Genomic DNA, 55,850 nt, shown 5'->3' with positions numbered 1-55,850 from the left:
ACCAGCCGACGAAATCGACGGCATCGGCGAATTTCGTCCGCCGTGCCGCCCAGTTGCCGGTTTCGCGCTGATATTGCGACCAGGTTCCGTCCAGTGCCTGCGAGAAGCCGGTAGCCGAGGAGACGTGCTTCCAGGGGATGAAGCCAAGCAGCTTGGTGCGCGGCGGCCGGGCGTTGCTCTTGAAGCCGGATTCCTTGCGTACGGTGGCCATCAGCACCGGCACCGGCACGCCGTATTTCCGCGACGAGCGCTCGGCGGCCGACTGCCAATTGTCGAACCAGCCGTCATTCTGGTCGAAGACGGCGCAGACATTGTTGATGTGGCTGGGCGCGGTGGCGCAAGCCGAAAGCGCCAACAGCGCGCAAACCGCAACAATTTTACTAAAACTCGACCTACGCATGGGAGGAGCAATAGGCCGAAATCATAAAGGGAATCTTGCTGCGGCCGTTAACGCTTCGTCGGCACGAGCAGATGAGAAGACATCATATCAATATTCCGACGCACACGGTCGCCTTTTATAAACTGGTGTCGAGAAAATGCCGCCTTGGCTAAAATCACGCCGGCAAACGGCGTATTTCTGACAGACCGGCCGCACTGCCGAAGCTTTGATGCCGGCATGACCGAACCAAGACGCAAGCGCGGCGCCGAGCGCACCAGCAACAGGGGGCCAGCGCCCATCGCGCAGCTGCCGCCCAGACGGGTGACGAATCCCTATCCGCCGATGGCGCTGTTGTCGTCCGACCAGATCGAGGCGATCCATCAGGCGTCGATGCACATATTGGAGAATTTCGGCATCGAGGTGATGAGCCGGAGGGCGCTGTCGCTGTTCGAGAAGGCCGGAGCCACGGTCGACCATGCGACGGCGAATGTGCGCGTCGATCGCGGCATGGTCGAAGAGGCGCTGAAGACGACGCGGACCACTTACACGCTGACACCGCGCAATCCGGCCAAGTCGATCCACCTCGGCGGCAATACCATCAATTTCACCTTGGTCGCCGGGCCGCCGAACGTGCACGACATGGAGCGCGGCCGTCGTGCCGGCAACCTGCGCGACTATGCCGATCTCACCCGGCTGGCGCAGCATTTCAACTGTATCCACATGCTCGGCAATCAGGTCTGCGCGCCGGTCGAGCTGCCGGCCAACTCACGCCATCTCGACACCTACTTCACCAATCTGACGCTGACCGACAAGAGTTTTCATGTCTCGGCGATCGGCCGAGGCAGGGCGCTGGATGGCATCGAGATGATGGCGATTTCGCGCGGGCTGACGCTGGATCAGATGCGCGACGATCCCGGTATCGCCACCATCATCTCGGTCAACTCGCCGCGCCGTTTCGACGAGATGATGGCCGAGGGGCTGGTGACGATGGCCGAATACGGCCAGTCGGTGGCGGTGACGCCGTTCACGCTGATGGGGGCGATGAGCCCGGTGACGCTGGCCGGCGCCCTGGCGCAGCAGAATGCCGAGGCGCTGTTCGGCGTGGTACTAACACAGCTCGTACGTCCGGGCGCGCCCGTCATGTACGGCGCCTTCACCTCCAATGTCGACATGAAGTCGGGCGCGCCGGCCTTCGGCACGCCTGAAAACACGAAGGCCAACATCGCCTCGGGGCAATTGGCGCGGCGTTACGGCCTGCCATACCGGACGACGCCCGGCTCGGCTTCCAACGCCGCCGATGCGCAAGGCGCCTATGAGACGCTGATGGCGCTCTGGGGCGCGGTGCTCGGCCACGGCAATCTCGTCTACCACGCCGCCGGTTGGCAGGAGGGCGGGCTGACGGCATCGTTCGAGAAATTCATCATCGACGTCGAGATGATCCAGCACATGATGGAGTTTTTGCGTCCGATCGTGGTCGACGAGGCCGAGCTTGCCGTCGAGGCACTGGGTGCGGTGCCGACAGGCGGCCATTTCTTCGGCGAGCCGCACACGCTGGAGCGCTATGCGACCGCCTTCTACCAGCCGATGCTGTCCAACTGGCAGAATTTCGAGGCCTGGCAGGAGGCCGGCGGCCTCGACGCGACGGCGCGCGCGACGCGGCTGTGGAAGAAGGCGCTTGAAGACTATGTCGAGCCGGCGATGGACATCGCCGTGCGCGAAGAGCTCGAGGCCTATGTGGCCAGACGCAAGGAAGCGATCGGGCAGGGCGAGCCGTGATTTCAGCGTCCGCTCTTCCCGTCTCGATTCATCTCACCCATCCAACTCATTGATATCAGAGAAAAATCCATGAAATCGCATGCAAAGGTCGTGGTCATTGGCGGCGGCGTCGTCGGATGTTCCGTGCTGTTCCATCTCGCCCGTCATGGCTGGACGGACATCGTGCTGCTGGAGCGCGACGAGCTGACGTCCGGCTCGACCTGGCACGCCGCCGGCGGCATGCATACGATCAATGGCGATCCCAACGTCGCCAAGCTGCAGAAATACACCATCAACCTCTACAAGGAGATCGAGGAACTGTCGGGGCAGGCGACCGGCGTCCACCTGACCGGCGGTGTGCTTCTGGCTGCCACCGAAGCGCGGCTCGACTGGCTGCGCGGGGTCGTCGCCAAGGGCCGTTATCTCGGCATCGAGCTGGAGGAAATCTCGCCGAAAGAGGCGGCCGAACTGATGCCGCTGCTCGACCCCAGCCAGTTCGTCGGCGCCGTCCGCAACAAGGAGGACGGCCATCTCGATCCCTCGGGCGTCACGCACGCCTATGCCAAGGCGGCGCGGAAGCTGGGCGCCGAGATCGAACGGTTCACCAAGGTGGAAGACATTGTGCGCCGTGCAGACGGGATGTGGCGCGTCATTACCAACAAGGGCGAGGTGGTGGCCGAGCATGTCGTCAATGCCGGCGGCCTGTGGGCGCGCGAGGTCGGCCGCATGGTCGGGCTCGAACTGCCGGTTCTGGCGATGGAACACATGTACCTGATCACCGAGGACATGCCGGAGGTCGCCGCCTGGAACGAGAAAACCGGCACCGAGATCATCCATGCGGTCGATTTCGACGGCGAGCTCTATCTGCGCCAGGAGCGCGGCGGCATGCTGATGGGCACCTACGAGAAGGCCAACAAGCCTTGGTCCGAATTTTCCACGCCGTGGAATTTCGGCCATGAATTGCTGGCGCCCGACATCGACCGTATCGCGCCGTCGCTCGAGGTCGGTTTCCGGCATTTCCCGGCTTTCCAGAACACCGGCATCAAGCAGATCATCAACGGGCCCTTCACCTTCGCGCCCGACGGCAACCCGCTGGTCGGGCCGGTGCGCGGCCTGCCGGGCTTCTGGGTCGCCTGCGGCGTGATGGCCGGCTTCAGCCAGGGCGGTGGCGTCGGCTTGGCGCTGTCCAACTGGATGATCGAGGGCGATCCCGGCGCCGACATATGGGCGATGGACGTGGCCCGCTACGGCGACTGGGCGACCATGGCCTACACCAACGCCAAGGTGCGCGAAAACTATTCCAGGCGCTTTTCGATCCGCTTCCCCAACGAGGAACTGCCTGCGGGGCGGCCGCTGAAGACGACGCCGGTCTACGACCTGTTGTCGGCCAAGGGCGCGCAGTGGGGCGTCGCCTATGGGCTGGAGGTGCCGCTCTGGTACGCGCCGGAAGGCGTCAAGGACGAGTTCTCATGGCGGCGCTCGAGCGACTTCACCCATGTCGCCGCCGAAGTGGCGGCGGTGCGCTCGGGCGTCGGCCTGTCGGAGATATCGAGCTTCGCCAAATACAAGGTGACGGGCGAAGGGGCCGCGGCATGGCTCGACCGGATGCTCGCCTGCAAGCTGCCGAAGCCCGGTCGCATGACCCTGGCGCCGATGCTCAAGGAAGACGGCAGGCTGATCGGCGATTTCACGCTGGCCAATCTGGGCGCCCAAGATCGGGAAGAAGCGGGCTGGTTCCTGGCCGGTTCCGGCATTGCCGAGCAATATCACATGCGCTGGTTCGAACAGCATCTGCCCGATGACGGGTCCGTCCACATCGAGGCGCTGGGGCAGAAGCTCACCGGCCTGTCGATCGCCGGTCCCAGGGCGAGGGACGTGCTGGCGAAAGCCACCCGCTCCGACATATCGAATGCGGCGTTTCCGTTCATGGCCATAGCCAAGATGGATGTCGGCATGGCGCCGTGCCTGGTCGGCCGCGTCAGTTACACCGGCGATCTCGGCTACGAGATCTGGGTGGCGCCGGAATATCAGCGCGCCGCCTATCAGGCGCTGATGGCGGCGGGAGAAGAGTTCGGCATCGGCCTGTTCGGCTCGCGCGCGCTCAACGCGCTGCGTCTGGAGAAGAACTACGGCTCATGGGGGCGCGAATACCGGCCGATCTACGGGCCGCTGGAGGCCGGGCTCGACCGTTTCGTCGCTTACGGCAAGGACGCGGATTTCATCGGCAAGGCGGCGGCGCTGGCCGAGCGCAAGCAGGGCGGCAAGCTCAGGCTGCGCGCCTTCATCGTCGACTCCGACGATGCCGACGTCATCGGCGATGAGCCGATCTGGTTCGGCGGCGCGGTGCGAGGCTGGGTGACGTCGGGCGGCTATGCCCATCATTCGAAGAAGTCGGTTGCCGTCGGCTATGTGCCGAAGGAGATCGCCGACGAGAGCCACGGATTCGAGATCGAGTTGCTGGGCAAGCGCCATGCGGCGCGCATCCAGGCGGCTGCGCTGTTCGATGCGAATTTCGAACGGATGCGGGGGTGAGGGCTCACCCCCGCATGGGGGATCAGGCGTTGCGGCGGTTGTCCAGCGCGAAGGCGCCGGCGCCGGCGAAGACCAGATAGAGGAAGATGAAACAGAACGAGATCGCCGAATCGCCGCTGTTGTTGATGGGGAAGAAGTCGCGCGGATAGTGGGCCATGAAATAGGCGATCGCCATTTCGCCGGCCAGAAGGAACGCGACCGGGCGGGTGAAAAGGCCTAGCGCCAGCAGAACGCCGCCGGCGAATTCGAGGATACCGGCCGCTAGCGGCAGTCCGCTCAAGGCGGCGGCGGCGTGGTCGCTGGCTGGGAAATTGAACAGTTTCTGCGTGCCGTGCTCGATGAACTGCAGCGCGGTCATGATGCGCAGCACGGCAAGCGCCTGCGGCTGGTATTTGGAGAGGCCATCGAAAAGCTTCATCTAAAACTCCATTTCAGCTTCCCGGCCGGCCATAGATTATCACCGGGCAACGGACCATTCACTTCCCCCGGCCTGCCATCAACAATTGGTGATTGGAAATGTTCCCCGGTCCGGCTTTTGCTGTTGTGCCCGCCAGGGTTGCAATTATATCGCTATGGTTGTATTGATTGTGAGTACTCCAGACATGTGGGTTCCTTGCCATGAAAAAAGTCGTCATCAGCCTGTTCGCAATCCTTATGGGCACCAGCCTCGCCATGGCCGAGGACGCCGGCTGCGAGGCTTTTAAATGGCCGGTGACGCGCGAACAGGCGCTGTTTGCAGAGGCACCCTCGACACCGTCCGGAGCGACGCTGGCGGTGGGGGCCGCCGCGGACCTGGCGCTGCTGCCGGCCGAAAAGGCCGGCTTCGCGGTGCCGCCCGAACGCGCCCCTGCGGAGGGCACGTTCGGCGCCGTTGCCAGCGTGGCGGTGCCGCCGGACGGCGCCATCCAGATCAGCCTGTCGGGCGAGGCCTGGATCGATGTCATCCAGGACGGCAAGGCCGTGAAATCGTCCGGCTATAGCGGCGTCAAGACTTGCCCCGGTGTCCGCAAGAGCGTGCGCTTCAAGCTGGCCGCCGGCACAGCCACTGTCCAGTTTAGCGGTGCCAAGAAGGCTGACCTGAAGGTCGCGGTATTGGCGCCGGAATGAGCCGACGCCAGCAAGCGTGATTTCAGCGGGTGGCGCGGACGCTTACCGCACCGGCGCCATCAAAGCGAAATGCGCGCCTTGCGGATCCTGGCATTGCACGACCCAGCTGCCTCCGGGAACCTCCATGGGTCCCATCAGGATCTTGCCGCCATTGTCGGTCACGCGTTTTGCCGCCGCGTCGATGCCGGTGACATTGAAATAGAACTGCCAGACCGGGACCGGAATCTGCTCGGGCTTGTTCATGATGCCGCCACCGGATTCAGGGCCGGCGGTAAAGGTCTGGTAGATGCCCATCGGCCCCATGTCGAATTCGCCGGCATTGGCCCAGCCGAACTGGCCGGAATAGAAATCGAACGCGGCCTTCCAATCGCTCGTGTAGAGTTCGTGCCAGCCGATATGGCCGGGCGTGCTGGCCGGCACGACGGGCTGGTCCGGACCGTTCGGCTGCAGGAACATGAAGGTCGCGCCTTGCGGATCGGCGACGACGGCGAAGCGGCCGACGCCTGGAATATCGTCGGGCCGGCGGTGAACGGCACCGCCTGCCTTTTCCAGTGACGCTGTTGCCGCGTCGACATCCCTGGCGTGGATATAGCCCAGCCATGCGGGCGGCATGCCCATCTTGGCCGCATCCTCGGGCATCGTCATCAGGCCGCCGACGCCACGCTCGCCGACATTCATGACGATATAGCGCGGCATGCCGGGCGCCTTGTCGAAGGGCTGCGCCGTCCAGCCGACCACGGTTGTGTAGAAAGCCTCGGCGGCGTCGAGGTCCGACGTCATTAGTTCGTACCAGAAGAAGGGCATCGGGGATTTTGGCATGGTCGGTCTCCTCACCGTTGTGCGCCGATCGTCGTTCGATTCATCCTAGGACGATCTCGACGACAGAAATCCGACATCTGGGCTAGAAATCGGGAACGGCAAGGCGCAGCCTCCTGGCAATCTTGCGTGCCTTGCGATTTTCGCCTTTGCTTGGCTTCGAAAAGGGGGGCTCGCTCCATGCGGCAGATGTCACTTACAGCTGAGCTTGTTGCACTGTGCCATCGCGAGGAGGCCGATCCCGGGCCTAGCGGCAGCTGGACGCAACTGAGCGACGAGGATTTTCGGGACCTTTCGGCGCGGCTGTTCAATGAAGCCGATGCGGGGCCGCTATGGGTGTTCGCCTATGGCTCGCTGATCTGGAAGCCGGCTTTCGAGTCCGTCGAACGCCAGCGCGCCACCGCCCATGGCTGGCACCGCTCCTTCTGCATCGACATGGTCCGCTGGCGCGGCAGCGCCGCGCAGCCTGGACTGATGATGGCGCTCGAACGCGGCGGCCGATGCGATGGTGTGATCTATCGGTTACCGGAAGGGGAGAAGACTGCTCAGATCGAAAGACTGTTGCGGCGCGAGATCGACGATCATGAGAGCGTCGCTTCGGTCCGGTGGGTTCCGGTGCGTACCGCGCAAGGGCCGTTGCGGGCGCTGGGTTTCTGGGTCGGGGTGACGGGCAGAGGAACTTCGCTCGGGCAGCCGCTGGAAGCCGTGGCACGGGTGCTGGCGCGCGCCTGCGGCCATGTCGGCTCAGGCGCGGAATATCTTTACAACACGGTCAGCCATCTCGAGGAATTCGGCATCCGCGACCGCAATCTCTGGACGTTGCAGAAATTGGTCGCCGATGAGATCAGGTCGATCCATGGCATTGGCATGGACGGCGGCCATATCCTCGCGTCAGGCCACCAATAACTTGACCGCAATTATCATGTTTTTATCCAGTCTTTTCAGCAACTTGCCTCAAAAATTGACCAATTGATAAAAAAATAAAACGTGCTAGCCTTCCCCAAAACGAAAACATGGGGAACTGAAAATGCCAGAGGGTCAGTTCAAAGAGGGTATTGTCGGCGGCCGCCTTGCGGCTGACCAATACGCGGACAATTTTTCCGACCTGCATCCGCCGCTCGATCATCACGAGGCGCTGGTCGAATCCGACCGCTGTTATTTCTGCTACGACGCGCCGTGCATGAATGCATGCCCGACCTCGATCGACATCCCGCTGTTCATCCGCCAGATCTCGACCGGCAACCCGATCGGTTCGGCCAAGACCATCTTCGACCAGAACATCCTGGGCGGCATGTGCGCCCGCGTCTGCCCGACCGAGACGCTGTGCGAGGAGGTCTGCGTGCGCGAGGTGGCGGAAGGCAAGCCGGTGCAGATCGGCCGTTTGCAGCGCTACGCCACCGATGTCGCGATGGCCGAGAATAAGCAGTTTTATCCGCGCGCGACAGCGACGGGCAAGACGGTCGCCGTGGTCGGCGCCGGCCCGGCCGGCCTTGCCGCCGCGCACCGGCTCGCTCGCCATGGCCATGACGTGACCATCCTGGAGGCGCGTCCGAAGGCCGGCGGCCTCAATGAATACGGCATCGCCGCCTACAAGAGCGTCGACAACTTTGCCCAGGCCGAGGTCGACTATGTCACCGCGATCGGCGGCATCGACATCCAGAACGGCAAGGCGCTCGGCCGCGACTACCAGCTCTCCGACCTGATCCGCAATTACGACGCGGTGTTCCTCGGCATGGGGCTGGGCGGCGTCAACGCGTTGCGCGCCGATGGCGAGGATGCGGCCGGCGTCACCAATGCGGTCGAATTCATTGCCGAACTGCGCCAGGCCAGCGACCTCTCCGGGCTGCCGGTCGGCCGCCGCGTCGTCGTCATTGGCGGCGGCATGACGGCGATCGATGCCGCCGTGCAGTCGAAATTGCTTGGCGCCGAGGAGGTGACGATCTGCTACCGGCGCGGCCAGGACCATATGAACGCCTCCGAATTCGAGCAGGACCTGGCGGCCGCCAACGGCGTCACCATCCGTCATTGGCTGCAGCCGAAGCGGGTGATTGCCGAAGGTGGTAAGGTGTCGGGCATTGAACTCGAATACACCGCGCTCAATGGCGACAGGCTTGCCGGCACCGGCGAGACGCTGACGCTGGTTGCCGACCAGGTGTTCAAGGCCATCGGCCAGAGTTTTGTCCCGGCTGCCCTCAATGGCAGCGGGGCATCGATCGACCTCGAAGCCGGCCGCATCAAGGTCGACGGGGAAGGGCGCACGTCGCTCGCCAAGGTCTGGGCCGGCGGCGACTGCATTTTCGGTGGCGACGACCTGACCGTGTCCGCCGTGGCGCAAGGGCGCGACGCGGCTGAGAGCATCCACAGGAGTCTGACCCAGGGATAAGGATCATGGCCACGGTGGAACCGGGCATTGCCCGTCACTACGAGATTTCAGGCCTGGAGGAGCGGATCATTGCGGCGCTCGCCGATACGGGCGTCGATGTTGCCCATTTGCGCGCCGGCGATCTCGAAGCGGTCGACGAATTCCACATTGGCGGCGTGGCCGCCACCAGGGACCTTATCGGCCAGCTTGGGTTGAAGCCAGGAGCCAGGCTGCTGGACATCGGATCGGGGATAGGGGGACCGGCCCGCTTTGTCGCCAACAATGCCGGCGTCGACGTCACCGGCATCGACCTGACGCAAAGCTATGTCGATATCGCGACCAGCCTGTCGAGGCGGACGGGAATGGCCGGCAAGACCCACTTCGTGCAAGGCAGCGCGCTGGACATGCCGTTCGCCAAGGCCGGCTTCGATGCGGCAATGATCCTGCATGTCGGCATGAACCTTCCCGACAAGGCGAAGCTGATGAGCGAGGCCGCCCGTGTGCTGAAGCCCGGCGGCGTCTTTGCCCTCTACGACGTGATGCGGCTCAAGGATGGAGCTCTGACCTACCCGCTTCCGTGGGCATCCAACGAGACCATATCCTTCGTCGCCACGCCCGACGATTACCGCTCGGCCGCGGCGGCGGCGGGCTTCTCGGTGGCCGCGGAGCGGCCGCGCGGCGCCTTCGCCGTCGAGTTTTTCGCCGCGATGCGTGCCCGGCTGGCCGCCGCGCAAGCCGAAGGCAGGAAGCCATCGCCCGGCCTCGGCCTCGTCATGGGCGAGGACGCCCGCACCAAGATGGCCAACCTCATCGCCGCCCTCGAGGGCGGCATTCTCGCACCCGTCGAACTGCTTCTTCGTCTCGGTTGAAAGGGACCCCTGTCATGGCTGATATCAGAAACAATTTCGTCGGTATCAAATCGCCCAACCCGTTCTGGCTGGCGTCGGCGCCGCCGACCGACAAGGCCTACAATGTCATCCGCGCCTTCAAGGCGGGTTGGGGCGGTGTGGTCTGGAAGACGCTGGGCGAAGAGGGGCCGCCGGTGGTCAACGTCAACGGCCCGCGCTACGGCGCGATCTGGGGCGCCGACCGGCGTCTGCTCGGCCTCAACAACATCGAACTGATCACCGACCGCGACTTGCAGACCAATCTGCGCGAGATGAAGCAGGTCAAGATGGATTGGCCCGACCGTGCGCTGATCGCCTCGATCATGGTGCCTTGCGAGGAAGAGAGCTGGAAGGCCATCCTGCCGCTGGTCGAGGAGACGGGGGCGGACGGCATCGAGCTCAATTTCGGCTGCCCGCACGGCATGTCGGAGCGCGGCATGGGCGCGGCCGTCGGCCAGGTGCCGGAATATATCGAAATGGTGGTGCGCTGGTGCAAGCAATACACGCGCATGCCGGTCATCACCAAGCTGACGCCCAACATCACCGACATCCGCAAGCCCGCGCGCGCTGCCCATGCCGGCGGCACCGACGCGGTATCGCTGATCAACACCATCAATTCGATCACCGGCGTCGACCTCGACAGTTTCGCGCCGATGCCCACCATCGACGGCAAGGGCTCGCATGGCGGCTATTGCGGCCCGGCGGTGAAGCCGATCGCCATGAACATGGTGGCCGAGATCGCCCGCGACCCCGAAACGCGCGGCCTGCCGATCTCCGGCATCGGCGGTATCACCACATGGCGGGACGCCGCCGAATTCATGGCGCTCGGCGCCGGCAATGTGCAGGTCTGCACGGCGGCGATGACCTATGGCTTCAAGATCGTGCAAGAGATGATCGCCGGTCTCGAAAACTGGATGGACGAGAAGGGCCACCGCTCGCTCGACGACATTGTCGGGCGCGCCACGCCCAACGTCACCGACTGGCAGTATCTCAACCTCAACTACGTCGCCAAGGCGCATATCGACCAGGACGCCTGCATCAAATGCGGCCGCTGCCACATCGCCTGCGAGGACACCTCGCACCAGGCGATCACCAACATGGTCGACGGCGTCAGGCACTTCGAGGTGATCGAGGCCGAGTGCGTCGGCTGCAATCTGTGCGTCAATGTCTGCCCGGTCGACAATTGCATCACCATGGAGCCGCTGGCAGCGGGCGTAATGGACCAACGCACCGGCAAGCCCGTGTCGCCGGTCTACGCCAACTGGACGACGCACCCGAACAACCCGATGGCCAAGGTGGCCGCGGAGTAGGGTTTGCTCCAGCATAAGAAGGGCTGCTTGGCAGAACTTAGGTTCCTCGCCCCACGAAAGTGGGGAGAGGTGGCCCGGCGAAGCCGGGACGGAGAGGGGACTTTGGGACGACTGGGAACTGCCCAAGGCTCCTGATCCTCTTTACGCGCGCCTCCTCCTCACCGGTTGCATCTTCACAAAGGTCGTCCCCCTCTCCGGCTTCGCCGGGCCACCTCTCCCCCGCTCCGCGGGGTGCGAGGAACCCAAGTCTTGCTAAGCGGCGTGCCGGAACCACCAGAATTAGCAGGCAATCGCCATTTTCCTATTGCCGATAAAAATTATCCACGATAAAAGATGTCCATGAATTGGAGAGCATCACGATGAAGCTGGGCGAGGGCGTCGAGGCGGCCATCCACTGTGCGGCGACGCTGGCCAGTGTGGACGGCAACAGCACCATGCCGGGCGCGGCACTGGCGGAAGCGTTCGGCCTGTCGCCGAGCTATCTCCTGAAGCATCTCAATATGTTGAGCGCGGCGCGCATTCTGGAATCGGTGCCGGGGCCGGCGGGCGGCTATCGGCTGGCGCGGGCTGCGGAACGCATCACACTGCTCGACATCGTGCTGGCCGTCGAGGGCCGCGAACCCGCGTTTCGCTGCGGCGAGATCCGCCGCAATGGTCCGGTCAAGATCGATGCCTCGGCCTATGTCAAACCTTGCGGCATCAATGCCGCGATGCTGAAGGCGGAGCGCGCCTACCGGGCGGCGCTGGCCGAGGTGAAGCTGTCCGACATCGTGGCGGATTACGCGGCGGAAGGCGACCCCAGATCGTTTGCCGCGAGCTGTGCCTTTGTCGAGCGCCATCAGCGGCCGCAGAAATCCAGTTCAACCAACCAAGCCTAACCCTCCCGACGATGCGAAAGGAAAGACGATGAAACAGAGAATGCAATTCTTCGCCAAGGCGCCCGAAATCATGAAGGCGGTGTCGGCTCTCAACAAGGCAGTCGACGAATGCGGGCTGGAGGTGAGCTTGCTTCACCTGATCAAGCTCAGGGCTTCGCAGATCAATGGCTGTTCCTTCTGCGTCGAGATGCACAGCCGCGAAGCCAGGCGCGACGGCGAAACCGAGCAAAGGCTCTATCTGGTTTCCGCCTGGAAGGAATCGCCGCTGTTTTCCGAGCGTGAACGCGCCGCGCTGGCCTGGACCGAGGCGGTGACGCTGGTCGCCGACAACGGGGTGCCGGACGAGCTCTATGCGCGCGCGCTGGAGCATTTTTCGGAAGAGGAACTGGTCAAGCTGTCCGTCGCGGTCGGCATGATCAACACCTGGAACCGGCTCTGCATCCCGTTCCACGCCATCCATCCGATGCCGGCCGCCAAGGCGGCCTGATCGGTCCGGATGTTTGTTGGGGCGCCGCCGAAGAAGGCGGCGCTTCTACTGTTTCAAGGGGAGCGTTTGATGCCTGCCGATTTGCCTTCGACCTTGCTGTTTTTCGGCCGCCTGCTGGCCGGCGGCGCTTTCGTCTTCGCCGGCCTGCGCAACATCCAGAACGCGGCCCTCCTGACCGGGTTGATGGCCGCGCGCGGCGTGCCGCAGGCTCGGCTGGCGCTGTGGGCCGGCATCGTCCTGCAGATCATCGCCGGGCTCCTGGTGATATCAGGCCTCTGGACCGCGATCGCCTGCGCGGTGCTGGTGCTGTTCCTGGTCGTCGCGACACCGATGTTCCACAATTTCTGGGATCATCAGGGTCCGGACCGGGCGTCCCGCATCAACGGTTTCATCGGCAATGTCGCGCTCGGCGGTGGGTTCCTGACGCTGATCGCACAATCCGTTTGATGGCCGAAGTCAGGCCGCGAACCGCAGGCCGCCATCGCAGGTCAGTACCTGGCCGGTCATGAAGCTGTTGGAGACGAGGAAGGCGATCGCCGAGGCGACGTCCTCGGCGCGGCCAATCCTGCCCACGGGCGTTTTTCCCGCATATTCGGCAAAAACCGCTTGCCTCTGTTCTTCCGGCAAAAAATCCCACCAGGGCGTGTCGACGACGCCGGGCGCCACGACGTTGACGCGTAGCGGCTTCAGCTCGACAGCCAGGATCGGCGTCACGGTCAGCAGCATGCCGTTGACGGCACCGATGCCGGCGACACCGGGCATGGTGACCTGAGCTGAGACCGCCGAGATGAAGGTGACCGATCCGGATTTGCTCAACGTCGGCAACGCGGCCTGCAGGCAGGACAGTTGCGGCCGCACCTTTTCGTCGACGCCGCCGGCGATGTCGGCGAGATCGAGCGTCTCGAACGGTCCGAGGCCCTTGCCGCCGCTCGCCGCCAGAACGAGGTGGTCGAACGGACCGAGCCGATCGAAGAACTGGCGCACCTCATCGGGCTTCGACGCGTCGAAGGCGGCCTTGTCGGCTGCGCCACCAAGGCTTTTCCAGGCGCTGACGAGCTTGTCCTGGTTGCGCCCGGTGATGGTGACCTTCATGCCCGGGCCGAGCAGTTTGCGCGCTGTCGCCAGGCCGATGCCGGACGAGCCGCCGATGATGACTGTGTGTTCGGTTGTGACGGTCATGACGGTTCTTCCTTCGATTTTGGCGAAGCCAGCCCGACGAGGTCGAGGCTCAGGCTTCGCAATTGCTGTCTTGCCCTGGCATCGTAAGCCTGGGCGTCGGCGCGGGATTCGCGCAGTCCGTCGAAATAGAGGCCGCTGCGGCCTTCGAGCTTTTGCGCGGTGGCGAGGTTCAAGATGGCGTCGGCGCCGGTTTCGACCGAACTCCATGGCTTCACCCCCGCCTGACGGACCATGGTGGTGTTCATGTAGCTCGCCGGATGCAGCGCATTGACGGTGACGCCGCTGCCTTTCAACTGCTCGGACAGATCGATGGTGAACAGGATCTGCGCCAGCTTGCTCTGGCAGTAGGCGCGCACGCCGCTATAGCCGTGGGTCAGCATGACGTCGTCGAAGTTGATCGCCTGCTGGCCGGCGGACGCCACATTGACGATGCGCGCCGGGGCACTTGCCCTGAGCAGCGGCAGCAGTTCCGAGGTCAGCAGGAAGCCGGCGAGATAGTTGACGGCAAAGCGCAGTTCGTGGCCGTCGGCGCTCGTCTGTCGCTTGTCGCCAGCCGTGCCGACGCCAGCATTGTTGATGAGGACGTCGAGGCGGCTCCTGGCGCGCACGGCCTCGGCGAGGCGCCTTACCTCCGCCAGCGACGCGAGATCGGCCGCGAGAAACTCGGCCTTGCCGCCGGCGGCTTCGATCTCGGCGATAACGGCCTTACCGCGTGTGGCATCGCGGCCATGCACCAGTACCCGTGCGCCGGAGGCGCCCAGCCTTTGCGCCACGACCCGGCCGACGCCGTCGGTCGATCCGGTGATGAGAATGGTCTTGTCTTTCAATTCCATGTTCAGAGCCTCCTGTTGCTGCTCCGAACGCAAGATGGGACGCTTCGCCCACGGCAAACAGTTCAAACTTTATCCTGGTATCAATACTGCTATAATAGCCGGCATGAACGCTTCCATCTCCGCTGCCCCCACCCAATCAGCCGACGAGAGCCGCCGGCGCGAACTCGGCGCCTTCCTGCGTTCGCGCCGGGAAAGGCTGACGCCGTTGGCCACCGGCATCGCAACAGGTCCGCGACGGCGCACGCCGGGTCTGCGGCGCGAGGAAGTTGCGATGATCGCCGGTGTCGGCACCACCTGGTACACCTGGCTCGAACAGGGCAGGGACGTGCGGCCCTCGGTCGAAGTGCTCTCGGCGCTCTGCGAGGCTTTGCGCCTCGACGCCGTCGAGAAGCGGCATCTGTTCATTCTCGCCGGCCGCCAGCAGCCGGAACGTCGTGTGGCGGCGCCCGAGAAGGTGGACGCTACGCTGTTGCATATGCTGCAAAGCCTCGTCCTGCAGCCGGCCCAAGTGGTCGGCCGGCGCTGGGATGTGCTTGCCTGGAACCCGGCCGCGGCGGCTGTGTTCGGCGACTATGGCCTGCTGGAGGGCGACAGCAGAAACATCGTCCACATGGTGTTCACCAATCCGCACCATCGCCGCCTGCTGGTCGACTGGGAAGAACTCGCCCGCGTGGTGCTTGCCTCGTTTCGTGCCGAAAGCGCCAAATATGTCGGCGATCCCGATTTCGACAGGCTGATCGCCCTGATGATGAGCTCGAGTCCGGAGTTCCGTGACTGGTGGCCGCGGCGCGACGTGGCGCGCAGGCTGACCGGCGTGAAGCACGTTCGGCATCCCAAGGCGGGCTTGATGGCTTTCGAGCATATGAGCCTGTCGATCGACGACGGCTCGGACATGCGGCTGATCGTCTATACACCGCTTGCCGAGCAGAACTCGGTTGCCAAGCTGCAACAATTACTCGACGCGATGCCGGCCGAACGGCGCAGCGCCTGACGACGGTGCGTTCTGAGGCAAAGCCCTCCCAGCTTCGTCATCCCAGGGCGGAGCAGCTGCGAAGCGGCGTCGCGGAGACCCTGGGATCCATTCCGTGACCTTGGCCGTCGAGCGCAGCGGAGCAGAATTCTGAACCGTTGCAGGGCTTCCGCGTCACGGCATGGATTCCTTGGGCTGCGGAGCAGCTCCAGGGGTCTGCGCCGCGTCGCTACGCTCCTTGCTTCGCCCTAGAATGACGAAGTGGTGAGCGCCTCGGCCCATCTCCGAGGTCAGCAACAACGCTACCCCTTCGGCTTCAGCCCATCCAAGAATAACTGCTCGAGAAATCTCGCGGCGTCCTCGAAGCGGCCGTCGCCGCCGCGGTTCGGGCCGAGCACTGCGCGGACCTGGACGTCGAAATCGGCATAGTGCTGGGTGGTCGCCCAGATCGAGAAGATCAGGTGCCAGGGATCGGTCCGGGCGATCTTGCCGGCACGCATCCAGCCCTTGATGACGGCGGCCTTCTCGTCGACGAGCGTCTTCAACTCGCCCGCCAGCAGCGGCATGATGCGCGGTGCCCCCTGCAGGATCTCGTTGGCGAACAGCCGGCTCTCGCGCGGAAAGTCGCGCGCCATTTCCAGCTTGCGCCTGATGTAGCTCCTGAGCTCGGTCATCGGATCGCCGATATCGTCGAGTTCCCTCAGCGGCGCCAGCCAGGTTTCGAGCAGACGTTCCATCAACGTCTCGTGAATGTCTTCCTTGCGGCGGAAATAGTAGAGCAGGTTCGGCTTCGACATGCCGGCGGCTTCGGCGATCTGGTCGATGGTCGAGCCGCGGAAACCGTTGGTGGAAAACACTTCGAGCGCGGCCTCCAGGATCAGTTCGCGCTTTTCCTGCTGGATGCGGGTGCGGCGAGGGGCTTGCGTGCTGATGGTCACCGTTGCGGACCCTCGCATTGACGGTCATCTGGACCAATTCTCTGGACCAGTTTTTCCCTAGCCTGTGGAACGCACTTCAGGAGCCGCATTTCCGCTAGTAATCCTTGACCGCCGACAGGGCGGTGCTAACGTTTGTCCAATCGGTCAAAATTTGCGTAGCATGAAAGCACGGCAAAGACCAAGCGTTGGACGCACCGAAACAGGTTACAAGGGGAAGTCTTGGTCATGTCCAACCGGCTGAAAGTCACGCCGAACGATCTCAGCGCATTCTGGATGCCGTTCACGGCAAACCGGCAGTTCAAGCAGGCGCCGCGCATGTTCGTGTCCGCCAAGGACATGCACTACACCACCAGCGACGGCCGCAAGGTGCTGGACGGCACCGCCGGCCTGTGGTGCGTCAACGCCGGCCACTGCCGCCCGAAGATCACCGAGGCGATCCAGCATCAGGCCGCCGAACTCGACTACGCCCCGGCCTTCCAGATGGGCCATCCGATCGTGTTCGAACTGGCGAACCGCCTGGTCGACATCGCGCCCAAGGGCATGGACCATGTGTTCTTCACCAATTCCGGTTCGGAATCGGTCGAGACGGCGTTGAAGATGGCGATCGCCTATCACCGCGTGAAGGGCGAGGGCTCGCGCACCCGGCTCATCGGCCGCGAGCGCGGCTATCACGGCGTCAATTTCGGCGGCATCTCGGTCGGCGGCATCGTCACCAACCGCAAGATGTTCGGCACGCTGCTGGGCGGCGTCGACCATATGCCGCACACCCACCTGCCGGAGAAGAACGCCTTCTCCAAGGGCGTGCCGGAGCATGGCGCGGAGCTCGCCAACGAGCTGGAGCGCATCGTCGCCCTGCATGACGCCTCGACCATTGCCGCCGTCATCGTCGAGCCGGTCGCCGGGTCAACGGGCGTCATCCTGCCGCCGAAGGGCTATCTCGAGAAGCTACGCGAGATCTGCACCAAGCACGGCATCCTGTTGATCTTCGACGAGGTCATCACCGGTTTCGGCCGCCTCGGCGCGCCGTTCGCCGCCGATTATTTCGGCGTCACGCCCGACATCATGACCACCGCCAAGGGCGTCTCCAACGGCGTCATCCCGATGGGCGCGGTGTTCGTCAAGAAGGAAATCCACGACGCCTTCATGACCGGCCCCGAGCACATGATCGAGTTCTTCCACGGCTATACCTATTCGGGCAATCCGATCGCCTGCGCGGCGGCACTAGGCACGCTCGACACCTACAAGGAAGAAGGACTGCTGACGCGCGGCGAGGAACTGGCGCCCTATTGGGAAGATGCGCTGCATTCGCTGAAGGGCGAGCCGCATGTCATCGACATCAGGAACATCGGCCTGATCGGCGCGATCGAGCTGGCACCGATCGCCGGCAGTCCGACCAAGCGGGCCTTCTCCGCCTTCGTCAAGGCCTTCGAGCGCGGCGCGCTGATCCGCACCACCGGCGACATCATCGCGCTGTCGCCGCCGCTGATCATCACCAAGGGCCAGATCAACGAACTGATCGACCATGTGCGTGAAGTTTTGAGGTCTATCGATTGAAGATCTGGGCGCGGATATCCCTCCCCCTCGAGGGGAGGGTGGCCGCGAAGCGGTCGGGTGGGGTCGGTGCGACTGGGCGCCGACCTGATCTTTTGCCGCGAGGTCGCTCCTGATGCCCCGGACTCGCGTGAGTTTCGAAATGCGCCAGAAGGCGCGCGCGCTTCGAGTTCACGCGACCAAGGGCGAATCCCTGCTCTGGTATGAACTGCGCGAGCTGAAATCGACCGGCATCAAATTCCGCCGCCAGTGCCCGATTGGACCGTACATCGTCGACTTCGCCTGTTTTGGTGTGAAACTGGTGGTCGAAGTGGATGGCGATCTGCACGAACACGAAAAGGGCAGACGGCACGACGCCGTTCGTGATGCTTATCTGCGTTCGCTCGGGTTCGATATCTTTCGCGTTGACGAGCCCGATGTCATAAACAGCGCCTGGCATGTCGCGCAGGCGGTCAAGGGGAAGGTCGAGCTTATGTCAGGCGACCCCACCCGACCGCTTCGCGGCCACCCTCCCCTCGAGGGGGAGGGGGACGCCGCGCAATTGGAGAGGTTTTGAATGGCCGCACCCGGCGAAAATCTGCGAATCAATTCAGACCGTTTGTGGGATTCGCTGATGGAGATGGCGAAGATCGGCCCCGGCATTGCCGGCGGCAACAATCGCCAGACCGTGACCGACGAGGACGGCGAGGGCCGGCATCTGTTCAAGCGCTGGTGCGATGCGGCCGGGCTAGAAATGGGCGTCGACGAAATGGGCACCATGTTTGCCCGTCGTGAAGGCACCGACCCCAGCCTGCCGCCGGTCTATGTCGGCAGCCATCTCGATACGCAGCCGACCGGCGGCAAATATGACGGCGTGCTCGGCGTTCTCGGCGGCCTGGAGATCGTGCGCTCGCTCAACGATCTCGGCATCAAGACGAAACATCCGATCGTCGTCACCAACTGGACCAACGAGGAAGGCGCGCGCTTCGCGCCGGCGATGATGGCCTCCGGTGTGTTCGCCGGCGTGCTCGACCAGGCCGACGTCTACGAGCACACGGACAAGAACGGCAAGAAATTCGGCGAGGAACTGGAGCGCATCGGCTGGAAGGGCACCGAAAAGGTCGGCGACCGCAAGATCCACGCCTTCTTCGAACTGCATATCGAACAGGGCCCGATCCTCGAGGACGAAGACATCGACATCGGCGTCGTCACCCACGGCCAAGGCCTGAAATGGCTGCAGGTGACGCTGACCGGCAAGGAGGCGCATACCGGCTCGACCCCGATGCCCAAGCGCCGCAACGCCGGGCTCGGCATGGCGCGCGTGATCGAGCTGGTGCACGAGATCGCCATGGACTACCAGCCCGACGCGGTCGGCGCTGTCGGGCACATGGAAGTCTATCCGAACTCGCGCAACATCATCGCCGGTCGCACCATCTTCACCATCGACATTCGTTCGCCCGAAAAGGAAGTGCTCGATGCCATGGATGGCCGCATCCGCGAAGGCATCGACACGATCTGCGACGCGCTGGATATCAAATACGAGATCGAGCAGGTCGGCCATTTCGATCCGGTCACCTTCGACAAGGACTGCGTCAAGGCAATCCGCGATGCCGCCGATCGGCTCGGTTACACGCACCGCAACATCGTCTCCGGTGCCGGCCACGACGCCTGCTGGATCAACCGCGTCGCGCCGACCGCCATGGTGATGTGCCCTTGCGTCGACGGGTTGTCACACAACGAGGCCGAGGAGATCACCAAGGAATGGGCGTCGGCCGGCGCCGATGTGCTGTTCCACGCGGTGGTGGAGACGGCCGTCATCGTGGAGTGAACTAAGAGATCTACATTCGAAACGCCGCTCACCAAGAAGCGCGAAGAGAACAGGGAACAGATAAATGACCAAAGTCATCAAGAACGGTACTGTCGTCACCGCCGACCGCACGTGGAAGGCCGATGTGCTGTTCAGCCACGGCAAGATCGTCGCCATCGGCTCGGACCTGCACGGCGACCACGAGTACGACGCCACCGGCTGCTATGTCATGCCGGGCGGCATCGACCCGCACACCCATCTCGAAATGCCGTTCATGGGCACCTATTCGGCCGACGATTTCGAATCCGGTACGCGAGCGGCCCTTGCCGGCGGCACGACGATGGTGGTCGATTTCTGCCTGCCGGCGCCCCAGCAATCGCTGCTCGAAGCCTTGCAGATGTGGGACAACAAGACCTCCAAGGCCGCCTGCGACTATTCCTTCCACATGGCGATCACCTGGTGGGGCAAGCAGGTGTTCGACGAAATGGCCACGGTGGTCGACAAGGGCATCACCTCGTTCAAGCACTTCATGGCCTACAAGGGCGCGCTGATGGTCGACGACGACGAGATGTACGCGTCGTTCCAGCGCTGCGCAGATCTTGGCGCGCTGCCGCTGGTCCATGCCGAAAATGGCGACGTGGTCGCGGCGTTGTCGCAGAAGCTGCTCGCGGCCGGCAATAATGGGCCCGAGGGCCACGCCTATTCGCGTCCACCGGAAGTGGAGGGCGAGGCGACCAACCGCGCCATCATGATCGCCGACATGGCCGGCGTGCCGCTCTATGTCGTGCATGTCTCCTGCGAGCAGAGCCATGAGGCGATCCGCCGGGCGCGCCAGAAAGGCATGCGGGTGTTCGGCGAGCCGCTGATCCAGCACCTGACCCTCGACGAGAGCGAATATTTCGACAAGGACTGGGACCATGCGGCGCGCCGCGTGATGAGCCCGCCCTTCCGCAACAAACTGCACCAGGATTCGCTGTGGGCGGGCCTGCAGGCCGGATCGCTGCAGGTGGTGGCGACCGACCATTGCGCCTTCACCACGGACCAGAAGCGTTTCGGCCTCGGCAATTTCACCAAGATCCCCAACGGCACCGGTGGCCTCGAGGACCGGTTGCCGGTGCTATGGACCAGAGGCGTCAACACCGGTCGGCTGACGATGAACGAGTTCGTCGCGGTGACCTCGACCAACATCGCCAAGATCCTCAACATGTATCCGAAGAAGGGCGCCATCGTCGAAGGTGCGGATGCCGACATCATCGTCTGGGATCCCCAGCGCAAGAAGACGATTTCTTCGAAGAAGCAGCAGTCGGTCATCGACTATAACGTGTTCGAAGGCGTCGAGGTGACCGGCCTGCCGCGCTTCGTGTTCTCGCGCGGCGAACTGTCGATCGAGGAGGCAGAGGTCAAGGCGAAGCCCGGCCATGGCGAGTTCGTCGGACGGGAGCCGAACGCCGCGGTCAACCGGGCGCTGTCGACGTGGAAAGAGATCACCGCGCCGCGCAAGGTCGAGCGGACGGGCATCCCGACGACGGGGGTTTGACCATGCGCGCCATTCATCTTGCCATGGCCGCCGCGGCGCTGTTGTCAGCGGGCCATGCGTCGGCAGCCGGCATCGATCTCAGCAAGCCTTATGGCGACAAGTATGGCTGCATCAACAAGAACGGTCAGGAAGTCGCCGCCGATCAGATGCTGCTTTTGACCGACAAGGAACTGATCACGGCGGCGAGCGCCTGCACCTTCACCGAGACGAAGGCGCAGGCCGATGGCTCGTTGACGATCAAGGCCGAGTGCGAAGCCGAAGGTGAGGACGGCAAGTCGCCGGCCACCTTCACCATCAAGCGCAGCGCCAAGAATGCCAAGAAACTTTCTGTCGTCGACGAGGACGGCAATGTGATGGGTGAAGTCTCCCGGTGCAAATGATGGCGACCACCCTCGCGTCGGTGTCAGGCGACGAGCGCATCCAGTTCCGGCAGCAGAACGACGCTTTCCTGTTCGTTGGGATCGGTGCGGGCAATGACGGCCGAAGAGGGGGCGTTGCTGAGATTGGCCGGCAGATGCGGCACGCCAGCCGGGATGTAGAAGAGGTCGCCGGCCTTGACGACGATGTGATGTTCGAGCCGGTCGCCATACCAGGTATGGACTTCGCCGGAGAGCACGTAGATCGCCGTTTCGTGGTTCTCGTGCAGATGCGCCTTGGCGCGGGCGCCGGGCGGCATGGTCAGCACGTGCATGCAGATGCCGGATGAGCCGACCGTTTCGGTCGCGATGCCGGCCAGATAGGTCAACCCCTGCTTGCCTTCATAGGTGCTGTCAGGGCGAATAAGACGACAAGTGGGTTTGGGCGACATCGGGGAAACTCCGGGCGTCGATTGAGTGGAACAAGGTCGGTGGGCCAATGGGACAGGGCAAGTGGAAAACAACATCGCGATAAAAGCAACCGGATTTCAGCCGGCGCCCCGGTGCGGTGACAAGGCAGGCCGCAACCGATGACGGGATCTTCGCCAGCCGTCGTTTCGGCAAGCAAGCTTGGCCTCACCTTCCAGACCAATGACGGCCCGGTCCAGGCGCTGTCCAATGTCGACCTGACCATCGGCAAGGGTGAGTTCGTCTCCTTCATCGGGCCGTCCGGCTGCGGCAAGACCACGCTGCTGCGCGTCATCGCCGATCTGGAGAAGCCGACTTGGGGGATGATTTCGGTCAACGGCATGACGCCGGAACAGGCGCGCGAGAAACGCGCCTATGGCTATGTCTTCCAGGCAGCCGCCCTGTTTCCCTGGCGCACCATCGAGCGTAATGTGGCGCTGCCGCTGGAGATCATGGGCCTGTCCAAGACCGAGCAGGCGGAGCGGATCAAGCGCACGCTCGACCTCGTAAACCTCACCGGCTTCGAGAAGAAATATCCCTGGCAGCTTTCCGGCGGCATGCAGCAGCGCGCCTCGATCGCCCGGGCTCTCGCCTTCGACGCCGACCTCCTGTTGATGGACGAGCCGTTCGGAGCGCTGGACGAGATCGTGCGCGACCACCTCAACGAGCAATTGCTGCAACTGTGGGGCCGGACCAACAAGACCATCTGCTTCGTCACCCACTCCATTCCGGAGGCCGTCTATCTGTCGACCCGCATCGTCGTCATGTCGCCGCGTCCGGGCCGGGTCAGCGACATCATCGAATCGACGCTGCCGAAGGAGCGGCCGCTCGACATCCGCGAGACACCCGAATTCCTGGCGATCGCCGCGCGGGTGCGCGACGGGTTGAGGGCGGGGCATAGTTATGATGATTGAGCGCCCCGGCAAGCGAGCGATCAACCTCGCCTTCGCCATCCTGGGGTGGAGCAGGCGCGCAGCGGCCTGCGTTATGGAAGCCGCCCGCCGCGATTTCGTCATCCTAGGGCGAGGCAAGGAACGAAGCGACGCGGCGCAGACCCTAGGATCCATGCCGTTACTTCTGAGCTCCGCAACGGTGCAAAACGATGCACCCTCCGCTGTGCCTTCGAAGGGGAATTTTCTCTACTGCTTACACTCCTTGATCGACGTCACGGAATGGATCCTAGGGTCTGCGCGACGCTTCGCGTCGCTCCGCCCTAGGATGACGAGCGCGAAGGTGGTCGACCTCCGCTTCGCTCCGGCCACCCTCTCCCCGATGGGGAGAGGAGGGCGCCTCGCTGGCGAGGCCTCCTGATGGACACCTTCCGCGACAAACTCGTCCCCGTGACATCGATCCTGGCCGGTGTCATCGTGCTCTGGTACGTTTTCGCCGTCATTCTCAACGCGCCGTTCCAGCGCGATCTCGACACCCGTGCCAACGAAACCCCCGGCGCCGTCGAGTTCATCGGCAAGACGCTGTCGCAGCCGAAGCCGACGCTGCCGGCTCCGCATCAAGTGGCGGTGAATTTCTTCGAGAACACCTTTCTGCGGCCCATCACTTCGAACCGCAGCCTCGTCTACAACGCCTGGGTCACGCTGTCCTCGACGCTGCTCGGCTTTGCCTTCGGCACCGCGCTCGGCATCGTCATTGCCGTCGGCATCGTGCATGTGGCGACGCTCGACCGCAGCCTGATGCCGTGGATCATCGCCTCGCAGACCATTCCGATCCTGGCGGTGGCGCCGATGATCATCGTCGTGCTGGCGGCGATCGGCATCACCGGGCTGATCCCGAAGGCGATGATCTCGACCTATCTGTCGTTCTTCCCGGTGACGGTCGGCATGGTGAAGGGCCTGCGCTCGCCCGAGATCATGCATCTCGACCTGATGCACACCTACAATGCCAGCCGCACGCAAACCTTCTGGAAATTGCGCGTGCCCGCCTCGGTGCCGTTCCTGTTCACCTCGATGAAGGTGGCGGTGGCGGCAAGCCTGGTCGGCGCCATCGTCGGCGAACTGCCGACAGGCGCGGTCGCCGGCATCGGCGCCAAGCTTTTGGCCGGCGCCTATTACAGCCAATCGATCGACATCTGGTCGGCGCTGGTCGCGGGCTCGATCGTGGCGGCACTTCTGGTCATGGTGGTCGGCATTGCCGGCCGCATCGTCGACCGCGCCATGGGCGGGAGGCCGGCATGAACTGGCTGAAACCTTCCTGGCAAGCGGTGCTGGCGATTGCGCTGTGCCTGATCGCGGTCGCGCTTGGCGCCATGTCGAGGCCGGAAGCGGCAGCGCTTGCGGACCCGACGGCGAGCATCAACTATCCCTATCTGGGAACGAAGGGCTTGATGCTCGGCCTTGCCGTGGTCGCGGCGCTGATCTCGATGGTCAGGATTCCATCCGTTGCAGAGGCCGTCGTGCTGTTCATCGGCGCGCATCTCGTCGCCTGGCTGCTGATATCGGGGATCGCGGGTTTCGAAGGCGCGGCACTGGCGCCGTATTTCCTGCTGCTGACGGCCGTCTGGCTGCTAGGCTGGCGTTGCGTCGCGGTGCTGTCGGGGCTCCGCCCGATAGCGGGTTGGGCGCGGACCGCTTTGCGTCTGATCATCCCCGCCATCTTCGGCGCCTGGATACTGATCATCTGGGAGGCGGTGACGCGGGGCGCCGGCATCCCCTTCATCCTGCTGCCGCCGCCGAGCGCGATCGGCGCGCGCATCGCCGGTTCGCTGCCGATACTCGGCGCCGATGTCCGGCAGACCATCTTCAAGGCGGTGCTCTTCGGCTATGTCGTGGGCAGCGGCGCCGGCTTCATCACCGCCATCCTTGCCGACCGCGTGCCGTTCCTGCGGCGCGGGCTCTTGCCGATCGGCAACATGGTCTCGGCGCTGCCGATCATCGGCGTGGCGCCGATCATGGTGATGTGGTTCGGCTTCGACTGGCAGTCCAAGGCGGCCGTCGTCATCATCATGACCTTCTTCCCGATGCTGGTGAACACGGTCGCCGGGCTCGCCGCGTCCGGCCATATGGAGCGCGACCTGATGCGCACCTATGCGTCCGGTTATTGGCCGACGCTCATCAAGCTCCGGCTGCCGGCGGCAGCACCCTTCATCTTCAACGCGCTGAAGATCAACTCGACGCTGGCGCTGATCGGCGCCATCGTCGCCGAGTTCTTCGGCACGCCAGTCGTCGGCATGGGATTCCGCATTTCGACCGAGGTCGGGCGGATGAACATCGACATGGTCTGGGCCGAAATCGCAGTTGCAGCACTTGCGGGTTCGGTCTTTTATGGCGTGGTCGCCCTTGTCGAAAGGGCCGTCACGTTTTGGCATCCCTCTGTCCGTGGTGGATAGGGGCGGTGGGTTTAGGGCACTAACTTCAGAGGGTAAAAAATGAAAAGACTTATTATTCCAGTTCTGGCAGGCGCGATGTCACTGGCCGCGTTCCAGGCAATGGCCGCCGACAAGGTGACCTTGCAGCTGAAATGGGTCACGCAGGCGCAGTTTGCCGGCTACTATGTCGCCAAGGCCAAAGGCTTCTATGAGGCCGAAGGCCTCGATGTCGACATCAAGCCGGGCGGCCCCGACATCGCACCCGAGCAGGTGATCGCGGGCGGCGGCGCCGACGTCATCGTCGACTGGATGGGTGGCGCGCTCGCCGCGCGCGAAAAGGGCGTGCCGCTGGTCAACATCGCCCAGCCCTTCAAGAAGGCCGGCATGGAACTGGTCTGCCCGAAGGATGGACCGATCAAGACCGAAGCCGACTTCAAGGGTCATACGCTGGGCGTCTGGTTCTTCGGCAATGAATATCCTTTCTACGCATGGATGAACAAGCTCGGGCTCAAGACCGAGGGCGGCCCGGACGGCGTCACCGTCTTGAAGCAGAGCTTCGACGTGCAGCCGCTGATCCAGAAGCAGGCCGACTGCATCTCGGTCATGACCTACAATGAGTACTGGCAGCTGATCGACGCCGGCTACAAGCCCGAACAGCTCACCGTGTTCAACTACTCGGCGATGGGCAACGACCTGCTCGAGGACGGGCTCTACGCCTCGGAAGACAAGCTCGAGGATCCGGCCTTCGAGGACAAGATGGTGCGCTTCGTGCGCGCCTCGATGAAGGGATGGAAATACGCCGTCGACAACAATGACGAAGCTGCCGGGATCGTCATGGACGGCGGTGGCCAGGACGAGAACCACCAGAAGCGCATGATGAGCGAAGTCGCCAAGCTGATCGACAATGCCGACGGCAAGCTCGACCCGGCGACCTATGAGCGCACCGCCAAGGCGCTGCTCGACCAGAAGATCATCACCAAGGAGCCGACCGGCGCCTACACCACGGCCATTACCGACAAGGCGGTCAAGTAAGCCGGGCTGGCGCGATCAACAGCGCCTGCGACCGGTTTGACGGCTGATACCAAAAGGGGCGGGCGACCGCCCCTTTTCCATGCGCTCCAATCACAAAACCGTGTGCAGGGATACATTGCGCCGCCCATCCGTTGCAATGAAGCATGCGCGCGTCGGGGGAACCGCGACGCATGCTTTATTCAATATTCAATCGGAGGTTCTTCATGCGCGCTCACTCCTTCCTTCCGGCGCTATCGGCGCTCGCTATTTCCACCGCTTTCCTGTTCGCATCACCGGCAATGGCCGAGATGGTGAAATACAAGGCGACCCTCGATGGCGGCCAGCAGAGCCCGGCCGTCACCACCAAAGGCAAGGGGACGGCCACTCTCACCTTCGACACGACCAAGAAGAAGCTCAGCTGGAACGTGAAGTATTCCGGCCTCAGTGGCCCGGCAGTGGCCGCGCATATCCACGGCCCGGCGGCAATGGGTGAAAACGCTGATCCCGTGATCCCGTTCAAAGGCAAGCTGAAGAGCCCGATCAAGGGGTCGGCCACGTTGACCGATGCGCAGGCCGCTGACCTGGAGGCCGGCAAGTATTACGTCAACGTGCACACGGCCGCCCACAAGGACGGCGAGATTCGTGGCCAAATCGAAAAGGCGATGTAGGGTCCGGAGCGCCGCTCGCGCTTGAAGGCCGGCGGGACAGCGCCCCCCTCTGTCCTGCCGGACATCTCCCCCACCTGGGGGGAGATCGGCAGCTTGGAATGCAGCACCTTTTCTTTGGAGCCGATCGGTTCCTTCAGCTTTTGTCGCGAATCTGCGTCATCGTGCGGGTCGGCGTGATCGCCTCGGGATCGAGCCGGATTTCGACGATCGCCGGCTTGCCGCTGGCGCGGGCACGTTCGAAGGCAGGCGCAAAGTCTTCGGTCTTCTCGACAGTCTCGCCATGGCCGCCATAGGCGCGGGCAAGCGACGCGAAGTCGGGATTTTTCAGGTCGGTGCCGACCACACGGCCCGGATATTCGCGCTCCTGATGCATGCGGATGGTGCCGTAGATGCCGTTGTTGACGACGACGACGATGATAGGCAGGTCGTATTGCACGGCGGTGGCGAATTCCTGGCCGTTCATCAGGAAGCAGCCGTCGCCGGCGAAGGCGACCACGGTGCGCTCCGGATAAAGCGCCTTGGCGGCGACGGCCGCTGGCGTGCCGTAACCCATCGAGCCGGAGGTCGGTGCTCCTTGCGTGGCGAAGCGGCGGAAGCGATGGAAGCGATGCACCCAGGTGGCGTAATTGCCGGCGCCATTGGTGAGGATGGCGTCGTCGGGCAATACCTTTTCCAGGTAATTCATGATCGGCCCCATCTGCACCGGGCCGGGGCCGCTTTCCGGCGGCGTCGACCAGTCGAGATAGGCGGCGTGCAACTTTGGCGTTTCTTCCGCCCAGGCCGGCATTCCGGCCGGCTTGCGCTTGGCGAAAGCCTCCACGAAAGCCGCGGGCGATGCATTGATCGCCAGCGTCGGGCGGTAGACCCGGCCGAGTTCGCCGGCATCGGCATGGACGTGCACCAGTGCCTGGTCGGGATAAGGGCTCTTCAGCAGCGTGTAGTCCGAAGATGGCATCTCGCCCATGCGGCCGCCGATCAAGAGAACGACGTCGGCCTGCTTGATCGCCGCCGCCAGCTTCGGATTGATGCCGATGCCGACATCACCGGCATAGTTCGGGTGCAGATGGTCGAACAGCATCTGGCGGCGGAAGGAACAGCCGACAGGAAGCGACCAGGTCTCGGCGATTTCGTGCATCCGCGCCACGGCGTCCGCGTTCCAGCGCGTGCCGCCGAGGATGACGAAGGGACGCTTCGCGCTGCCCAGCAGCATTTCCAGCGCGTCGAGCTCGGCCCCGCCTGGATAGGTCTCGACCGGCGTATGGGGAAGTGCTTGCGGCGCCTTGACCTCGCTGGTCAGCATGTCCTCGGGCAGCGAGATGACCACCGGGCCAGGCCGGCCCGACGTTGCCACGGCGAAGGCGCGGGTGACGAATTCGGGGATGCGCGAGGCGTCGTCGATCTCGACCACCCACTTGGCGATGTCGCCGAAAAACCTGACATAGTCCACCTCCTGGAACGCCTCGCGTTCCTTGGCATGGCTGGCGACCTGGCCGATGAACAAGATGAGCGGAACCGAATCCTGCATGGCGATGTGGACGCCGGCCGAAGCGTTGGTGGCGCCGGGGCCGCGGGTGACGAAGCAGATGCCGGGCTTGCCGGTCAGCCGGCCCTGGCAGTCGGCCATCATGGCGGCGCCGCCTTCCTGGCGGCAGACGATGGTGCGGATCGAAGAGTCATGCAGCGCATCGAGCACCGCAAGGTAGGATTCGCCCGGCACGCAGAAGATACGGCCGGTGCCGTTGGCTTCGAGGGCGTCGACGATCAGTTGTCCACCGGTCTTCATTTCCCAGACTTCTCCAGTTCGGCAAGGATTTCGTCAGTGTGCTCGCCGAGACGCGGCGAGGGGCGCTCATAGCTGAGCGGTGTGCCCGACATCACCATCGGGGCGCGCACCGACGGCAGGCGGTTGCCATGGCCGTCGTCAAGGTCGAGCCGCATGCCGCGGGCAATGGTCTGCGGATCGGCGAACATCTGGCCGATCGTGTTGATCGGGCTTGCCGGCACGCTGGCGGCTTCGAGCTTCGCCAGCAGCGGATCGCGATCCCAGGTCTTCAGCGCCTCGATGATGCGTGCGCGAAGGTCCACGCGGTTGGCGACGCGGGCGGGATTGGTGGCGAAATCGGGATTCGCCGGCAAATCGTCCAGCCCGACGGCGGCGCAGAATTTGCCGAACTGGCCGTCATTGCCGACAGCCAGGATGATGTGGCCGTCCCTGACCGGAAGCACTTCGTACGGGGCAATGTTCATATGCGCATTGCCCATCTGCACTGGCGACTTGCCCGAGACGAGATAGTTGAGGTTCTGGTTGCCCAGCGCCGAGATCTGGGTGTCGAACAGCGCCATGTCTATGTGCTGGCCCTCGCCGGTCTGTTCGGCATGGCGAAGTGCGGCCTGGATGGCGATCACCGAATAGAGACCGGTGAAGATGTCCGAGATGGCGACGCCTGCCTTTTGCGGCTCGCGGCCGGCCTCACCGGTGATCGACATCATGCCGGCCATGGCCTGGATGATGAAGTCGTAACCGGCGCGTGGCGCATAAGGCCCGTCCTGGCCGAAGCCGGTGATGGAGCAGTAGACCAGGCGAGGGTTGATTTTCTTCAGACTGCCGTAGTCGAGCCCGTATTTCTTCAGGCCGCCGAGCTTGAAGTTCTCGATCAGCACATCCGCCGTCGCGACCAGGCGGCGCACCGTCTCGGCGCCTTCCGGCGTCGAAAAGTCGATGGCGATGGAACGCTTGCCGCGATTGCAGGAATGGTAATAGGCGGCCGACAGGTTCTCGCCGTCATGGCTCATGACGAAGGGCGGACCCCATTTGCGGGTGTCGTCGCCGCCATCGGGGCTCTCGACCTTGATGACATCGGCGCCGAGATCGGCAAGCAACTGCCCGGCCCAGGGGCCGGCAAGAATGCGGGCGAGTTCGACAACGCGGACGCCTTTCAGCGGGGGTTCGGCCATAAATCACCGTGGTTGCCGCAATCACCGTGATTGCCGCGAAAGCAGTGCCTCTATCAAGCCCGGCAGCGGCTGTCACGGTCCTTGCAATGGGCCAACCCGTCACGCTTTCAAGACATTGTCCGCCCAGCTGGCGAAATCGTCCATGATGATGTCGCGGTTCACCTCGTTCAGGCTTTCATGGCGGGTGTCGGCGTAAACCTTTGAAACCAGATTCGAAAAGCCCATCTTGCGCATACGATCGGCGAGATGGGTGATCCCCTTGCCGTAGTCCGAGGCCGGGTCTTTTTCGCCGCCAACGATGGCGACGGGGATGTCGCGGCGAACGGCGGCAAAGCCTGCATCCTTGCCGCCGTTGAGCGCCATGGCGACCACATCGCGCCACATCGAGATGGAGGCATCCCAGCCGCAGAGCGGATCGGCGATGTATTTCGCCACCTCCGCCTCGTCGCGCGACAGCCAGTCGAACAGAGTGCGATGGTTGGGCACCGCCTTGCCCCAGGCCTGGAAGGTGAGTTTCGGCAGCAGGCGCGACGGGACATCGGAGCCGAGCCGCATCCGTTCCCAGGCGAGGATACCGAGCGCCACTTGGCCGAGCAGGCCCTGTGAGAAATTGCCGTTCCAGATCGCGGCGGCATGAATGCGCCTGGAATGGCGCAACAGGTAGTTCAGCGCCACGGACGCGCCCATCGAGTGGCCGAAAAGGATTACCGGCAGGTCAGGCTGCTCGCCGGCGATGAGATCGTGGATGGCGTCGACATCGGCGATCACCTTGGCCGGGCCGTCCGTGTCGGCGAATCTGCCGAGCGGCGCGTCGGGCGCCTTGGTCGCGCCATGGCCACGGTGGTCATGAACGTAGACGTGGAAGCCCCGGGCAGCGAGGAAATCGGCGAAGCGGTCGTAGCGGGCGGCATGTTCGGCCAGGCCGTGATTGATCTGGACCACCGCACGCGCAGGGCTGTCGGCCCGCCGGACGAACAGATTGAGGTCTGCGCCGGTCGACGAGCGAACCACGCGCTGCTGGCTGAATGGCATGCCGGCCGGTCTCCCCCCTGGTTCCGCCTTTGTCATGTCCAAACGTGTGCGCCGGTGCCAGATTTGCGTCAATCTGGCCTGCCGGCTTTTCCGCGACGATCTTTCTTGCCACGGGCCTGCAAATTATCGCAATTCTGACATGGAGACAGCTTCAGTCTGTCGCCCACTTTCTTCCAGCCGGGGATTCTCCATGCGCATTGCTGTTATTTTCGGATTGGCCTTGTTGGCGGGCTCGCTGGCAGGCGCGGCGCATGCCGACGTCAAGATGAGCGGCACCTTCGTGGCCGACGCTGCGTGTCCCGCGACTCAGGCGATCAAGAACGGCAAGAACCCCGGCAATGTCTCGACCGATGCCGGACAGAGCTATCAGCTGCTTGCCGGCAACAAGGACACGCCGACCCACTACCTCATCCAGGTGCCGGGCGCCGATCCCGAGCGCCGCTGGGTGAAGGTGAGTTGCGGCCACCTTTCGGGCAGCAGCGCGGCGACCGTGCCGGCGGCGCCGGGTGGGCAAGGCAAGCCCGCCGCCTCGGGAAAACCCGAATATGTCTTCGCCTTGAGCTGGCAGCCGGCCTTCTGCGAGACCAAGTCGAACAAGACCGAATGCAAGGCGCAAAATCCTGGCGAATTCGATGCCACCAATTTCACGCTGCACGGTCTGTGGCCGCAGCCGAACGGCAATTTCTATTGCCAGGCTTCGGCCAGCGACAAGGCCAATGACAATCCGGCCCACTGGCAGGACCTGCCGCCGGTCAACCTCGATGCCGATACCCGCGCGGAGCTCGACAAGGTGATGCCGGGCACCGCCTCGAAGCTGGAACGGCATGAATGGATCAAGCACGGCACCTGCTACGGCAAAAGCCAGCAGGAGTATTTTTCCGACGCCCTCCATTTGATGCGCGAGGTCAACAGCTCGCCCGTGCGCGACCTCTTCGCCAGGAATATCGGTGGCAAGCTGACGGCGGACCAGATTCGCGGTGCCTTCGACCAGGCCTTCGGCGCGGGAGCAGGCGACAGGGTGCGGGTGTCCTGCGTCATCGATCCGTCGAACGGCCGGCGGCTGATCGGCGAACTGACGCTCGGCCTTGCCGGCCCGATCGGCCCGAACAGCTCGCTCAAGGACCTGCTGCTGGCCTCGGTGCCGACCAACAAGGCCGGTTGCCCGACCGGCACGGTCGACGCGATCGGGTTCCAGTAAGTGCGGGATCGCCGTTTCCGGCAAGCCGGCGCGGCCGTCGCGGATAGGGCTAAACCTGGGCTGACCTGGTCCAGGCGATGGCGGCGTCGGCCTCATGCCCGCCGGGTTCACCGACGACTCGGTCGCGTCCGGTCGATTTTGCCTTGTAAAGGCGCTGGTCGGCGAGTGCGAACAGGTCGGCCAGGCACTGCGTCGTTTCGCTGACGCTGGAAACGCCGGCGCTGACGGTCAGTTCGAACCGGCTGGTGGCGGCCGATGCCTTGAGCGCGGTGCGGACGCTTTCGCCAAACAGCCTGGCGACGGAATGCGGACGCGAACTGAGGATGGCGAATTCCTCGCCGCCGATCCGGAACACCTGGTCCTCGGCGCCCGCCGCCTCGCAAAGTACGGTTGCGACCGCCTTCAGCGCCTTGTCACCTTCGGCATGGCCGAAACGGTCGTTGATCGACTTGAAGTGGTCGACGTCGACGATGAGCAGGCTGAGTGGCCTCGCCGTGCGCAGGCTGGCCTGGACGGCGGCTTCACCGTCGGCGTCGAAGCGTCCGCGGTGCAACAGGCCGGTCAGGCCGTCGCGGCCGACATGCTCGACCAGCGCTTCGTAGCGTTCGCGATAGGTCAGCGTCTCGAAAATGTCGGTCAGCCCACGCGGCATCTGGACGTCCCGGATCTCGAACCATTTGAGGTAGGCAACCAGCATGGCGCTGAAAGTCAGTGCCGCCGCCATCTTGGCGAACCAGCCGCCGAAGAAGACCGCGATCGGCGCCCCGGCAACAAAATGCAGCGCGGTGAAGAAGCCGGCCTGGTCGAAGGTGAGCACGCAGGCGACCGAAATCAGGATGCGCGCGAACTGTGCCTTGCGCAGGGTGCGCCCAAGCTTTTCATAGAGCAGAATGATCAGGATGGCGTCGATGACCAGCAGCGTCGTGCCCCACACCATCAGCCAGCCCATCTCGTCGATGAAGCCGATGTCGGGGAGCCGGCCGTCCGGCAGCGGCGCGATGGCGTGCAGGCGAAGCAGCAGCACCAGCCCGATCATCAGCGCATTGCCGAGCAGCAGGCCGTAGATCGGCTGGCGCACGGTGGCGGCGTCTTCCTTCATGTAGAGCAGAAGGAGCATCACGAGCTTGCCGGAAAAGAGCACCGCCGAGCCTGGCGAGACCATGCCGAACGGCAGGGCGACGTAAAAGACGCTGGCGAGATAAGTCTCCAGGAAATGCATGACGCCGAGCGCGCAGACGAAGACACCGAGGCCGATGCGCTTGCGGAAGCGGAAAAGCGTCACCATGACGCTGAAGTAGACGACCGCTTCGGCAAGGAGCAGGAAACTGTTCAGCAATGCCGTCGATCCGATCTCTCTCGCGCCAGGAATCGGGGCAAGCCGGCGATTCCAACCCGATCCTGTTTTGACGCGGAAGGGTTAACCGGAGATTTCCGTGCGCCATCGACCGGTTGAAAACTTGGCTGCCGGTGCACACTTGTCCGTGTGGTTGGCCCGATCTGGCAAAAGCGATTGCCGTTCGCCGCCGCATCGCCTACATAGCGGCCAACCTCCATTCAATTCGGCAAAATCCAGTCAGTTTTTCAGGGAAAGCGCGCGTGGCACGCCAGTTCATCTATCACATGTCCGGCCTGTCGAAGGCCTATGGCACCAAGAAGGTGCTCGACAACGTTCATCTGTCCTTCTATCCGGACGCCAAGATCGGCATCCTCGGCCCCAACGGTTCGGGTAAGTCGACGATCCTGCGCATCATGGCCGGGCTCGACAAGGAGTTTCAGGGCGAGGCCTGGCTGGCCGAGGGCGCGACCGTGGGCTACCTGGCACAGGAGCCGCAGCTCGACAACAGCAAGACCGTGATGGAAAACGTCATGGACGGCGTTGCCAGGAAGACCGCCATCATCGAGCGCTACAACGAGCTGATGATGAACTATTCCGACGAGACGGCGGATGAGTCCGCCAAGCTCCAGGACGAGATGGACCGGCTCAACCTGTGGGATCTCGAGCAGCAGGTCGAGATGGCGATGGACGCGCTGCAGTGCCCGCCGGCCGATTCTGAAGTGACCAACCTGTCGGGCGGTGAGCGTCGCCGCGTCGCGCTGTGCCGGCTGCTGCTGCAACAGCCGGATCTGCTGTTGCTCGACGAACCGACCAACCATCTCGACGCGGAGACCACCGCCTGGCTGGAAAAGCACCTGCGCGACTATCCGGGCTCGGTGCTGATCATCACCCACGACCGCTACTTCCTCGACAACGTCACAGGCTGGATCCTCGAGCTCGACCGTGGCCGCGGCATTCCCTACGAGGGCAACTACACCAGATATCTCGACGCCAAGGCCAAGCGCCTGATCCAGGAAGGCCGCGAGGACGATGCCCGCCAGAAGTCGATCTGGCGCGAGCGCGAGTGGATCCAGTCGTCGCCCAAAGCACGCCAGACCAAGTCCAAGGCGCGTATCAAGGCCTATGAGGAACTGGTCGAGCAGTCGCAGAACCGCAAGCCGACCGACACGCAGATCGTCATCCCGTCGAGCGAGCGCCTCGGCAACGTCGTCATCGAGGTCGAAGGCCTCAACAAAGGCTTTGGCGACGAGCTCCTGATCGAGAACCTGTCGTTCAGGCTGCCACCGGGCGGCATCGTCGGCGTCATCGGCCCGAACGGCGCCGGCAAGACGACGCTGTTCAAGACCTTCACCGGCCAGGAGAAGCCGGACGCGGGCACAGTGCGCATCGGCGAGACGGTCAAGCTCGGTTATGTCGACCAGAGCCGCGACGCACTCGATGCGAACAAGACGGTGTGGGAAGAGATTTCAGGCGGCGCCGAGGTCATCAAGCTCGGCAAGCACGAAATCAACAGCCGCGCTTACTGCTCGTCCTTCAACTTCCGTGGCGGCGACCAACAGCAGAAGGTCGGCAATCTCTCGGGCGGTCAGCGCAACCGCGTGCACCTCGCCAAGATGCTGAAGGGCGGCGGCAATGTGCTGCTGCTCGACGAACCGACCAACGACCTCGACACCGAAACGCTGGGCGCGCTAGAAGACGCGCTGGAAGCCTATGCAGGCTGCGCGGTCATCATCAGCCACGATCGCATGTTCCTCGACCGCATGGCCACCCACATGCTCGCCTTCGAGGGCGACGCGCATGTCGAATGGTTCGAGGGCAATTTCGAGGAATACGAGAAGGACAAGCTGCGCCGCCTGGGCGCGGAAGCAGCGGCCCCGCACCGCATGACGCACAAGCGGCTGACGCGGTAAGGGGTTGATTGGGCGGCGAATTTCTCTGGGATACGAGGAGAGCTCAAATGGCTGATTGGTCCGCCGCCCAATATCTGAAATTCGAGGACGAACGCACACGGCCGGCGCGTGCCCTCGTAGCACAGGTGCCGGTCGACTTTCCGCGCCGGGTCGTCGACATCGGCTGCGGGCCGGGCAATTCGACCGAACTTCTGGTCGAGCGCTGGCCGGATGCGCAAGTGAGCGGCTTCGACACCTCGCCCGACATGATCGAAAAGGCGAGGGCGCGCCTGCCCAATGTCAGCTTCGACCTCGCCGATGCGGCGACATGGCAGCCGGCCGCGCCGGTCAACGTCATTTTCGCCAACGCCGTCTTCCAGTGGCTGCCGGAACATCCGGCGGTGTTCCAGCGCCTGATGGGTTTTCTGGCGCCCGGTGGCGCGCTGGCGATCCAGATGCCCGACAATATGGGCGAGGATTCGCACCGCCTGATGCGGGAAACCGCCGCGGAAGCGCCTTTCGCGGCAAAGATACAGGGAGCGGCGCGTGCGCCGCTGCCGCCGGTATCGTTCTACTATGACCTGTTGTCGCTGCTCTCCGCTCGGCTCGACATCTGGCACACCATCTACAACCATCCGCTGGCCGACGCCGAGGCGATCGTCGAGTGGGTCAAGGCCACCGGGCTGAAGCCGTTCCTCGATCCGCTGGAAGCGGACGAACGCAAGCTGTTCCTCGACAGCTACACGGCCAGGATCGCCAAGGCCTATCCGAAGACCGCCGATGGCAAGGTGCTGCTGCGGTTCCCCCGCATTTTCATTGTCGCCAAACGGGCTGGATAGGCTCGCGTAAATCTTGCAGACCGTCCGAGAACTCTTCTAGCGATAGAGGGTAGCTCGATTCCGGCGTGAACGGCAGCTTCGGGCGCGATTTCGTAGTTTTCCGCTTCCTGAGCGTGTGAGCGGCGTTCCCAAGGCGCAACGATGTCTGTTTGGGCCAGAACACCGCAAACGAGCCACCCTATGCCTGTAGGGCCGCGATCAGGCCGGGAACGCCAATGAGCGTGATGGCTCTTTTGATGTTGTAGGCGAGCGCGGTCAGGCTGAACTCGCCGCGGACGTTGTCGAGTCGCCGCATCAGGAACGTACCCTGACCCATCCACTGTTTGATCGTGCCGAACGGATGCTCGACGCTTTCGCGCCGCCGGTCGAGAATGTCGGGCCGGTCAGCTAGCCGCGCCGCCATGCGGTCGAGCACCGCCTCGTTCTCAAGGCGAGAAACGCGGCGGAAGCTTTTGGTGCAGCGCTCGCGCAGGTGGCACGCCTTGCAAGCATCGCGGTTGACGTAGTCGATCTTCACGTTGTCGCGCGATTTACCAAAATGACGCGGCGAAAGCACATGCTCGCCCGGGCAGAGATAAACGTCCTTTTCCAGATCGTAGCGGAAGTCCTCCTTGGAAAAGAAGCCTTGAGCGACGGCAGGACCGCGGATCGGCTTGGGCACATAAGCGGTGATGCCCGCCTTCTCGCAGACCTCGATATCCTCGATCTTGAAGTAGCCCCGATACGCAACTGCCTCGATGCGCTCGACCTCCAGCGTCTCCATCGCCGCTTAGACCGCCGGCGCCAGAAGCCCATATCGAGCACCTGGTTGCACACCTCCTGTTCGGCGATCAGCTTGTGCTTCACGTCCACGGCCAGTTGCACGTTGTAGCCGACGCCGACCTTCGTCATGCGTGCCATGGCGCGGGCATCGCGATCGGTCAGCGAGATCTGGTCCTCGCCGGTGCGATCCAACTCGTCCAGCATCGCCTTGTGGCGATCCCGCTTGCCCTTTATCGCCGCGATCTTCTCCGCAAGGCCGCCGCCATGACCGCCGGGGCCAGTGCCGCTACCGACCTTGTCCTCATCGGCATCGCTTTCGTCGAGCCGCTTCATGCAATCGGCCAGCTTCTCATCCGCTTCACGGATGAACTTCGAGAGCGACCCGCGTGTGAAGTTGCGATCCTTGTTGTTCACCGCCTTGATGCGCGTGCCATCGACGGCCAGCAGCTCTCGGCCGAACAAGTCGAGTTGCCGACACAGGATGACGAACTCGCGAAACACCTGCCGAAACGCGGAGCGGTTCACCCGGCGGAAGGCGGCGATCGTGCGGAAATCCGGCTTCAGGTGCCGCAGAAGCCAGATCACCTCTAGGTTGCGATGAGCCTCAGCTTCCAGCCGTCGGCTCGACCGGACGCGGTTGATATACCCGTAAACGTACAGCTTAAGCAGATCGGCAGGATCGAAACCCGGAGCGACCCGTCTCCTTCGCCGTCACCCGCTCGAAGCCAGCAGCGGCAAGATCAAGGCCATCAACGAAGGCCTCAATGAAGCGAACCGCATTATCCGGCCCGACATATTCGTCTACTGATTCAGGCACAAGGAGTAGTTGTGAGCGGTCTGTTCCTGATAGACGTCCCATGGGAAAATATATCATGGCAGGCTAGCGTAAGGAATCTCCGCTGGTACGGCGGGCTCGATCCTTTCATCAGAAATATAGAATGCCCGCATCCAGATCGACTGAGATGCGGGCAATCCGTACAGCGCAGCGAACGCTGATTTCGGCGTCCGAAGTTCAGGCGGCGGCGGCAGTCGCCCTGCCTTCGTCGCGCATCACGAAGCCAATCCGATCACCATGGCCGAGACCATAGCCGAGCTGGATCATCAGCTCCGCCATCGGCTCCAGATACCGGGCGTTTGAGAGCGGACCAGAAAAGATCGTTGTGAACCCCATCGCCCCCGCGAGACCAGCGACGGTTTGCGCGGCGGCCTCGTGATCGCTCGCAATGAACACCGGAACTTCGACGCGGTTGCCGGCAGCGCGCTGAGCAAGAAGAGCGGCGAAGACCGTATTAAACGCTTTCACGACATGGGCGCCAGGCAAGCGCAGCGCGATTTCCTCGGCGGCCGAGCTCGTATGGCCGACCGTCAGGCTCATGTAGTCGGTCGCGAGCGGGTTGGTGATATCCACCACGACCTTGCCGCTAAGCGCCGCGACGACGGCTCTGTCTTCGCGGAGTGCCAGCGCCTGTTCATACTTCGTCGCGAGGATCACAACGTCCGCGCTCTGTAGAGCCGCCACAGGGTTCGTCTTGCTGTCGAAGCTCTGGACCTGATGCTCTGCCGCCTGCGCGAGAAGCGCAAGGGGGGTACCCATGTTACCCTTGCCAAGAATTACGATTTTCATCAACGCATCTCCGTCGTTTCTGTCGATGGAGAGAGCGTAGACGGCCACAGTATGGTAGTCTCGCCCATAGGTGTCAAAAAATATGGCCAAACAGACAACTCGTAACCCAATCGTCGATCCGGACGCATCGTTACGCCCTGTGTTCGTTCTCTCCGATCGGCACGACCGGGTAAATGTACCGTGGCACTCCCACCGGCGCGTTCAGCTCATTCATGTCAGCACTGGCGTTCTGACGGTCAGAACGCGAACGGCGCGCTTCGTCATACCGCCACAGCGCGCCGTATGGATGGGTGGCGGGATCGAACACCGGATCGAGGCCGATCTCCTTTCTGGCTAACCACCTGCTACGTCGAACCGGAACGTGTGAACATCCCGATCATGCCTCGCGTTGTCGCGGTGGATCGGCTCGCGGACGAACTTCTGATTGCCGCGTCGAAGTTTGGCGATTCCTATCCAGAGGACGGACCGGAAGCGCGGCTCATGTCCGTCCTTCTCGATCGTCTGCAGGGTCTGCGGCCATCGGATATAGCGCTTCCCGAACCTGTCGATGAACGGTTGCACCGCATTACCGACCGCCTCCTTCTCGATCCAGCCTGTAATCGCCCACTCTCGATCTTGGCTGCCGAAGCTGCGCTGACTGAGCGCACGGCCGCGCGCTGGTTTCTTCGCGACACGGGAATGACTTTTGGTCGATGGCGGCAACAAATGCGGCTTCAGCACGCACTCGAACATTTGGCGGTCGGTGAGAGCGTCACTCAAGCCGCCTTAGCCGTCGGCTATGCGGACGTTTCCTCGTTCATCGTGGCCTTCAGGAATCTTTTCGGCCAGACACCAGCGCGTATTCTCGATCCCTGACGATCTCGCCCCCGGGAATGTCGATAGCGTCATATCTCTAACGCGGTCCAACGCGATACATCCCATCTCTACAATTGAGCATATCGCGTGAATCAGTCGCGAAACTTAGGCAGTCCGTCTGAAAACCCTTATCAGGAACCGCTCCGAGGGTTTTCAGACGGACTGCCTGGTTTAATCCGGCGTAAACCGGCCTGATGAGAAAAGTGTTGCGCCGAAGCGTTTCGGCGCCCACATGAAGCCGCCTCGCTCGCGGATGGGACGGACTGAAACATGCATCGCGTCATCATCAGCGGCATCGGCGCCGAAATCCCCAAGCCTGTCATCACGAATGAGGAACTGGTCGCCAGTTTCAACGCCTGGGTCGACACGGAGAACGCGCGGCGCCAGGCTGCCGGCGAGACGCTGCTGCAGAAATCGGATGCCGACTTCATCGTCCATGCCTCGGGCGTGCGCGCCCGCCACGTGATCGAACGGGAGGGCATTCTGGACCCGACCCGCATGGCGCCGCGCATTCCGGCGCGCCCGGACGACGCGCTCTCGCTGCAGGCGGAATTCGGCGTCGCTTCGGCGGGGAAGGCGATCGAGCACGCCGGCATCGAGGCGTCGGACATCGATCTGGTGATCTGCTCGTCCTCGCATCAGCAGAGGCCATATCCGGCGATCGCCATCGAGATGCAGGAGGCGCTGGGCACGCGGGGTGCCGGCTTCGATATGGGGCTTGGCTGTTCGTCCGCGGCGGCGGCGCTGCACATGGCGGTCAATCTGGTGCGCTCGGGCGCCCACAAGCGCATCCTGGTGACCACGCCCGAGATCATCACCGGCCATCTCAATTTCCGCGACCGGCAGACGCACTTCATCTTTGGGGACGCTTCGGTGTCGATGGTGGTGGAGGGGCTCACCCAGGGCGAGAGGCGGCCGGGTCGATTCGAGGTGCTGGACACGCGCCTCTGGACGCAGATGTCGAACAACATCCGCACCAATCTCGGCTATCACACCCGCACTGCCCAGGATGATCCCTACATGATCGACCTGGAGGGCAATCTCATCAAGCAGGTCGGCAACAAGGTGTTCAAGGAAGTCACCGTCGCCGGGCACAAATTCATCGTCGAATTCCTCGCCGAACACGGGCTGACGCCGGAGGCGATCAGGCGCTTCTGGCTGCACCAGGCCAATGCGCGCATGAATGCGATGATCCTGAAACTGGCATTCGGCCACGATGTTGGCCATGACCGCGCACCCATGGTGCTGGAGCGGCTCGGCAACACGGCGGGCGCCGGCGCCATCATCGCGCTGTCGGAGAACCATGCCGACATGAAACCAGGGGATTTCGGCCTGATCTGCGCGTTCGGGGCGGGATATTCGATCGGCGGCGCGCTTTTGCGCATGCTCTGAATGGAGGACGCCGCGCCGCGTCAGGCCGGCGTGAAGGGAACCAGCATCGGCACCCGCCTGGCGTAGTCGTCATAGGTTGGGCCGAGTTCGTCGCGCAGGAAACGCTCCTCCAGCCTGGCTTTCACAACGACGCCGATGATGAGCAGGGCCGTGCCCGCAATGCCCCAGACCGTGCCCTTCGCCACCATGGTGGCGAGTACTGCCAACAGCAGCCCGGTATAGATCGGATGCCGGACCAGGCGATAGGGGCCGGTGTCGACCACGCGATGCTCCGCCTTGGCGGTGACCGTGGCGGACCACAACCGCCCGAGATGGATACGCGCCCACCAGGCGAAGCCGATCCCGACCGCAATCACGGTAACGCAGGTCCAGGCTTCGGCAAGGGTCGGCGTCCACAACCTCAGCCGGCCCTCATAGCCATGCGCTGGGACGAACAGCAGGACGGTGCCGGCCAGCCAGAAGACGCGATAGCGAGCCTCCGCCCCAATGGTGGCGCGCTTTTGGGCCGGATCGGCCCATAGGGCAGCCGCGAGCCATGTGACCACCCAGATCAACCAAAGCGCCGCGATTGCCGCTCCGGGACGCATGAGAACCTCCGTCGACGGTCTCGACCTCACCATGAAGCCGACGCAGCGCGGCGACAATGCTGCGTGGCGCCGTTCTTCGGTAAGAAGGTCGTGATCGAGGCGGTTGGCGACCGGCGTCTATTCATTGGAGCAGCTGAACATCCACTGCACGCCGAAGGCGTCGACCAGCATGCCGAAGCTGGTCCCCCAATATTGCCGGGCAAACGGCACGGTAATCCGGCCGCCCTCGGCCATGCGGGCGAAAAGCTCCTGGCGGGCGAGAACCTCTGGCGCCGCGGCGGGCCCGTCGAATTCGAGCATCATGGCGGAGCCCTTCATCGGCTCCGCGTCGTCATTGTCCGACGCATGGAACAGCACACCCGGACCTTCGAAGCGAGCATGCAGGACCTTTCCGCGCATGGCCTCGGTGCGCACCGGCATATTGTTGTCGCCCCAGCGCAGCAGGATCGTTCCCCGGCCAAGACCGCATTGTTCGTAGAAGGCCAGCGCGGGCTCGCAGTTGGTGGTGAAGAACAGCGAAGGGGAGAGCCGCATGTTCGTCAATGCGCGGCGGCAGCGGCCGCGATCAGCGCGTCGCCTGTATACTGCCGGTCACCGATGCCCCAGCCGCCGTCGGGCGCGTTGACGATGTTGATCCAGGTGTTTTCCGGCCTGTGCCCCGGTACGCAGAGTTCGCCGACAATTCGGGCGGCGGCAGTGATAAAGGTCTCGCGGGCTTCGACGGAGCCAAGGCCGATATTGGGCAATTTCAATTCGACCATGACGACTGGCCGGTTGGCACCGCCGGCGTAAATGTTGCGCGCCGGCAGGACATGGACGGTGCCGCCGACGATCGCGGTGAAGAATGAATTGCCGGCGGCGCCGGAGGCTTCGATGAGGGCAGCGCTCAGGCGTGGCAGGATTTCGCGCTCTCCCGCCGGGGTCAGGACGCCTTCCGGCGCTGTCACGGTGATCGGCATTTGATTTTCTCCTCGGGTGTACGGCCTCACCGGGAGGTCATCTTCCGGCTTGCCAAGTTTCGTATCAATTGATATGTTATAAGGGAAAGGCGAGTCAACAGGTTTCGTATCGATCACTATGGAAAATTCGGACAAGCAACGCGGCGGCCGGCCGCGCGCATTCGACCCCGACCGGGCGCTCGATGCCGCGATGCATCTTTTCTGGGAGCATGGCTATGAGGCGACGTCGCTGGCCATGCTGCGCGAAGCGATGGGGCTGACGCCGCCACAGATCTACAACGCCTTCACCGACAAGGAGACTTTGTTCCGCAAGGCGTTGATGCGCTACCACGAGACCGAGATAGGCTTCGCCCTGGAAGCGCTGAGCGCGCCGGTGTCGACGGGGGAGGCGATGCGGCGCTTGTTGCTGGGCGCCGCGGAGGCCTATTCCAGGCCCGGCAAGCCGGGAGGGTGTCTTTTCGTCAGTGGCGCGCTGGCGGCTTCACCGCAGGCACAAGCCATTGCGGATGAACTCAGGACCTACCGCAAGGAAAGCGAAGCGGCGATCGCGGCGCGGCTTGCCAAAGGCAAGGCAAAAGGCGATTTGCCCCAAAACCTCTCTGTCGAAGACTTCGCCAGATATATTGCTGGTGTCATGAATGGCATGTCGATCCAGGCGCGGGACGGTGCGTCGGCCGAAGAGTTGCGCGTTTTGGCCCAAACCGCTCTTGCGGCCTTGCCGGCCTAAGGGCAAAACCAGAGCGCGTCATCAAGGATTGAAGCCCATGCTGGATCTCTTCCCCGAGGCCGAGAAGCCGGTCGAAATCATCCCGGCGAAGAAGCTTTCAGCCCGCGCGGCCGCGCTCTATGTCGCGCCATCGGATCATTTCCAGACGCGTTCGGTGGACGAATTGCGGCTGGGTTTCGACGGCATATCGGGCGATTTCCATGCCGGGCCGACGCGGCGCTCGGGCGGACGCGAGCCGTGGTACCCGCGCGGCACCGAGATGCGCAATGAAAGACAATTGTCCATCGTGGCGGCGGACGAACTGGCCATTGTCGCCGAACGGATGGGGCTCACCGAAATCAAGCCCGAGTGGATCGGTGCCAATCTGGTGATCAAAGACGTGCCGCATCTGTCGATGCTGCCGGCCGGCACGCTGTTGTTCTTCAAGGGCGGCGTGACCCTCAAGGTGGACGCACAGAACGGACCATGCCGTATCGCCGGACGATCGATCGCCGAGAACGTCGGAATGCCCGATGTCGAAGCCGGTGCGCTATTGTTTCCCAAGGCGGCAAAGCGGTTGCGCGGCGTAGTCGCCTGGGTTGAAAAGCCCGGCATCGTCAGGGCCGGCGAAGAGATTTCGGTGCGCGTGCCGGAGCAGTGGATCTACCAGGCATAGCTACGCCGCCCGGGAGGCGGCGCAGCAAATACCAGATGTCAGCCCTTGCGGTTCTTGTTGGCGCCTTGCGCCATGACGGAAACGTTGTCCCACTTGTCCCAGGTGGCGAGGCGGTTGGCGTATTCCTGGCGTATCATCGGCAGGCCGCCATCGCCGAAGAATACCCGCAGCGGCGGCTCGGCCGCATCGACGATGGCCAGCATCGCCGGCCCTGTCGCCTCGGGGTCGCCGGCAACCGAGTTGGCGCGGCGCTCGGCCATCTTGGCGCGGGCAGGCGCATAGGCCTCGATCGGCTTGGAGACCTTGGCCGATGCTCCCGACCAGTCGGTGGAGAAACCGCCCGGTTCGACCAGCGTGACATGAATGCCGAATTCCGCGACCTCGATGGCTAGCGACTGGCTGAAGGCTTCCAGCGCCCATTTCGAGGCATGGTAGAGGCCGAGCGAGGCAAAGGCATTGACGCCGCCGATCGACGAGATCTGGATGATGTGGCCGGACCGCTGCGCCCGCATGATCGGCAGGGCTGCCTGGGTGACCCACAGCGCGCCGAACACATTGGTCTCGATCTGGTCGCGGGCTTCCTGCTCGCTGACTTCCTCGATGGCGCCGAAATGGCCGTAACCGGCATTGTTGATGACGACGTCGAGCCGGCCAAAGCGCTTGTGTGCCTCGGCGACAGCGGCATCGACGGCTTTCTTGTCGGTGACGTCGAGCTTTAGCGCGGCGATGTTGTCGCCGTATTTTTCGACGAGCTCGGCGAGCGTGCCTGTGTCACGGGCGGTCGCGGCAACGCGATCGCCACGCGCCAATGCGGCCTCGGCCCAGACGCGGCCAAAGCCCTTCGACGATCCGGTGATGAACCAAACCTTTGATGTCATGATGTGGAATCCCTTGCCCCTGCGGGCGCAATTTCTGGATGGAAGCGGAGGCTTCTCCGCTTCCGGGCATATACGGCCTGTCCGGTGATTTTCCAGAGGCGAGGGGAATCTTTTTGAACTCGGGGCTTTCCCGCAGAACAAGAAATCGTGTGAATCAGGGGTAGTTCACCGGGGTCGACCAGGCAGGGTCGTCGTGCTTTTGCCAGTAGAGCGCCATCAGTCGGCTGGTGATCGGCCCGACCTTGCCGTCCGCGATCTCAGCACCGTCGATCTCCGTCACCGGCATGATGCCGCCGGCGGTTGAGGTGATGAAGACTTCCTCGGCGCCGCGCAACATGGCCACGCTGACATCCTTGGCCGTTGCCGAGAGGCCGGCCTCCGCGCAGAGATCGAAGACAGTGCGGCGGGTGATGCCCGGCAGCACGCCGATGGCCGGCGTCGACAGTCTGCCGTCCTTGACGCGGAAGACGTTGAAGCCCGGACCTTCGGCGACATTGCCGTTGAAGTCGAGAATGAGGGCCGTCTCGGCGCCGCGATCATAGGCATCGTAGAGGCCGCGCACGAGGTCGAGCCAGTGGTAGTTCTTGATCGCCGGATCGATCGAGGCCGGCGGAATGCGCACCTTGTCGCTGATGGAGACACGCAGGCCGCGCTGCAACTGCTCGGCATTGGCGACCGAGCCGAACGGCACGGCGAACGCCATGAAGCGGTTGATCGCCTGGCGCGGGTCGCGGCTGAAGGTCGGCGAAGCGCCGCGCGTGCACAGCATCTCGACATAGGCGGCGCGATGACCCGACAGCGCTGTGCAATTGTGCAGGATCCCGGCGACGCCATCGCGATCGAACGGGATCGTCATGCGCAGCTTGTCGAGCCCGCCGAAGAAACGGTCGAGATGCAGATCGAGGCGAAAGAAGCGGCCGTTCCAGACATGCACCGTATCGTAAGTGGCGTCCGAGTGCAGAAAGCCCCAATCCAGCACCGACACCTTGGCTTGCGACATCGGCAGGTACTGGCCGTCGAGGAAAGCGATGCCGTCGGGATAGGAATGCGGGTCGACATGGCGATCGCCGACCTGGGGCAGGGACGGTATATCTTGTGCGATTCGGCTCATCGGCAGCTCCTAGCCATGGCGTCACAAGCTATTGCCGGCAGCCCGAGCGCATAGAGCCAGTGGTCCGACTTCAGTCATCCTCGAGATGAAGACCCGGCCAGCATGACGCGGTGAGCGCCATGCGGCCCGGCACAGCCTTATTCCTCCTCGTCATCGGCGTCGAGCAGGCGGGTGGCGCGCCAGCGCGTGAGCACGATGTTGGTCTGCTCGATGACGAAGAAACGCGCCGAGTCGCGATCATAGCCCTCGGCCAGCAGCTTTTCGTAGTCGGTGTGCATGTGACGGATATGGGCAATCGTCGCCAGCCAGACCGCGATCGTGGGCGGCAAGGTCTTCATATGCACCGAGCCGGCGTCGGTGCGAATCTTCTCCATGTCGGCATAGGGGGCCAGCGGCAGAAGTGCTGTCAGCGCCTTGGCGATGGCGCGGCGGCGGCCGGTCGGAGCGGTCATCGCTCCTCGCGCCCCCCAACGGTCGCCTCGGCAATGGCATCGGTCGAGGCGAAATAGGGCTTGATGTCGATGACCGGCGTGCCGTCGAGCACGTCGATGGCGTCAAGGTCGATGCGCCCAGTGGAAACGTCGAGCGCGACGAGCTTGGCCACGTGCAGGCCGACCGGGTTCGGCCGGGCAGGGGAGCGCAACCCGAATACGCCTTTGGCATCAGCCGCATGGCGGGGCTTTTGCACGATCAGATTCCGCGGGGCGTGGTGCAGCCAGGACAGGATGACGACGTGGCTGGCGCGCTCCAGGCCTTGCAGGCCGCTGCGGTAGGGCGCGTCGATGGTCAGCACCGCCGGCTGTCCCGTTTCGCGTGCGGCGCGCATGTTCTTCGGGCAGCTTTCCCGGGTGGTCCAAGGCGAGGCGATACGGCCGATGAAGACGATGCCGCCATCCGGCGGCATCGTCGCCGGATCCTGGTCCAGTCTCCGCTCGCCTTCGCGTGCCTCGAACATCTCACGCGGTTCGCTCATCGGCCGATCTTCCTGCTGATGCATGTCATTGTTCCAAAACCGCTACACGTTTTTGGACGCCATGCACCGAAAAATCACGCATGCGGCATTTTCTTGTCCGGAAGCGACATAGCGCTTGCGTGGTTCCGAAAATCGACATAAACATATGTTTATATCTTTTTCAAAGAGAATACGCTGATGCATGTCTCGCTCGACACCATGGTGGATACGCTGAAGGCAGCGGCCGAATCCAGCCGCCTGCGCATATTGGCACTGTTGTCGCGCGGCGACCTCACCGTTTCCGACCTTACCGAAATTCTCGGCCAGTCGCAGCCGCGTGTCTCGCGGCACCTGAAACTGCTGCTCGAGGCCGGGCTGATCGGCCGCTACCAGGAAGGGTCGTGGGCCTTCTTCCGCCTGTCGGACGCCGATTCCGCGCGGGACTTCGTGATGGGGCTGGTCTCCGGCATTCGGGGCGCCGACCCGCAGGTCGAGCGTGACCTGGAGCGGCTGACCTCGGTCAAGCGCAAGCGCCAGGACCGCGCCACCGAGTATTTTTCGCAGAACGCCGCAAGCTGGGATCATATCCGCTCGCTGCATGTGCCCGACCGCGCCGTAGAGGCCGCGATGCTGAAGCTGGTCGGCAAGCGGCCGTTCCAGTCGATGCTCGACCTTGGCACCGGCACCGGCCGGCTGCTCGAAATCTTCTCGCCGCTCTACCGGCGCGGCATCGGCATCGACATGTCCCGCGAGATGCTGACCGTGGCGCGCGCCAATCTCGACAAGGCCGGCGTTTCGAATGCGCAGGTGCGGCAGGGCGATATCTTCTCGCCGCCGGTCGAGCGCGATGCCTTCGATCTCGTCACCATCCACCAGGTGTTGCACTATCTCGACGATCCGGCCCGCGCCATCCACGAGGCAGCGCGGCTGCTGCGCCCGGCGGGCCGTCTGGTCATCGTCGATTTCGCGCCGCACGCGCTTGAGTTCCTGCGCGACGAGCATGCGCATATGCGGCTGGGCTTTTCCGACCGGCAGATCGGGGAGTGGTTCTCCGAAGCCGGCCTCGATCTCGAGGATGCCCAGGAATTCGAACCGCGCGGCGGCAACGAGGCCAGGCTCACCGTCAAGCTTTGGCTTGGCCGCGACCGGCGCCTGCTGATCGCCGATCCTGCAAATGCCAGCCAGCAGACCAGAGTGAGCTCGATAGGGGAAATCGCCTGATGAACCAGTTTCGTTTTTCCCGCCGTCCCGATATCGGCGACAAGGTCCGGGTTTCGTTCGAGTTCTTCCCGCCGAAGAACGACGAGATGGAGGCAAGGCTGTGGGATACGGTCACAAGACTGGAGCCGCTGCAGCCGAAATTCGTCTCGGTGACCTATGGCGCCGGCGGCTCGACACGTGAGCGCACGGCGCGCACCATCGGCCGCATCCTGAAGGAGACCAGCCTGACGCCGGCGGCGCACATGACCTGTGTCGATGCCGCCCGCCATGAGGTCGACGCCGTGATCCAGGAATTCACCGACATGGGCGTGAAGCGCTTCGTCGCCTTGCGCGGCGATCCGGCGGAAGGCGTCGGCGCTGCCTACCGGCCGCATCCGGACGGCTACGCCAATGGCGCCGAGCTGGTCGGGGCGCTGAAGGGCGCCGGCGATTTCGACATCTCGGTTTCGGCCTATCCGGAAAAGCATCCGGAAAGCCCTGATTTCGCCACCGACATCGACATGCTGAAGCGCAAGGTCGACAATGGCGCGACGCGGGCCATCACCCAGTTCTTCTTCGACAACGATCTCTACGAGCGTTACGTCGAGCGCGCGCGCCGCGCCGGCATCTACATCCCGATCGTGCCCGGCATCCTGCCGGTGCACAATTTCACCCAGGTCGCCAATTTCTCGGCGCGCTGCGGCGCGTTGGTGCCGGCTTGGCTGGCCGAGCGCTTCGACGGCCTGCAGAACGACCCACAGACGCATGCGCTGGTGGCATCCGCGGTGGCCGCCGAGCAGGTGTTGGACCTGGTCGAGCGCGGCGTTGGCGATTTTCACTTCTACACGATGAACCGGGCCGATCTGGTGTTCGCCGTCTGCCACATGATCGGCATCCGCTCGCACGAGGCGGAGGTGGCCGGATCGGCCGCCGCCTAGGGGGCAGCCGATCAAGCAAAAGGCCGGGTAAAAACCCGGCCTTTCGAATTGGTTGGACTATTAGGTGCTGGTCTTCCCCGTCTTGGCGGGTTCAGGGAAGGACGCCCATAATGAGGGCGCCGATGAAAGCAAACGCAGCACAAATCATCAATGCGTTGATTGGCCTCGTAAGTCCCATGACATAGCCTCCTCTTAAAGAGCTATGCCCTGGAGTCTAGGTTCATTTGTGCCACAGGCAAGCGGAAAATGTGCTGCATTGCGACGTAAATGTGGAATTCGCGACCTCGGTTTTGCCGTTAGCCGTTGAAACTCTTCGGCAAAAACCGGCTTCAGGCCTGTGAATAAATTATGGCGGGATGGTGTCGTTGGCGTGTCATGACAGCGCTACCGCGATGCCGGCATGCCGCGCACTAACGTCTTCCGAACAGGCGCCCGTCGATGGTGACAAGGCCGAGACCGATCAGCACCACGCCGCCGATTTCGAACAGTTCGAGCCGTTCGCCGAGGAACAGGAAGCCGAGCAGCATGGCGCTGGCCGGCACGATCAGCGTGACCAGCGAGGCGTTGGTGGCCCCAGCCGAGGCGACGAGGTTGAAGTAGAGGATATAGGCGAAGGCCGTCGATAGAAGCGCCAGCGCCAGCACCGCCGCCCACACCGGCGGCGAGGCGGAGAACAGGCCGGCGGGGCCATGGGCGAAGAGCACGATCGGGATCATGATGATGGTCGAGGCCGTCAATTGTCCGGTGGCGACGACCGGCGAGGGCACGCCCTTGAAGCGGCGGGCGACCATCAGCGCAACGCCATAGGAGAGCGATGCGCCGATCAGCGCGAATTTGGCCCAGACCGGGCCGCCCAGCCCGGCGAGCAGGCCGGGACCGATCATCACGGCGGTGCCGGCGACACCGAGCCCGATGCCCGCGAGCTTGTTCCAGGACAGCTTTTCGTCCGAGGTCAGGGCATTGGCGAGGATCAGCGTCCAGAACGGTGTCGTCGCGTTGAGGACGGAGGCGACGCCGGCACCGAGCTGGGTCTGGCCGGCGAAGATCAACGAGAAGGGGACGACGTTGTTGGTGAAGGCCAGCAGGAAGAACAGGCCGGCATGCGGCAGAGCAAGGCGGAAAGACGGGCCGCGCAAGCCGAGATAGAGCTGCAGCGCGATCGCGGCGATGGCGACGCGAAACAGCACCAGCACCAGCGGGTGAAGTTCCGCCACCGCGATGCGGGCGAAGAAGAACGAGCCGCCCCAGATCGCGCCGAGCAGCAGCAACTGGCCCCAGTCCTTGAGCGCCATCGGTCCACGTGACGCAGATATAGCGGTCACTGCCATATGAATCCTCCCCCAGATGGCCGGAATGCCAACCACAAGGCAGAAGCCATATCCGGTTCGCCGACAAGGGCCACCCGAAACTGGACCGATGGCCTTCTGACAAGCCAATGCGGCACCGTCAGGGGGCGCGAGACAGAGAATTGTATTCATTGCAGCGCCGCGCGTCTCCAGAGACGCGCAAAGGACGCTGCAAGATGAAAGTCGAAATTGACTTTCGGGGTCATGCGCTAGCCGCTAGCTTGGATTAATTGTGCGCAGTCGAAGTCGAGGATTCGTCCATGCAGCGATTCGAGAATGCCCGCGAGGCGGCACTGGCGCTTCGCCCGGACGATCCGGTCTATTGCTTCCGCCCGCAGGTGCTGAAGGCCGATGCCAGGCAGTTCATGGGCATGTTCCCCGGCAAGACCGCCTATGCGGTCAAGACCAATGGCGAGCAGATCGTGCTGAAGACGCTGGTCGAGGCCGGCGTCACTGCCTTCGACGTCGCTTCCCCAGGCGAGTTCGCCGCCGTGCGCGCTGTCTCGCCCGATGCCGAGATGCTCTACATGCACCCGGTCAAGGCACAGTCCGACATCAAGCTGGCGCTGGAAAAATACGGCATCCGCGTCATCTCGCTCGACCATGAGGACGAGATCACTAAGCTGACCCGGGTGGTGCGGGCGCTCGATATCGATCCGGGCGCGGTCACCGTCTTCGTGCGCGTGCAGACCAAGGGGCATGCCGCCTACGAGCTGTCGAAGAAATTCGGCGCCGGGCCGGCCTATGCGGTCGAACTCGCCGAGCGGCTGAACCGCACCGGCTACAAGGTCGGCCTGTGCTTCCACGTCGGCAGCCAGATCGAGGACCCCGACACCTATGAGCGGGCATTGGCCTCGGCCGACTGGGTGCGCAACCGGCTGACCTTCGACATTGCGGGGCTCGATGTCGGCGGCGGTTTTCCGGCCGAATACGGACATGATCCCAACCGCAAGCAGATCGAGATGCCGTCGCTCGGCCAGATCATGTCGCGGCTCTCCGGCGACCTGAAGGAATATCAATTCGACCAGATACCGCTGGTGGCGGAGCCGGGCCGGGTGATCGTGGCGCGCTGCCTGTCGCTGATCGTGCGCGTGCTCCTGCGCAAGGGCAAGCGGCTCTACATAAATGACGGCATCTGGGCGTCGCTGTCGGATTCATGGACCGGCAAGATCACGCTGCCGGCGCGCTTCATCCCCGATCCGGCGATCCGCACGCGCAATGGCGACGAGAACAACATCGTGCCGTTCAAAGTGTGCGGCGCGACCTGCGATTCCGTCGATATCCTGTCGCGGCCATTCTGGCTGCCGGAAACCGTCGATACCGGCGACTGGATCGAGATCGGCCATATCGGCGCTTACTCGCTGTCGCTCAGGACACGCTTCAACGGCTTTTATCCCGACACGTTCGTCGAGGTGACGACGCCCTTCGACGAGGGCGACGCGCCGCAGGGGTTTGCAAGCCTGGAGACGATGGCGGATTAAGCTTTCTTCCTCCTCCCAAGGGAGAAGGAAGAGGGAGCTACAGCTTTCCCAGCAGCTCCGGCGTCGGCCAGCCATCCACCGGCAGGCCTAGCCGCATCTGCTCCTTGCGGATGGCTTCGCGGGTGTTGGTGCCCAGAATGCCGTCGACCGTGCCGACATCGTAACCGCTGGCCTCGAGCTTGGTCTGCAGCGCCTTCATCTGGTCGTTGTTGAGACCCGGCTCGGGATTGCGCGGATCGAGCGGCGGCGCGCCCGCCAGCCGCGCGGCAAGATTGGCCGCGGTCAGCGCGTAGGTGAAGGACTGGTTCCATTCGAGATAGACGTCGAAATTCTCATAGGTAAGGAAGGCCGGACCCTTGCGGCCCATGGGCAGCGCCAGGCCGGCGTTCAGGCCCTTGTCGACCAGCGGCGAGCCGTCGGGGTTGGTAACACCCCACTGCGCCCACTGTGTCAGCGGCAATTTGTTGGTGCGGCCGGTCTGGTCCCATGGCATCTCGTCGGGCACGCGCACTTCCTGGATCCAGGGCTCGTCGCGTTTCCAGCCGCGCGACAGCACCTTGTTGCCGGTGGTCATGATCACGTCCGGCACGCTGTTTCGCAGGTCGATCTTGCCGTCTCCATCGCCGTCGACGCCGCGCGCAAGATAGTCGGACGGCAGGATCTGCGTCTGGCCGATCTCGCCGGCCCAGGCGCCCGTGACATCGGCCGGCAGCACGCCGCGATCGATCAGTTCCAAGAGCGGCACCAGTTGCTGCCGGAACAATTGCGGGCGGCGGCAGTCATGCGACAGCGTCACCAGTGCGCTCAGCGTGTGGAAATCACCCTGGACGGCGCCGAAATCCGTTTCAAGCGCCCAGAAGGCGGTGATGACAGGCGCCTGGACGCCGAACTGCTGGTCGGCGCGGGCGAAGATATCGGCGTATTTCTTCATGTTCGCCGCACCTTGCTTCAGCCGGTAGGCTGAGATCATGCGGTTGGAAAACTGGACGAAGGTTTGCGTGAAGACGCCCTGCGCGCGGTCGCGCGCCAGAGCCTTCTCGTCGATCCTGGCATCCTCCAGCGCATCGAGACCGACGGCGCCGACTCCGGCGGCCTTGGCTTCCGCCGCCACACCCTGTTTCCAGGTCTCGAAATCGCCGCCGCATTCCTGCGCCATCGCCGGCAAGGCCGTGGCGCACAAGAACAGCGCCGCGAGGGCTTGAGAACGCAGTCGCATCAGCTTCCTTTCGAAACGAAGAGGGCTTTGTCGTGCCTGGAGGCCAACGCCCTGAATTACCAGCGGTTGCACTCTTTACCGCTGGTAGTGTCGAAAAGCAGGCGGCAGGCCCGGTGTCAACGTGTGTTCTGCCGCAGCCACTTGTTCCAGGCGGCTTCCGAGCCGTTGAAGACGTTGATGTCGGACTTGCCGGTCATGCCGGGAACGATGCCGGTTCCGGTGTACTGCCAGAAGGTGAAGGGGTGGCTGCCATACTTTTCGCGCGGGTGGCCGGCGACGGAGCGCAGCCAGTAGGGATAGCCACGGAAGGTCGACAGTTCGTTGTCATCAAAGAAATCGACCGAGGTGTAGATGATCGGCTTCTTGCCGTAATGCCGCTCGACGATTTCGAGGAAGGTGGTCATCTCAGCTCGCACGGTGGCCGGGTCGGGGCGCAGGCGGCAGGTCGGCGATTTCGGGTTCCATTCCATGTCGAGAACCGGCGGCATGGCGGAGCGGTCGACAGGCACGTTCTGGATGAACCAGCGCGCCTGCTGGGCCGCCGGAGTGCAGAAATAGAAGAAATGATAGGCAGCGCGCGGAACGCCGGCGGCTCTGGTGCGCGCCCAGTGCTCGCTGAAATATTCATCGAAGCGGTCGCCGCCCTCGGTTGCCTTGATGAAGGCGAAGGAGATGCCGCTGGCCTTGGCCGTCGGCCAGTCGACCGAGGTCTGGTATTTGGAGACGTCGGTGCCGTGGATGGCATAGTTCCACGGCGCGCCGCTGTCCCACTCATGCGGCTTGGAATCGGCAAAGCGCGGCGCGCGCACGGCCACCGTCGGACTGCTCGATGCGGACGGCGACAGCGGCGAGAGATCGTCCACGGTCGAGCAGGCGCCGAGCAGCGTCAGCATGAAAAGGACCGCAAGACGGCGCATCGCAACTTCCAAGCCGGAATCAGCCGGTCGCTGATGGGTCTGTGCACCGATGGCCGAAGTTGGTCTGGCCCCCTCCAGGCGATCGCCCCACGCATCGCCCAGCATAGTCGTTTTTCGTGCATGTCGTCGTCCCAAAACCGCTGCGCACTTCTGGGCGACATGCATCCCTGTGATCGCCGATCATGGTTGATAATCCGTTGATGGCGCTCGACAAGAGGCCCGATTTTGCGGAAGCAATGGCGGCAAATCGATGACATAAGGTCAGGCGCGTGCCTGGGAGAAGCAGATGCGGTTCGTCGTCAAGATCGTCAAATGGCTGCTTGGCCTGATCGTGCTGGCGGTCGTCGCGCTGTTTGCCTGGCTCTATATCGCGCCGCCGGAACTCATCCGCGTCGGCTCGGGCTATTCGGCCAAGATCGTCTGCTCCAACGTCTTCATCGCCGGGCGCGACGCCAATGAGGTGTTGGCCGTCGATGTGCAGGCGCCCGGCCATCCGCTGCTGCGGCTGATGCGGGTCTCCGTCGACAAGAACCGGGGGACGGTTTCGGCCGGCCTGCTCGGCTTCCTCGGCAAGAGCGAGGCGGTCGCCCGCGACGGGCTGGGCTGCGCCTCGGTTCCAGACGGCGATGTCGGCAAGGCGCGGCGCACGACGGTCCATGCCGAACCCGCTGCGACAAGCCAGGATGCGCCGTGGCCGGAGGGCGAACGGGTCGATGCATCGCAGAACCCAGAGGTCTCGAAGGTCGTCGGCGACGACGCCATGGCCGGAACCGGCATGCGCGCGATCGTCGTGGTCAAGAACGGGCGGGTCGTCGCGGAGCGCTATGGCGACGGCTTTTCGGCCAAGACGCCACTGCTCGGCTGGTCGATGACCAAGACGGTCAATGCCGCCATCGTCGGCACGCTGGTCAAAGAGGGCAAAATGGCGGTCGACAAGAAGGGCCTGTTTACCCCTTGGAAGGCGGACGGTCGCGCCGCGATCAGCCTTGCCGACATGATGGCGATGTCGAGCGGGCTGGAATTCAACGAAGACTATGGCGACGTCGCCGATGTGACGCGCATGCTCTATCTCGAACCCGACATGGCGGGTTTTGCCGAAGCCAAGCCGCTCACCGGCGAGGTTGGCAAGGTGTTTTCCTATTCGAGCGGCACGGCGGTGATGCTGTCGCGCCTCTGGCAGGACGCGATCGGCGACAAGGCCAAGGCGCTGACATGGCCGCGCACGGCGCTGTTCGAGCCGCTCGGCATGCACAGCGCGGTGTTGGAGACCGACGAGCAGGGCACTTTCGTCGGCTCGTCCTATCTCTACGCCACGGCACATGACTGGGCGCGCTTCGGCCAGTTCCTGCTGCAAGGCGGGGTTTGGAACGGCAACCAGGTCCTGCCGGCCGGCTTCGTCGACTGGATGCGCGAGCCGGCATCCGCCTCGAAAGTCTACGGCAAGGGCCAGTTGTGGATCGAAGCGCCGGGCGATGAGGAAAACCCCGGTGCCGGCGTCGCCGCCGGCCTGCCCAGGGACACTTACTGGATGGAAGGCCATGACGGGCAGACGGTCGCCATCATCCCGTCCGAGCAATTGGTCGTGGTGAGGCTCGGGCTAACGCCGGCCAAACTCAACTATCGCCCGCGGGCGATGGTGGGGGCGCTGGTGAAGGCGCTGCACTAGCTGTGAGCTTTCGGGAGGTTGTCCATTCGGACCGGACCGAGGAGACTGGAGTTACCACGCTTCAGCATCCATCGGAGGATCCGAATGAACATCCATAAGAATGCCCGTCTCACACCGCTGCGTCGAGAGGAGATGGCGCTGTCGGTGATAGAAGGCGCTTTCTCCAAAGCCCATGCGGCGCGTGTCTACGGCGTGTCGGCCAAGAT

The 55,850-nt window shown here is 63.6% G+C and carries 57 protein-coding genes and 1 pseudogene (1 of these 58 running past the window's edge); 34 read left to right on the top strand and 24 right to left on the bottom strand.

Annotation, left to right across the window (positions count from 1 at the left end):
- Positions 1-400: the 5' portion of a transglycosylase SLT domain-containing protein gene (locus tag EN808_RS19800; RefSeq protein WP_135916672.1), read on the bottom strand. The gene continues 191 nt to the left of window position 1, outside the view; the window shows 400 of its 591 coding nt (coding positions 1-400); the start codon lies at positions 398-400; its stop codon lies off the left edge, out of view.
- Between the two features lie 216 nt (positions 401-616).
- On the opposite strand from EN808_RS19800, the gene EN808_RS19795 reads away from it, so the two are divergent.
- Together EN808_RS19795 and EN808_RS19790 are read left to right on the top strand one after the other, a co-directional pair.
- On the top strand, positions 617-2,155 hold the full coding sequence (locus EN808_RS19795; protein WP_127277959.1) for a trimethylamine methyltransferase family protein: 1,539 nt from the start codon (positions 617-619) through the stop codon (positions 2,153-2,155).
- 69 nt (positions 2,156-2,224) lie between these two features.
- A complete protein-coding gene (locus EN808_RS19790; protein WP_135916671.1) occupies positions 2,225-4,666 on the top strand; it encodes an FAD-dependent oxidoreductase in 2,442 nt (813 codons plus the stop codon).
- Positions 4,667-4,688: 22 nt separating this feature from the next.
- Here EN808_RS19790 and EN808_RS19785 read toward each other — a convergent pair whose 3' ends face one another.
- Complete coding sequence (locus tag EN808_RS19785; RefSeq protein WP_127279319.1) at positions 4,689-5,084, bottom strand: DoxX family protein; 396 nt, start codon at positions 5,082-5,084, stop codon at positions 4,689-4,691.
- 200 nt (positions 5,085-5,284) lie between these two features.
- Here EN808_RS19785 and EN808_RS19780 point away from each other — a divergent pair, with 200 nt between their 5' ends.
- Complete coding sequence (locus EN808_RS19780) at positions 5,285-5,773, top strand: hypothetical protein (RefSeq protein WP_135916670.1); 489 nt, start codon at positions 5,285-5,287, stop codon at positions 5,771-5,773.
- Between the two features lie 42 nt (positions 5,774-5,815).
- Here the strand turns inward: EN808_RS19780 and EN808_RS19775 are convergent, their stop codons facing one another.
- A complete protein-coding gene (locus EN808_RS19775; protein ID WP_127279321.1) occupies positions 5,816-6,592 on the bottom strand; it encodes a VOC family protein in 777 nt (258 codons plus the stop codon).
- 177 nt (positions 6,593-6,769) lie between these two features.
- On the opposite strand from EN808_RS19775, the gene EN808_RS19770 reads away from it, so the two are divergent.
- The 7 genes from EN808_RS19770 (at position 6,770) to EN808_RS19740 (ending at position 12,960) form a co-directional block, all read left to right on the top strand.
- Positions 6,770-7,495: a gamma-glutamylcyclotransferase gene (locus EN808_RS19770; RefSeq protein WP_135916669.1), complete on the top strand. Its 726-nt coding sequence runs from the start codon at positions 6,770-6,772 to the stop codon at positions 7,493-7,495.
- A 121-nt stretch (positions 7,496-7,616) separates the two neighbouring features.
- The gene (locus tag EN808_RS19765) at positions 7,617-8,972 is read left to right on the top strand and encodes an NAD(P)-dependent oxidoreductase (protein ID WP_127873167.1); all 1,356 of its coding nucleotides are present in this window, start codon (positions 7,617-7,619) and stop codon (positions 8,970-8,972) included.
- Positions 8,973-8,977: 5 nt separating this feature from the next.
- Entirely contained in the window at positions 8,978-9,820 is an 843-nt protein-coding gene (locus tag EN808_RS19760) for a methyltransferase domain-containing protein (RefSeq protein ID WP_135916668.1), read from the top strand.
- A 14-nt stretch (positions 9,821-9,834) separates the two neighbouring features.
- Positions 9,835-11,148, top strand: coding sequence for an NAD-dependent dihydropyrimidine dehydrogenase subunit PreA (gene preA, locus EN808_RS19755; RefSeq protein WP_127873165.1), 1,314 nt, complete (start codon positions 9,835-9,837; stop codon positions 11,146-11,148).
- Between the two features lie 359 nt (positions 11,149-11,507).
- Entirely contained in the window at positions 11,508-12,026 is a 519-nt protein-coding gene (locus EN808_RS19750; RefSeq protein ID WP_135916667.1) for an Rrf2 family transcriptional regulator, read from the top strand.
- Positions 12,027-12,054: 28 nt separating this feature from the next.
- A complete protein-coding gene (locus tag EN808_RS19745; protein WP_127871730.1) occupies positions 12,055-12,513 on the top strand; it encodes a carboxymuconolactone decarboxylase family protein in 459 nt (152 codons plus the stop codon).
- 69 nt (positions 12,514-12,582) lie between these two features.
- Positions 12,583-12,960 (top strand): DoxX family protein, encoded by a 378-nt coding sequence (locus EN808_RS19740; RefSeq protein WP_135916666.1) that lies wholly within the window; start codon positions 12,583-12,585, stop codon positions 12,958-12,960.
- A gap of 9 nt (positions 12,961-12,969) precedes the next feature.
- On the opposite strand, the gene EN808_RS19735 is transcribed toward EN808_RS19740, so the two are convergent.
- Together EN808_RS19735 and EN808_RS19730 are read right to left on the bottom strand one after the other, a co-directional pair.
- On the bottom strand, positions 12,970-13,692 hold the full coding sequence (locus EN808_RS19735; protein WP_135916665.1) for an SDR family oxidoreductase: 723 nt from the start codon (positions 13,690-13,692) through the stop codon (positions 12,970-12,972).
- Positions 13,689-14,525: an SDR family NAD(P)-dependent oxidoreductase gene (locus EN808_RS19730; RefSeq protein ID WP_135916664.1), complete on the bottom strand. Its 837-nt coding sequence runs from the start codon at positions 14,523-14,525 to the stop codon at positions 13,689-13,691. The genes EN808_RS19735 and EN808_RS19730 overlap by 4 nt, the downstream gene beginning before the upstream one ends.
- Before the next feature lie 103 nt (positions 14,526-14,628).
- Here EN808_RS19730 and EN808_RS19725 point away from each other — a divergent pair, with 103 nt between their 5' ends.
- On the top strand, positions 14,629-15,516 hold the full coding sequence (locus EN808_RS19725) for a helix-turn-helix transcriptional regulator (RefSeq protein WP_127279389.1): 888 nt from the start codon (positions 14,629-14,631) through the stop codon (positions 15,514-15,516).
- A 281-nt stretch (positions 15,517-15,797) separates the two neighbouring features.
- Here EN808_RS19725 and EN808_RS19720 read toward each other — a convergent pair whose 3' ends face one another.
- Positions 15,798-16,433, bottom strand: coding sequence for a TetR family transcriptional regulator C-terminal domain-containing protein (locus EN808_RS19720; RefSeq protein WP_127279388.1), 636 nt, complete (start codon positions 16,431-16,433; stop codon positions 15,798-15,800).
- Positions 16,434-16,658: 225 nt separating this feature from the next.
- Between EN808_RS19720 and EN808_RS19715 the strand changes: the two genes are divergently transcribed.
- The 5 genes from EN808_RS19715 to EN808_RS19695 all read left to right on the top strand — a co-directional run bounded on the left by EN808_RS19715 (position 16,659) and on the right by EN808_RS19695 (position 21,687).
- Positions 16,659-17,987 (top strand): aspartate aminotransferase family protein, encoded by a 1,329-nt coding sequence (locus tag EN808_RS19715; protein WP_135881951.1) that lies wholly within the window; start codon positions 16,659-16,661, stop codon positions 17,985-17,987.
- 139 nt (positions 17,988-18,126) lie between these two features.
- A complete protein-coding gene (locus EN808_RS19710; protein ID WP_245525101.1) occupies positions 18,127-18,540 on the top strand; it encodes an endonuclease domain-containing protein in 414 nt (137 codons plus the stop codon).
- On the top strand, positions 18,541-19,791 hold the full coding sequence (locus tag EN808_RS19705; RefSeq protein ID WP_135866313.1) for a Zn-dependent hydrolase: 1,251 nt from the start codon (positions 18,541-18,543) through the stop codon (positions 19,789-19,791).
- Between the two features lie 64 nt (positions 19,792-19,855).
- A complete protein-coding gene (hydA, locus tag EN808_RS19700) occupies positions 19,856-21,307 on the top strand; it encodes a dihydropyrimidinase (protein WP_135916662.1) in 1,452 nt (483 codons plus the stop codon).
- Between the two features lie 2 nt (positions 21,308-21,309).
- Entirely contained in the window at positions 21,310-21,687 is a 378-nt protein-coding gene (locus EN808_RS19695; protein ID WP_135881948.1) for a hypothetical protein, read from the top strand.
- A gap of 23 nt (positions 21,688-21,710) precedes the next feature.
- On the opposite strand, the gene EN808_RS19690 is transcribed toward EN808_RS19695, so the two are convergent.
- On the bottom strand, positions 21,711-22,115 hold the full coding sequence (locus tag EN808_RS19690) for a cupin domain-containing protein (protein WP_127280216.1): 405 nt from the start codon (positions 22,113-22,115) through the stop codon (positions 21,711-21,713).
- Between the two features lie 138 nt (positions 22,116-22,253).
- Here EN808_RS19690 and EN808_RS19685 point away from each other — a divergent pair, with 138 nt between their 5' ends.
- From EN808_RS19685 to EN808_RS19665, 5 genes are all read left to right on the top strand, one after another.
- A complete protein-coding gene (locus EN808_RS19685; RefSeq protein WP_135916661.1) occupies positions 22,254-23,045 on the top strand; it encodes an ABC transporter ATP-binding protein in 792 nt (263 codons plus the stop codon).
- A 396-nt stretch (positions 23,046-23,441) separates the two neighbouring features.
- Positions 23,442-24,320, top strand: a complete 879-nt coding sequence (locus EN808_RS19680; RefSeq protein ID WP_135866317.1) for an ABC transporter permease — start codon at positions 23,442-23,444, stop codon at positions 24,318-24,320.
- Positions 24,317-25,471 (top strand): ABC transporter permease, encoded by a 1,155-nt coding sequence (locus tag EN808_RS19675; RefSeq protein ID WP_135881944.1) that lies wholly within the window; start codon positions 24,317-24,319, stop codon positions 25,469-25,471. The genes EN808_RS19680 and EN808_RS19675 overlap by 4 nt, the downstream gene beginning before the upstream one ends.
- Before the next feature lie 39 nt (positions 25,472-25,510).
- Positions 25,511-26,482, top strand: coding sequence for an ABC transporter substrate-binding protein (locus tag EN808_RS19670; RefSeq protein ID WP_135916660.1), 972 nt, complete (start codon positions 25,511-25,513; stop codon positions 26,480-26,482).
- A gap of 203 nt (positions 26,483-26,685) precedes the next feature.
- Positions 26,686-27,129 (top strand): CHRD domain-containing protein, encoded by a 444-nt coding sequence (locus tag EN808_RS19665; protein ID WP_127279293.1) that lies wholly within the window; start codon positions 26,686-26,688, stop codon positions 27,127-27,129.
- 133 nt (positions 27,130-27,262) lie between these two features.
- Here the strand turns inward: EN808_RS19665 and EN808_RS19660 are convergent, their stop codons facing one another.
- The 3 genes from EN808_RS19660 to EN808_RS19650 all read right to left on the bottom strand — a co-directional run bounded on the left by EN808_RS19660 (position 27,263) and on the right by EN808_RS19650 (position 31,116).
- Positions 27,263-28,912 carry a thiamine pyrophosphate-binding protein gene (locus EN808_RS19660; RefSeq protein WP_135916659.1) on the bottom strand — a complete coding sequence of 550 codons (1,650 nt, stop codon included), beginning with the start codon at positions 28,910-28,912 and terminating at the stop codon, positions 27,263-27,265.
- Positions 28,909-30,084, bottom strand: a complete 1,176-nt coding sequence (locus tag EN808_RS19655) for a CaiB/BaiF CoA-transferase family protein (RefSeq protein ID WP_135866325.1) — start codon at positions 30,082-30,084, stop codon at positions 28,909-28,911. The genes EN808_RS19660 and EN808_RS19655 overlap by 4 nt, the downstream gene beginning before the upstream one ends.
- Before the next feature lie 99 nt (positions 30,085-30,183).
- Complete coding sequence (locus EN808_RS19650; protein WP_135916658.1) at positions 30,184-31,116, bottom strand: alpha/beta hydrolase; 933 nt, start codon at positions 31,114-31,116, stop codon at positions 30,184-30,186.
- 190 nt (positions 31,117-31,306) lie between these two features.
- Between EN808_RS19650 and EN808_RS19645 the strand changes: the two genes are divergently transcribed.
- Positions 31,307-32,314, top strand: coding sequence for a ribonuclease (locus tag EN808_RS19645; protein WP_135916657.1), 1,008 nt, complete (start codon positions 31,307-31,309; stop codon positions 32,312-32,314).
- Between the two features lie 49 nt (positions 32,315-32,363).
- Here the strand turns inward: EN808_RS19645 and EN808_RS19640 are convergent, their stop codons facing one another.
- Complete coding sequence (locus tag EN808_RS19640) at positions 32,364-33,650, bottom strand: GGDEF domain-containing protein (RefSeq protein WP_135916656.1); 1,287 nt, start codon at positions 33,648-33,650, stop codon at positions 32,364-32,366.
- A gap of 260 nt (positions 33,651-33,910) precedes the next feature.
- On the opposite strand from EN808_RS19640, the gene ettA reads away from it, so the two are divergent.
- Together ettA and tam are read left to right on the top strand one after the other, a co-directional pair.
- Entirely contained in the window at positions 33,911-35,560 is a 1,650-nt protein-coding gene (gene ettA / locus EN808_RS19635; RefSeq protein ID WP_127278582.1) for an energy-dependent translational throttle protein EttA, read from the top strand.
- A 47-nt stretch (positions 35,561-35,607) separates the two neighbouring features.
- A complete protein-coding gene (gene tam / locus EN808_RS19630; protein WP_127278583.1) occupies positions 35,608-36,378 on the top strand; it encodes a trans-aconitate 2-methyltransferase in 771 nt (256 codons plus the stop codon).
- Positions 36,379-36,556: 178 nt separating this feature from the next.
- On the opposite strand, the gene EN808_RS37070 is transcribed toward tam, so the two are convergent.
- Entirely contained in the window at positions 36,557-37,141 is a 585-nt protein-coding gene (locus EN808_RS37070; RefSeq protein ID WP_245512113.1) for a transposase, read from the bottom strand.
- A gap of 74 nt (positions 37,142-37,215) precedes the next feature.
- Between EN808_RS37070 and EN808_RS37065 the strand changes: the two genes are divergently transcribed.
- Positions 37,216-37,731, top strand: coding sequence for a hypothetical protein (locus tag EN808_RS37065; RefSeq protein WP_245464384.1), 516 nt, complete (start codon positions 37,216-37,218; stop codon positions 37,729-37,731).
- On the opposite strand, the pseudogene EN808_RS37060 reads toward EN808_RS37065, so the two are convergent.
- Together EN808_RS37060 and EN808_RS19620 are read right to left on the bottom strand one after the other, a co-directional pair.
- Positions 37,690-37,782, bottom strand: a pseudogene (locus EN808_RS37060) (hypothetical protein); the annotation flags it as partial. The gene EN808_RS37065 and the pseudogene EN808_RS37060 overlap by 42 nt on opposite strands.
- Positions 37,783-38,152: 370 nt before the next feature.
- Entirely contained in the window at positions 38,153-38,764 is a 612-nt protein-coding gene (locus EN808_RS19620) for an NAD(P)-binding domain-containing protein (protein ID WP_127278584.1), read from the bottom strand.
- Between the two features lie 363 nt (positions 38,765-39,127).
- On the opposite strand from EN808_RS19620, the gene EN808_RS36785 reads away from it, so the two are divergent.
- Complete coding sequence (locus tag EN808_RS36785) at positions 39,128-39,619, top strand: AraC family transcriptional regulator (RefSeq protein ID WP_210235454.1); 492 nt, start codon at positions 39,128-39,130, stop codon at positions 39,617-39,619.
- Positions 39,620-39,889: 270 nt separating this feature from the next.
- The gene (locus tag EN808_RS19610; RefSeq protein WP_127278586.1) at positions 39,890-41,011 is read left to right on the top strand and encodes a beta-ketoacyl-ACP synthase III; all 1,122 of its coding nucleotides are present in this window, start codon (positions 39,890-39,892) and stop codon (positions 41,009-41,011) included.
- Between the two features lie 20 nt (positions 41,012-41,031).
- On the opposite strand, the gene EN808_RS19605 is transcribed toward EN808_RS19610, so the two are convergent.
- The 3 genes from EN808_RS19605 to EN808_RS19595 form a co-directional block, all read right to left on the bottom strand.
- Positions 41,032-41,598 carry an isoprenylcysteine carboxylmethyltransferase family protein gene (locus tag EN808_RS19605; RefSeq protein WP_127278587.1) on the bottom strand — a complete coding sequence of 189 codons (567 nt, stop codon included), beginning with the start codon at positions 41,596-41,598 and terminating at the stop codon, positions 41,032-41,034.
- 117 nt (positions 41,599-41,715) lie between these two features.
- Complete coding sequence (locus tag EN808_RS19600; RefSeq protein ID WP_135866336.1) at positions 41,716-42,132, bottom strand: glyoxalase/bleomycin resistance/extradiol dioxygenase family protein; 417 nt, start codon at positions 42,130-42,132, stop codon at positions 41,716-41,718.
- 5 nt (positions 42,133-42,137) lie between these two features.
- Complete coding sequence (locus EN808_RS19595) at positions 42,138-42,557, bottom strand: hypothetical protein (RefSeq protein WP_127281080.1); 420 nt, start codon at positions 42,555-42,557, stop codon at positions 42,138-42,140.
- A 118-nt stretch (positions 42,558-42,675) separates the two neighbouring features.
- Here EN808_RS19595 and EN808_RS19590 point away from each other — a divergent pair, with 118 nt between their 5' ends.
- Together EN808_RS19590 and EN808_RS19585 are read left to right on the top strand one after the other, a co-directional pair.
- Positions 42,676-43,284, top strand: a complete 609-nt coding sequence (locus tag EN808_RS19590; RefSeq protein WP_127281079.1) for a TetR/AcrR family transcriptional regulator — start codon at positions 42,676-42,678, stop codon at positions 43,282-43,284.
- Between the two features lie 37 nt (positions 43,285-43,321).
- The gene (locus tag EN808_RS19585; protein WP_135916655.1) at positions 43,322-43,939 is read left to right on the top strand and encodes an MOSC domain-containing protein; all 618 of its coding nucleotides are present in this window, start codon (positions 43,322-43,324) and stop codon (positions 43,937-43,939) included.
- A gap of 38 nt (positions 43,940-43,977) precedes the next feature.
- On the opposite strand, the gene EN808_RS19580 is transcribed toward EN808_RS19585, so the two are convergent.
- The 4 genes from EN808_RS19580 to tsaA form a co-directional block, all read right to left on the bottom strand.
- Positions 43,978-44,817, bottom strand: coding sequence for an SDR family oxidoreductase (locus EN808_RS19580; protein ID WP_135916654.1), 840 nt, complete (start codon positions 44,815-44,817; stop codon positions 43,978-43,980).
- 154 nt (positions 44,818-44,971) lie between these two features.
- Complete coding sequence (locus EN808_RS19575; RefSeq protein WP_135916653.1) at positions 44,972-45,928, bottom strand: D-amino acid aminotransferase; 957 nt, start codon at positions 45,926-45,928, stop codon at positions 44,972-44,974.
- Positions 45,929-46,065: 137 nt separating this feature from the next.
- Entirely contained in the window at positions 46,066-46,380 is a 315-nt protein-coding gene (locus EN808_RS19570; RefSeq protein ID WP_135881930.1) for a DUF2293 domain-containing protein, read from the bottom strand.
- Entirely contained in the window at positions 46,377-46,901 is a 525-nt protein-coding gene (gene tsaA / locus EN808_RS19565; RefSeq protein WP_135916652.1) for a tRNA (N6-threonylcarbamoyladenosine(37)-N6)-methyltransferase TrmO, read from the bottom strand. The genes EN808_RS19570 and tsaA overlap by 4 nt, the downstream gene beginning before the upstream one ends.
- A gap of 177 nt (positions 46,902-47,078) precedes the next feature.
- Here tsaA and EN808_RS19560 point away from each other — a divergent pair, with 177 nt between their 5' ends.
- Together EN808_RS19560 and metF are read left to right on the top strand one after the other, a co-directional pair.
- Positions 47,079-48,101 (top strand): metalloregulator ArsR/SmtB family transcription factor, encoded by a 1,023-nt coding sequence (locus EN808_RS19560; RefSeq protein ID WP_127279245.1) that lies wholly within the window; start codon positions 47,079-47,081, stop codon positions 48,099-48,101.
- A complete protein-coding gene (metF, locus tag EN808_RS19555) occupies positions 48,101-49,018 on the top strand; it encodes a methylenetetrahydrofolate reductase [NAD(P)H] (protein WP_127871703.1) in 918 nt (305 codons plus the stop codon). The genes EN808_RS19560 and metF overlap by 1 nt, the downstream gene beginning before the upstream one ends.
- A gap of 410 nt (positions 49,019-49,428) precedes the next feature.
- Here the strand turns inward: metF and EN808_RS19550 are convergent, their stop codons facing one another.
- Complete coding sequence (locus EN808_RS19550; protein WP_127279247.1) at positions 49,429-50,346, bottom strand: DMT family transporter; 918 nt, start codon at positions 50,344-50,346, stop codon at positions 49,429-49,431.
- Positions 50,347-50,624: 278 nt separating this feature from the next.
- Between EN808_RS19550 and EN808_RS19545 the strand changes: the two genes are divergently transcribed.
- A complete protein-coding gene (locus EN808_RS19545; protein WP_127871701.1) occupies positions 50,625-51,845 on the top strand; it encodes an alanine racemase in 1,221 nt (406 codons plus the stop codon).
- A gap of 37 nt (positions 51,846-51,882) precedes the next feature.
- Here EN808_RS19545 and EN808_RS19540 read toward each other — a convergent pair whose 3' ends face one another.
- Positions 51,883-53,061: a lytic murein transglycosylase gene (locus EN808_RS19540; protein WP_127871700.1), complete on the bottom strand. Its 1,179-nt coding sequence runs from the start codon at positions 53,059-53,061 to the stop codon at positions 51,883-51,885.
- A gap of 116 nt (positions 53,062-53,177) precedes the next feature.
- On the bottom strand, positions 53,178-53,978 hold the full coding sequence (locus tag EN808_RS19535; protein WP_135916651.1) for a GH25 family lysozyme: 801 nt from the start codon (positions 53,976-53,978) through the stop codon (positions 53,178-53,180).
- 286 nt (positions 53,979-54,264) lie between these two features.
- On the opposite strand from EN808_RS19535, the gene EN808_RS19530 reads away from it, so the two are divergent.
- Together EN808_RS19530 and EN808_RS19525 are read left to right on the top strand one after the other, a co-directional pair.
- Complete coding sequence (locus EN808_RS19530; RefSeq protein ID WP_127280799.1) at positions 54,265-55,644, top strand: serine hydrolase; 1,380 nt, start codon at positions 54,265-54,267, stop codon at positions 55,642-55,644.
- 84 nt (positions 55,645-55,728) lie between these two features.
- Positions 55,729-55,850 (top strand): leucine zipper domain-containing protein (locus EN808_RS19525; RefSeq protein WP_245474027.1); only part of this gene is annotated, 122 nt, incomplete at its 3' end.

It is taken from the genome of Mesorhizobium sp. M8A.F.Ca.ET.165.01.1.1, from assembly GCF_004792065.1.
Lineage (GTDB): Bacteria > Pseudomonadota > Alphaproteobacteria > Rhizobiales > Rhizobiaceae > Mesorhizobium.
This window is presented reverse-complemented; position numbering and strand designations above follow the sequence as displayed.

Bases quoted from the DNA above. Each gene is read 5' to 3' on its own strand.
- EN808_RS19795 (WP_127277959.1), top strand. From the start codon at position 617: ATGACCGAACCAAGACGCAAGCGCGGCGCCGAGCGCACCAGCAACAGG.
- EN808_RS19790 (WP_135916671.1), top strand. From the start codon at position 2,225: ATGAAATCGCATGCAAAGGTCGTGGTCATTGGCGGCGGCGTCGTCGGA.
- EN808_RS19785 (WP_127279319.1), bottom strand. From the start codon at position 5,084: ATGAAGCTTTTCGATGGCCTCTCCAAATACCAGCCGCAGGCGCTTGCC.
- EN808_RS19780 (WP_135916670.1), top strand. From the start codon at position 5,285: ATGAAAAAAGTCGTCATCAGCCTGTTCGCAATCCTTATGGGCACCAGC.
- EN808_RS19775 (WP_127279321.1), bottom strand. From the start codon at position 6,592: ATGCCAAAATCCCCGATGCCCTTCTTCTGGTACGAACTAATGACGTCG.
- EN808_RS19770 (WP_135916669.1), top strand. From the start codon at position 6,770: ATGCGGCAGATGTCACTTACAGCTGAGCTTGTTGCACTGTGCCATCGC.
- EN808_RS19765 (WP_127873167.1), top strand. From the start codon at position 7,617: ATGCCAGAGGGTCAGTTCAAAGAGGGTATTGTCGGCGGCCGCCTTGCG.
- EN808_RS19760 (WP_135916668.1), top strand. From the start codon at position 8,978: ATGGCCACGGTGGAACCGGGCATTGCCCGTCACTACGAGATTTCAGGC.
- preA (WP_127873165.1), top strand. From the start codon at position 9,835: ATGGCTGATATCAGAAACAATTTCGTCGGTATCAAATCGCCCAACCCG.
- EN808_RS19750 (WP_135916667.1), top strand. From the start codon at position 11,508: ATGAAGCTGGGCGAGGGCGTCGAGGCGGCCATCCACTGTGCGGCGACG.
- EN808_RS19745 (WP_127871730.1), top strand. From the start codon at position 12,055: ATGAAACAGAGAATGCAATTCTTCGCCAAGGCGCCCGAAATCATGAAG.
- EN808_RS19740 (WP_135916666.1), top strand. From the start codon at position 12,583: ATGCCTGCCGATTTGCCTTCGACCTTGCTGTTTTTCGGCCGCCTGCTG.
- EN808_RS19735 (WP_135916665.1), bottom strand. From the start codon at position 13,692: ATGACCGTCACAACCGAACACACAGTCATCATCGGCGGCTCGTCCGGC.
- EN808_RS19730 (WP_135916664.1), bottom strand. From the start codon at position 14,525: ATGGAATTGAAAGACAAGACCATTCTCATCACCGGATCGACCGACGGC.
- EN808_RS19725 (WP_127279389.1), top strand. From the start codon at position 14,629: ATGAACGCTTCCATCTCCGCTGCCCCCACCCAATCAGCCGACGAGAGC.
- EN808_RS19715 (WP_135881951.1), top strand. From the start codon at position 16,659: ATGTCCAACCGGCTGAAAGTCACGCCGAACGATCTCAGCGCATTCTGG.
- EN808_RS19710 (WP_245525101.1), top strand. From the start codon at position 18,127: ATGCGCCAGAAGGCGCGCGCGCTTCGAGTTCACGCGACCAAGGGCGAA.
- EN808_RS19705 (WP_135866313.1), top strand. From the start codon at position 18,541: ATGGCCGCACCCGGCGAAAATCTGCGAATCAATTCAGACCGTTTGTGG.
- hydA (WP_135916662.1), top strand. From the start codon at position 19,856: ATGACCAAAGTCATCAAGAACGGTACTGTCGTCACCGCCGACCGCACG.
- EN808_RS19695 (WP_135881948.1), top strand. From the start codon at position 21,310: ATGCGCGCCATTCATCTTGCCATGGCCGCCGCGGCGCTGTTGTCAGCG.
- EN808_RS19690 (WP_127280216.1), bottom strand. From the start codon at position 22,115: ATGTCGCCCAAACCCACTTGTCGTCTTATTCGCCCTGACAGCACCTAT.
- EN808_RS19685 (WP_135916661.1), top strand. From the start codon at position 22,254: ATGACGGGATCTTCGCCAGCCGTCGTTTCGGCAAGCAAGCTTGGCCTC.
- EN808_RS19680 (WP_135866317.1), top strand. From the start codon at position 23,442: ATGGACACCTTCCGCGACAAACTCGTCCCCGTGACATCGATCCTGGCC.
- EN808_RS19675 (WP_135881944.1), top strand. From the start codon at position 24,317: ATGAACTGGCTGAAACCTTCCTGGCAAGCGGTGCTGGCGATTGCGCTG.
- EN808_RS19670 (WP_135916660.1), top strand. From the start codon at position 25,511: ATGAAAAGACTTATTATTCCAGTTCTGGCAGGCGCGATGTCACTGGCC.
- EN808_RS19665 (WP_127279293.1), top strand. From the start codon at position 26,686: ATGCGCGCTCACTCCTTCCTTCCGGCGCTATCGGCGCTCGCTATTTCC.
- EN808_RS19660 (WP_135916659.1), bottom strand. From the start codon at position 28,912: ATGAAGACCGGTGGACAACTGATCGTCGACGCCCTCGAAGCCAACGGC.
- EN808_RS19655 (WP_135866325.1), bottom strand. From the start codon at position 30,084: ATGGCCGAACCCCCGCTGAAAGGCGTCCGCGTTGTCGAACTCGCCCGC.
- EN808_RS19650 (WP_135916658.1), bottom strand. From the start codon at position 31,116: ATGCCATTCAGCCAGCAGCGCGTGGTTCGCTCGTCGACCGGCGCAGAC.
- EN808_RS19645 (WP_135916657.1), top strand. From the start codon at position 31,307: ATGCGCATTGCTGTTATTTTCGGATTGGCCTTGTTGGCGGGCTCGCTG.
- tam (WP_127278583.1), top strand. From the start codon at position 35,608: ATGGCTGATTGGTCCGCCGCCCAATATCTGAAATTCGAGGACGAACGC.
- EN808_RS37070 (WP_245512113.1), bottom strand. From the start codon at position 37,141: ATGGAGACGCTGGAGGTCGAGCGCATCGAGGCAGTTGCGTATCGGGGC.
- EN808_RS19620 (WP_127278584.1), bottom strand. From the start codon at position 38,764: ATGAAAATCGTAATTCTTGGCAAGGGTAACATGGGTACCCCCCTTGCG.
- EN808_RS19610 (WP_127278586.1), top strand. From the start codon at position 39,890: ATGCATCGCGTCATCATCAGCGGCATCGGCGCCGAAATCCCCAAGCCT.
- EN808_RS19605 (WP_127278587.1), bottom strand. From the start codon at position 41,598: ATGCGTCCCGGAGCGGCAATCGCGGCGCTTTGGTTGATCTGGGTGGTC.
- EN808_RS19600 (WP_135866336.1), bottom strand. From the start codon at position 42,132: ATGCGGCTCTCCCCTTCGCTGTTCTTCACCACCAACTGCGAGCCCGCG.
- EN808_RS19595 (WP_127281080.1), bottom strand. From the start codon at position 42,557: ATGCCGATCACCGTGACAGCGCCGGAAGGCGTCCTGACCCCGGCGGGA.
- EN808_RS19590 (WP_127281079.1), top strand. From the start codon at position 42,676: ATGGAAAATTCGGACAAGCAACGCGGCGGCCGGCCGCGCGCATTCGAC.
- EN808_RS19585 (WP_135916655.1), top strand. From the start codon at position 43,322: ATGCTGGATCTCTTCCCCGAGGCCGAGAAGCCGGTCGAAATCATCCCG.
- EN808_RS19580 (WP_135916654.1), bottom strand. From the start codon at position 44,817: ATGACATCAAAGGTTTGGTTCATCACCGGATCGTCGAAGGGCTTTGGC.
- EN808_RS19575 (WP_135916653.1), bottom strand. From the start codon at position 45,928: ATGAGCCGAATCGCACAAGATATACCGTCCCTGCCCCAGGTCGGCGAT.
- EN808_RS19570 (WP_135881930.1), bottom strand. From the start codon at position 46,380: ATGACCGCTCCGACCGGCCGCCGCCGCGCCATCGCCAAGGCGCTGACA.
- tsaA (WP_135916652.1), bottom strand. From the start codon at position 46,901: ATGAGCGAACCGCGTGAGATGTTCGAGGCACGCGAAGGCGAGCGGAGA.
- EN808_RS19560 (WP_127279245.1), top strand. From the start codon at position 47,079: ATGCATGTCTCGCTCGACACCATGGTGGATACGCTGAAGGCAGCGGCC.
- metF (WP_127871703.1), top strand. From the start codon at position 48,101: ATGAACCAGTTTCGTTTTTCCCGCCGTCCCGATATCGGCGACAAGGTC.
- EN808_RS19550 (WP_127279247.1), bottom strand. From the start codon at position 50,346: ATGGCAGTGACCGCTATATCTGCGTCACGTGGACCGATGGCGCTCAAG.
- EN808_RS19545 (WP_127871701.1), top strand. From the start codon at position 50,625: ATGCAGCGATTCGAGAATGCCCGCGAGGCGGCACTGGCGCTTCGCCCG.
- EN808_RS19540 (WP_127871700.1), bottom strand. From the start codon at position 53,061: ATGCGACTGCGTTCTCAAGCCCTCGCGGCGCTGTTCTTGTGCGCCACG.
- EN808_RS19535 (WP_135916651.1), bottom strand. From the start codon at position 53,978: ATGCGCCGTCTTGCGGTCCTTTTCATGCTGACGCTGCTCGGCGCCTGC.
- EN808_RS19530 (WP_127280799.1), top strand. From the start codon at position 54,265: ATGCGGTTCGTCGTCAAGATCGTCAAATGGCTGCTTGGCCTGATCGTG.